This window comes from Sphingobium sp. B1D7B (assembly GCF_025961965.1).
GTDB lineage: Bacteria > Pseudomonadota > Alphaproteobacteria > Sphingomonadales > Sphingomonadaceae > Sphingobium.
The window spans coordinates 1,212,165-1,269,835 of sequence record NZ_JAOQOR010000001.1 but is presented as its reverse complement, the minus strand read 5'-3'; the positions used below and the strand labels follow the sequence as shown (position 1 = coordinate 1,269,835).

Here is a 57,671-nt window from a genome sequence, read left to right as displayed (position 1 = left end):
CGGGACGGTGCGCTGCCGCGCCTTCCAGCCTTCAACCCTCGGCTTGCGCGCGCCAACACTGATCGCCTCGACCAGCCCCGCATCCGTCACGCCTTCAGGCAAGGTACGCGGCCCAAACTTCATGGACGCGATGATGTTGCCGGTGGTGAACTTGGTCTGCGTGGCCGAGATGGTGTTGCACGCCTCCGTCAGCGGCACATAGAATTGCCCGGTGAGCGGACTGTAGGCACCGGCCTGCCACAATTTGCCGCCGGAAATGGAGGTGCAGATGTTCACTTCCTCGCCCAGCGCCTTGATGATCATCGCCTCATTGGGATGAACCGTCCCGTCCGGATCGATGCGCGAGACGGAATTCTGGAACACCGTGTCCTTCGACCAGAGATATTTCCCCGTGTCGCGATCCAGGGCGAAGAAGATGCCGTTCTTGCCCGCCACGGAGATCATCAGGCGGCGCATCTTGCCGCCCTCCGGCACATCGACCAGCACGCGCTCGAAGGGGCTGTCCAGATCCCAGTTGTCGCGGGGGAGATGCTGGTAATACCATTTGATCTTGCCGGTATCGGCATCGATTGCCAGCGTCGAATTGGTGTAGAGGACGTTGCCCTTGCCGGTGCCGCGGATCAGCTCCGAATAAGGGCCGGGGCCGCCGGTGCCCCAGAAGGTGGTGTTCGTCCGGGGATCGTAAGAACCAGTTGCCCAGGGCGTGCCGCCCCAGCGATTGGCCGGCGGCACCTCCCCCCAGCTCCGGCCCTGCGCCGGATTGGCGGGATCGTCGATAGTGTTGACGCGCCACAACTCCTTGAGCGTCTTGAAGTCGTGCGCCATGATGTAGCAGCCGCCGGCCGAACCGGCGGTCGAGCAGCCCGAAATCGCCGAGATGATCTTGCCGTTCACGACGAGCGGACCGACCGTGTAGCTATAGCCCTTGCGGTAATCGAGAGCCTGCACCTCGCGGCGGACCTCGCCCGTCCGCGCGTCCAATATGATGATGCGCGCATCGACCGTGGTGAGCACCACGCTGTCCTCATAGAGCGCGATGGAGTTCTTCTGGCGGCGGCTTTGATAGGCTTGATAGCTCCAGTCGGCGGGAATCTTGGCGAGGGCCGGGCGATATTCCCAGATCAGGTCGCCTGTGCGGGCATCGAGCGCCTGCACGATATTGTTGTTGGTCTGCAGGAAGAGGATGCCATCGTGCATCAGCGGCGCCGTTTCCTGCACGCCCACATCAGCCATCGGCCAGGCCCAGACGAGCTGCAACTTGCCGACTGTCTCGCGGTCGATCTGCGCGAGCGGGCTATATCCCTGATTGTCGATCGTGCGGCGCCAGGAGAGCCACTCGCCTGCCGGCGGATCGCGCAGCATCTGGTCGGTGACCGGCTCGTAGCGCTCCCTCACGCCTTGCGCGTGGGACGGCACTGAAAGGCCTGCCAAGACCAAAGCGGCCCAGGTCATTGCAGCAAGGGGAGGCTTGCTCATTATAAACTCCATATCTGAGCAACCGGGCGCGGCAGGATCACTTCACGCTCGGCAGTGTCTTGCCCCAGGTGTAGGCTTGCGGAACGGCCTCAGGCGCCTCGGGTGGGGCGCTGGATGCAGGTGCCGGGCTGCCATGCGCACCGGCAATGGCTGCAAGGGACATGCCCTTCATCGCTTGCGGGTCCGCCATCAGCGGCACTGCGCCGGCGCGGGCGCCGTTCGCCTTGAGGATATAGGCGACGATGTTCAGATAATCCTGCTCGGCAAGTCGCCCGGGCGCCTGCGGCGGCATTGCTGTGCTGATGTAGCTATATAGCCCTGCCACCGTGTCGAAATTCTGCATCACATCCGTGCCGACAAGGCCGGGCGCATTGGGACCGCGCAGTTCCGCGCCGTGGCACATCGCGCACTGGCTGTTATAGGCCTTCTCGCCCGCGCTCGCCTGCTCGGCCGTGAACACGGTCACGGCCGGTTCGCTGGCAGCAATCGTGGAGGCTGAGAGAACCACAGCCGCGAGGGACACAGCCCATATCCGGACGAGATCTGTTCGGCTCATGGTTCTGCCCTCACGCACCGGCCCATGTCCGCGCTTCGGCTGTGTCACTGGAGAGATGGCGCCCGGCCCGCAGCATGATGGGGCCTGCAATCACCCCCACAAACGCCGTGATCGCCATGGAATAGCGGATCGCCTCATCCTGCCAGATCGTCGCCAGCTGGTCGTTGAGGATGCCGACGCCCAGCGGGCCGATGATCTGGCCGAGAATGGCGATGGAGAGGACGTAGAGCGCCATGCCGAAGGAGCGGATCGGCACCGGCATCACCTGAATCAGCAACAGGGACAGCAATGGCACCATCATGCTCGCGGCGACGCTGTCGATGGCCGCCCCGATCGCCACGAAAAGGATATTCGTCGAGAAGAGAAAGACATATTGCGAAAGGCCGACGGCGGTGAAGCACAGAGCCGGGAGCCAAATCCGCCAGCGCTCGTCATAGCGCAGCAGGCGCGCGAGCAGGATGCCACCGCCGATCGCCCCGACAAGACCGGAAATACCCCGAATGGGGCCGAGCAGGCTGGCGCTCTCCGCCACGCTCATGCCGTGCACGCGCAGCATGAAGGTCGTGCTCCAAACAATGTGCGCATAGAAGGAGATCGTCACCAAGGCGGCGCCGAGTGTCGCAAACACATAAGTGCGGCGCTTGAGCAGGAAGGCCAGCGAGCTCTTGAATGTCGGCTTGGCGGCCTCGCCATCCGGCGCCTTGTCATCGAAGCGGCCCCGCTGCGGCTCGCGCACCGTCAGCATCATCAGCAGACCCAGGCCCAGGCCCACGCAACCGGCCACCCAATAGACGACGCGCCATCCATAAAGATGCCCCATCCACCCCGCGATGGGCGTGAACACCAGCCCGGATATCGCGGTCCCGGATGCCATAATGGAGAAGGCCAGCGGCCGATGCTTCTTGTCGAAAATGTCCGAGAGCAGCGAGGTGGAGGGCGGCGTGCCCGCAGCCTCGCCGGCGCCCATCAAAAAGCGCGCCGCCGCCATCTGCCACACATTGGTGACGAAGCCCGTCGCCAGCGTCATCACGCTCCAGAAGGAGAAGCCGATGCCGATGATCATCTTGCGGTTCCATCGGTCCGCCAGTCGCGCAATGGGAATGCCCATCACCGCATAGATCAGCACGAAGGCAACGCCGGTGATCAGACCCAGCTCTGTGTCGGTCAGCTTGAGGTCCGCCTGAATGAGCGGGAAGAGCAGCGAGATCAGCAGCCGGTCGAAATAGTTGAAGGCATAAGCCAGGGTGAGCAAGGCGAGCATATAGATCGACCGGGGGGTCCACCCGCCGTCGCGCGATACTGAGGCGTCAAGAGCGGCCGGTGCGGCGGCTGAAGAAGGGATCGATGACATAGAACGGCCTTCAAACTCGATATGAAACGGGGGCGATGCGATGCGCAGATACGCCGCTAAATCCAACTCCGCTCATACGGTCGTCATCCTCTCAGGTCGGGCTGCAGCCCCTCATTGTCCATCATGCACGGCGAAGGCAATTGGGTGGGATGCGCGTTCGCCCGGATGATATTTTCCCGATGGCTAACATGGCGCCGCGGCGCCCACCATGGCGCCTGATCCATATTGGTCATCGACCTGCTGCATAGCACCGGGCCTTCGATGAGCAGTCCAATCAGCTAAACAAGAGCGCGCCTCTGCGCGGCCGAGCCTGTCGCATCGTGGGCGCTGGCCTTTGCCGGCAAAGAGGATAACGCTGAAGCCTCGCGCAAGCGACTGCGACGGAATAAGGAGCGGATATGGAATATGGCAAGCTTCGCAATTTCGATCTGAACCTGCTGGTCGTGCTGGGTGCGGTCCTGGAGCATCAGAGTGTCAGCGCCGCCGCCGACGAGCTGTCCATGTCGCAAAGCTCGGCCAGTCACGCGCTCACCCGGTTGCGCCGCCTGCTGGGGGATGAGCTGTTCGTCAAGACGCGCAACCGCATGATGCCGACCCCAAAAACGCTGGAACTGGCGGGCCCGATCAACGAGATTCTTCAATCAGCAGGGAATATCCTGCTCTCGACTGCATCCTTCCAGCCGGAACTGGCCGAGCGGACCCTGCATCTTGCGCTCGGCGATGTCGGCGAGATCATGCTGATGTCGACACTCCTCGAGTTCGTCCGCAACACGGCGCCGAGTTGCAAGATCCAGACAGTCATGAGCCTTGCCCATGAAGCCGAGCAGGAATTGCTGGACGGCAAGCTCGATCTTTATGTGGGCTTCATCGCCTCGCCCTCGCTCGATTTGATGTGCCAGAAGCTCTACGACGACGACATGGTTGTCATCTGCGCGACCGACTATCCCTATGAGGGCGTCATGACGATCGCGGATTATGCCGCTGCCGATCATGTCATCCATCAGATCCGCTCCGCCGCCAAGACACGGGTTGATCATATGCTCGACAGTCGGGGCCTGCGCCGCAACTCCCGGATCATCACGCCCAATGCGAGCGCGACGCCCTTCATCGTCTCGAATGACAAGACGCTGATCGCGCTTTACCCGCGATCGCTCGCCACCTTCATGAAGAAGATCCACGATATCAAGATATTGGAGCTGGATTTCGACACCGGCACCATCGAGGTGCTGCAATATTGGCACCGCCGCTATAACAATGATCCGCTCGTCTCATGGCTGCGCAAGTCGATGTTCGGCATGTTCAACGACGCGACGAAGAACCGGGGCGGGTGAGGCTGAAGACCCATCCCGGCGGCCGCAATCACAGCGCCTTCATCGCCTTGCTCATCCGGTCCATTGCCTCTTGCATGATGGGTAGGGGCGTGGCGAAAATGAAGCGGGCGAACCCTGCGAAGTCCTTGCCACACGTCACGCCCTCGGTGAGATAGACGCCGGCCTTCTCCTTGAAGAAGGCACCCGGATTGTCGGCGACAGCGGACCCGCGAAAGTCCAGCCAGCCGACATAGGTGCCCTCCGGCATATGGTAGTGCACGTCCGGCAGCAGATCGTGAACGAGGTCCGCCATGGCCCTGCGGTTCCGGTCAAGATAGGCCACCACGTCTTCCAGCCAGGGAAAGCCCTCGCGGTAGGCCACGGCATTGGCCACGACGCCGAGATTGGCGGTGCCATGGGCCGCGAAAAAGCCGATCCTGTTCCAGATCGCCCGATCCGCATCGTTACTCGTGATCACCTGCGCGCATTTCAGCCCCGGCAAGTTCCACGCCTTTGATGCGGAGAGCGCGGTAATGGTGTGGCCCGCCGCAACCTCGTTGACCGAGGCATAAGGCAGGTGCCGGTTGCCGGCATAGGTCAGCGGCGCCCAAATCTCATCGGAGAACACCCGGCCACCATTGCGCTCAACCAGTTCCGCAACGGCTTCCAGCTCCGCGCGGCTGAACACACGGCCCACGGGATTATAGGGGTTGCACAGGATCAGCAGGTTGCCGCCCTGATCGAACCCCTCCTGGATGCCGGCCATATCGAGCGCATAATGCCCATCCTCATACCGCATCGGCACTTCGATGACCTCGCGTCCCATCATCGGCGGGATGGAGAGGAAGGGCATGTAGGATGGGGTCGGCACGATGATTTTCGATCCGGCCCGCGAATGATGCTCGATCGCCAGCTCCAGCGCCTTGATGACATCCGGCACCACGCGCACATCGGCAGGCTCGACCGTCCTGCCGTGACGCGACTGAAGCATCTGCGCCGTTGCGGCCCGCAACTCGGCAGTGAAGCGGGTCGGCAGATATCCGAAGGCCCCCTGATCGACGATTTCATGCAGCGCCTTGGTGATCACGGGCGCGATACCGAAGTCCATCTCCGCGACGAAGGCGCCGATCAGATCATCCTGCACCGCCCATTTCGTCGCACCGGTGCGGCGCAGATCGTCAATGGTAATGCGGTCGGTCTTTTCGATGAAAGTCACAGCACATCCTCAGCCACGGCCCCGACGCGGCGTATGACAATGCTTCGTTCAGCGTCCGTCACACGCGCGCAGGCTTGCCTGAACCGCGCGAACATCACGCTGGCCCATCGCCTTTATAATCCACCTCAAATTGAGATGCTGCCTCGGCCAACACCAATGATGAATTCTGATATTGGTTATGCGCCCGGTTCATGGCCGTTTTCTTGACGGTCCCACGGCAGGGCCATAGATTCCCGCCGAATAAGATTTCGATCAAACCATTCAATATCAACGCAATTTCTAATTTCTGGCCATTGTTTAGGGGCGCGCGGCAGGTTTCGCCCAGCCGCGCCTCTGCGGCAGGCTTAGCGCCTGATGGCCGTCCCCATCAGCGGGCCCCCATCGCACAATAAAGACCTTAGGAGATATCGAGATGATGCAGGACAAGAAGCGCGCGCCGGCCCGGGCACCTGGCCTGGTTCAAGGCGGGGCCGTGAATGTTCCTTTCCTGCAGACCGATCGCGATGCGCCAGTCGCCAGCCTGTTTGGGCCGCTCCCCGGCCAGGCGCGGCTCGTGGGGAACGAAAATCCGTTCGGCCCCGCCCCCAGCGCGCTCAAGGCACTCGCTGAAACGGCCGGGTCCGGCTGCTATTATGCCGACCGGGGCGTCTTCCATCTCACCTCGATGATCGCCGAGCGCCATGGCGTGACGCCCGCGCAGGTCGTGCTCGGCGCCGGATCGACCGAAATCCTGTGCGCAACCGCGCTGGCCTGGGGGCAGAAGGGATCGATCATCTGCCCCAGCCTGTTCTGGGACGCGCCAATCCTCTTCGCGGAACGCAAGGGCGTCGCGTGCATCTATGTCCCGCTGGCCGCGGACATGAACTTCGATCTCGATGGCATGGCGGGCCACCTCAGCGAAGACGTTGCGCTCGTCCACCTCGTCAACCCGAACAACCCGACCGGCATGGCGCTGGACAACGCCGCCCTGCGCACTTTCGCGCGCACCGTCGCGCAAAGCGGCGCGACCTTGCTGGTGGACGAAGCCTATAACGAACTCTCCGATCAGCCGGAGGAAAGCTCGCTGGTCGATCTGGTCCGCGGTGGTGAAGATGTGATCGTCACCCGGACCTTCTCGAAAATCTACGGCATGGCTGGGCTGCGCGTCGGCTATGCGCTGACCAGCGAAGAGAATGCCGCGCGCATCCGCAGCTACATGACGAGTTTTGGCGGCAACGTCGCAGGCATCTCTGCCGCGATCGCCTGCTACAATGACGAGACCTTCCTCGCCGCATCCCTCGCCTCGATCCGCGAGGGGCGCGAAATGATCCTGGATGCCGTCGCCCGCGCCGGTTTGACCGCCCTGCCCAGCCAGACCAATTTCGTCTTCGTCAAAGTCCCGGATGCCGACGCCCTCGACCGCGCCATGCGCGATCGCAACATCGTCATTCGGGGCGCGTTCGGTGAGTGGACGCAGTACTCCCGCGTCTCCGTCGGTCATCTTCACGACGTTGCACGCTATGCCGAGGCGCTGCCGAACATTATCGAATTAATGGTTTAACTGTCACATCCACCGAGTGGTTAGATCTCGTAGCCGCATATTGATCCTTCGCGTCAAGAAAAGGAAATAACGGTCTTTGACCTGTCCTGGTGATCGATGTGGATGAGGGCACCGAGGGACAGCAATCCGTCCATGCCATCGATCGACTTCTGGTCGAGCGCAGAATATCACGTAGGCAATGTGCCTGAGTTCAGCTCGAGGGCGCTTGATCTTTGTCCCTATGTCAATCACATCACGCGGGATTCTAGGCCGACGAATGACAGGTCTCGAGTTTCTCCCGCCCGGAGCGCCGGAAAGCAGGTCGGATCGATCCCTTTCGCGACCAGACCGGCCTGCAAGCGCGTCCGGGGTTCGTCCCATGGCTCGTCGGTGAGCTTGAAGGCGCCCCAGTGCATGCCGATGGCGGCTCGTGCTTCAAGGTCCAGCATGATCTGGATCGCTTCCTCCGGATCGGTGTGCTGGGCGGCCATGAACCAGCGCGGATCATAGGCCCCGATCGGGATGATCGCGAGGTCCATGGCGCCGAAACGGTCGCGCATCCGCCGAAAGATGCCGCCGGTGCCATAGCCAGTATCGCCGGCGAAGTAGACGAGCCTGCCGGCCGCCTCGATCACGAAGCCCGCCCACAAGGCCATGCGCCGGTCGCGCCATCCGCGCGACGACCAGTGGAGTGCGGGCACGATATGCACCTTGAGGCGCGGCGCAACCTCGATGCTGTCGCCCCAGTCTCCCACGCCAAAGCGGGCAGCCGGAATGTGCTTGCGGACGATATAGTCGTTGCCCAGCGGCGTGACGATCAGCGGATGGTGACGACTGTGAAGCGCCTTGAGCGTCGCGATGTCGAGATGATCGTAGTGATTGTGGGAGAGCAACACGGCGTCGAGCGGGGGAAGGTCCGCCAGCGCAACGCCGGGCGCGCAGATGCGTCGAGGCCCGGCGAACGAGAGCGGGCTGGCGCGATCGGACCAAACGGGGTCTGTGACGAGATTGTAGCCCCCGATCTGGATCAACAGGGTGGCGTGGCCAATCATCGTCACACGCAGGCCGTCGACCCTTTCGTCCGGCACGACAGGCTTCACCGCGACCGACTTGGGCCAGGGATTATCGGGGACGTTGCGCTTCCAGCGCATCACGTCCCGCAGTGAGCGGTCCGTCTCTGGTTCGTCGCGTAAATTGTGAAAGCGGAGACCGTCGAAATGATCGGTGACGGGGCCGTTATAGTAGCAGTTCTTCGGCATGTATTTCGCCGACTCCCTATCCGGCGCCACTCAAATGGCGTTTCACTGTGGCAGATCAAGTCCGGTCAGGAGAGGGCGACCGCCCGGCGTCGGGTTGCTCAGCGTTGAGATCGTCAGAGCGAGATGCCAGTGCTCAGGGCAGGAGATCTGACGTTCTATAGTGATCAGCCAGCTGTCCTGTCAGACGTGATTGGTTGCGATTTGGCCCTATCCGTGCGTCTGCATTTCTGACGAAAACGGCAGGGTCAACCCGCGACACCGCAGCGACAAGCATCATCCCCCGTCACTCGACCCGCTCGATGACCAGACACTCGTCCCGGAACCACAAGCGCCCGTGCTTTGCCAGAACCTCCCGGGTGGCAGCCAGATAGCCAGGTCCTGTCATTTGCTCGGCCACGCGCTCATTCTCGATTTGCGCCACATAGGTTGCGGCGATCCAGGCGGAATAAAGCGCAGACGTACCGATGAGCGTGGCATCCCGGTCGCCTTCGCTGCCCAGCACGTGCATTTCGAAGCGAATCGACGCGGCTTCATCGGAAAGCGTGTCGAAGGCATAATGGGCGGTGCCGCCGGACAAGGCTGCTTGCGTGGCCCGGATCAGGTCCTGCCGGCCGTAGGGAAAGGGCTGCTCCTCCGGCCAGACCTTGCGAATGATATCCATGGCCGGATCGTCGCCGGCGGATTGCACCACGATCAGTCGGCCGCCGGGGCGCAAGGCCCGCGCCAACGGCGCCAGCACGCGCTCAGCCTTGAACTGCACGTCGGCCTTGAGGCGAAAGGGCTGGCTCGCCAGGACCAAATCGAAATCGGCCCGTGTCGCGGCCGGGCGAGGAATGACCCGGTCGAGGATGAACCGATAGGCTTCACGATAGAGCAGGAGCACAGTCGGCGTTTCTGGCGACAATGCGCCCGTCGCAGGGTTGGCCTTCATCCGCCAATGGTCCGCGAGAAACGGCATGAGAGACTGGATTTGCTGCTCCATGTCGGCGGAGGTCTCGCCGTTCAATGCGACGTCCTTCCAGACCAGCGCCTTCTGCGCCTGCGGACGCGACCGGCGCAGCCAGGGCGCCTCGGCATAGGAGATGTTGGTGAGTGCTACGACCGTTTCGGGATGCTCGACGAAGCGATCCGGCAGCTTGTCGAGCGCGAGGCGCAAATCCTCGAGACTAATCTCCTTGCCGACCACATAGAAGGGCAAGTGCGGGAAGCGCCGGTGCATGGCGCGCAGTAGGCGCGACATCACGGTGCCGTCGCCAACGCCGGCATCGAAGAACCTCAGTGCGGGCTGCTGCGGATCGAGATGCTCAAGCTCCTGCGCCACGCGGTCGGCGATCACCAGCTTCTCGGTACAACTGTGCACGAACATCAGGTAATTCTGGCGACTGTCGTAGAAGCGCGGCTTCGGCCCGGAGGGTTGGGGCGCTTCATCCTCCGGCACGCGGTCGGGCCGGTTTCTATTCGTCAGTTGCATATCCGCTCCCCTATCGCCTCGCGACCTTTGCCTGCCGTTCGCAGGCGGAGCGAATTGTCCATCCACGGATGGCCGGGTAAACCACATTGCATCCCACTCGTCCAAGAAGCGCGGTTTCCGGGCCTTCCCAACCTGCCTCAGGCGGAACTTCCGCTTCGCCAATCCGGCATGGACGCGCGATAGTATCTGCGGCGTGCCGTTCTGCCGGACAGCGCCGGCCCGGCGCGCTATAAACGCCCGACGATGACCCCGCCCCTTGACTTCCCTGCCGATGAAGGCGCCGCCGACACCCGACCGTCCCGCTCGTCCGTGCGTGCCCGGCGCAAACTCCAGCGCAGGCACGGCCTGGTCGAAGACGTGTTCCAGATCATTCGCGCGGACATCATGGCTCTGCGCATTCCGCCAGACTCGCGGATCTCGATCGACAAGTTGGCCCGCGAACTCGGCATTTCGCAAACACCGATCCGCGAGGCCTTGAGCATGCTGGAAGCGATCGGCCTGGTCGTGCGGCGCCTCTATGCCGGGTATTGGTGCGCGCCGCAGCTTTCCAGGACGCAGATCGACGATCTCTTCGCCGTCCGATTGCTGCTGGAGCCGCACGCCGCCCGACATGCGGCGCTAAACATGACCGACGCGGATATGCGCGCGTTGACACGCCATGTCGCGCTGATGGACCCGCAGACCCATGTTTTCGGCTATGATGACTACGCCGATCGCGATGCGGAATTGCACGAGATGATCGCGCGCGGCAGCGGCAATACGATCATTCAAGAGACGCTGGGACGGCTGCACGCGCACCTCCACATTTTTCGCCTGAAATCGAATACCGAGGTCGCGATCGAAGCCAGCCGCGAGCATGGGCTCATCGCGCAAGCGCTGAGCCGTCGGGACGCGGACGGGGCCGAAGCCGCCATGCGGCTACACATCGGCAACTCCTATGAACGGCTGATCGGAGAGCCGCAGCAAAGCTAGGCTTGTGGCGAACCGTCTTGCGCAGGTCCATTGACTGCCAGCGCAACTAGGATATCGTATAGGAAATACGAAAAACGGTGGAGAGGACCGTCTTTTATGCGTCGAGCGAGAGCCATTGAGCCCAGTCAGGCACCTCCCGTGGTCTGGAAAGGCGGGCGGGCGCAGGTGACGGTGCACAGCCGCATCCCAAACTCCATGCTTTTGGCCGAACAACTCGGGCCGCTGTTGCTGATCCAGATGCGGTGCGGCTCCGTGACGATTTCCCGGCCGGAAGGCGCATTGACCCCCGCCGATCGTCAATCGACCTTCATCCTCGTCCTGTCCGGCGGGGCCAGCCTGCGCCATTATGGCCGGCAGATCGAACTATATCCCGGTGACATCACCATGTACGACCACAGCGCCGAATACACGCTGCACTTCGGGCAGCCGACCCAAGTGATCATGATCCGGGTGAACTCAACCGCTATCCGGCAGATTTTTCCGGTGCCCGACAGCTTCTATGGCCAGCGCATTCCTGGCGATGTGGGGCTGACATCCACCGCGCTGGCAATGGCGAAGGATCTCTCCGCCAAGCTCGAAACAAGGCCCGGTCTCCACTTCAACGAGCGTGTGGCCACGCATTTGCTGGATGTTCTGGCCACCGCCTACGCGGAAGTCATGGACGAACCATCATCCGCGACGTCGCTGATGGAACGGCGCTTCTGGAAAGTCCGCCTTTTCATCGAGGAAAATCTGCGCGACCCGTCGCTCTCTCCCTCGCTCGTGGCGGAACGGCTTAAGCTGTCCGACCGCTACCTCCGCATGATCTTCGCGGTAAGCGACGAGTCCCCATCGGCCTATATCCTGCGGCGGCGGTTGGAGGAATGCGCGCGGCAGTTCAGCGACGAGCGCTGGCGGGGCCGATCCATTACGGAGATTGCGTTCAGCTGGGGATTCAACAGCGCCCCGCATTTCACGCGCACGTTTCGCCAGCATTTTGGCATGGCGCCCAGCCAGTATCGCCTACAACACGCGACTGAGCGCGCCGAACCGGCCCTGTTGCAGTAAATCTTGGAAAAGCGGCACCCGGAGGAGCGCGCATAAGCCCCACTTCGGAATGACGGATTTACGCGCTCGTTATCGCGCGCCGGCCACGGCGATATTGGCCCCGGCCACATAAGAGGCCGCGTCGGAAACCAGGAACATGACGGCGGCGGAGACTTCCTCGGGCTGACCGGCCCGGCGCATCGGCAAGGCCGAGGCGATCCGGTCCAGTTTCCCCGGGACATGAATTTCGGTGTCGATCGGGCCGGGCGACACCGCGTTGACACGAATGCCCTGCGGAGCGACTTCGCGCGCGAGCCCCAGTACGAGGCTGTCCACTCCGCCCTTGGTGGCCGCGTACCAGACATGCTCGCCGGGCGCCCCATAGAGCGCAGCGCGCGACGAGATCAGCACAATCGAGCCTCCTCCCCCGCCGTTCGCGGTGGACATGCGACGCACGGCCTCGCGCGCACACAGCAAGGCGCCGGTGAGATTGACATCCACCACCTTGACCAGGAGGTCGTCGCTCGCGTCCACAAGTGCCGAGGATTCACCGACGATGCCGCCATTATAGACCAGCGCCGCCAGTGGGCCGACCTGATCGACGGCCGCGAAGAGCGTGGTGATATCGCCGGCAACACCAGTATCCGCCTGGACCGCCTGCGCCCTTCCGCCTTCCGCGCGAATGGCATCCACCACGGCCGCTGCCATGTCCGCTCGGCCGGCATAGGTGAGCAACACATGGTAGCCCGCCTTGGCGGCGTCTCGTGCGATGGCAGCTCCAATGCCCCGGCTTCCGCCGGTCACCAGAAATACGCTGCGATCGCCTTGATCCACCATGTTTGATCCTCTTGACTCGGCATCCATACGCAAATCAGGATTTCAGACGCTTGCTGGCGATGCGGCAGCCTTCCGCCATGGCCGACAGCTTGGCCCAGACAATCTCCTCATGCCCCACGCGCGACCCGATGCCACAATCGGTGCCGGCGTGGAGATTCTCCATGCCCACCAACTTGGCGAAGTTGACCAGCCGCTCCGCGACCAGTTCCGGATGCTCGACCAGATCGGTGTAATGCCCCACCACTCCCGGCGCGATGATCTTGCCATCGGGCAGCTTGAGCGTCTCGAACACGCGATACTCATGAGCGTGTCGCGGATTGCTCGCCTCGAACGTATAGGTCTGCGCGTTGATCATCAGCATCAGGTCGGCGATGTGCTCAAAGCCGATATCGTGCACATGCGGACGGTGGCCACTGCCCCAGCACATGTGGAAACGAACCTGCTCCTCGGGCAATCCTTCCAGCGCGTGATTGATGACCTCCACGCAGAAGCGCAGATAATCGCGATATTCCTCGACGCTCCAGTCGGGGTGGAACATCCACGCCGTCGCGAACTCCGGCTCGTCGATCTGGACGATCAGGCCCGCATCGGTGATCGCCTTATATTCCTCGCGCATAGTCGCCGCGACCGCCATCATATAGTCGCGCTCGTCCCGATAATGCAGGTTGCGGGTGCCGGCGCCGAGGCTGAGCGGGCCGAGCGCCGCGATGAAGCTGTCCGCGCCATCCTTGCCGACCAGCGCCTTTTTGAGCGCCGCAATATCCTTCTGGATTGCTTCCTGACCGATATAGGTGACCGGCCCATCGCAGATCGCTTCCGTCTTCGAGGGCTGGGGCACGACGCCGGGCTTGGAAAAGCCGGGACGCACCGGGCCGCCCGAGCCGGCGAACCACAGGCCGGATTCATAGAAGCCGGGGAAATCGCGGCGATCCCGCTCGGCCACAAATGCGCGTTTGGGTGCGAGGCCTTCTGGCCGTTCGCGTTGCCCAAAGCCGGTGATGCGAGCCTGAATATAGCCCACATAATGGCCCATATTGGCGGCTTTGACATATTCGCCATCGTTGACGATATCGACACCGCACGCGATCTGCTTGTCCACCACCCACTGCACCGCCAGCGGCAGTTGCTCGTCGATCTCGGCGCGATGATCGTCGGCCTTCGCCAGCAGCACGTCCAGCTTGGCGGGCCGGGGCAAGTTGCCGCCGTGGCTGCTCAGAATGTGGTCGGTAGAACGTCTCATATCAAATCAATCTCCATGGCGGTCCTCGCCAGCGCTGCCGGCGAGGACTGCGCGTTGAATTAGAAAGTCTTGCTGACCTTGAGGTACCACTCCCGCGGCGCGGCAGGCTGGCCTTGGCTGCTGGCGAAACCGATACTGCTGTAGATGAAGTAGTTGCGATAATAGGCCTTGTTGGTGAGGTTCGTCGCACCCAGCGAGACGGACAGGCCAAGATCGTCATTCTGGTACGTCAGGCGTCCGTTGAAGGTCGAATAGGCCTTCTGGAAATAGGCGGGATCGACCGCATCAAACGGAATGCTGCCTGTGTAGAACCAGTCCAGCCGCGGCGTGACCGAGCCTGCCAGCGACGGAACCGGGACGCGATATTCGATCCCTGCATTGGCCGTCCATTCTGGAATGCCGATGCCAACGGCGGTCAGCCGGTTGGTTATCCGCCCCGGCGCGTTGAGGTCGGGCGAGGTGAATTGCGAATAGCCCAGCGACCCATTGATCAGCAGCCCCTCGACAGGCCTCGCCTCGAGCTCCAGCTCGAAGCCTTTGGCCTTGCCCGGCAGGTTCACGAAGAACGTCCGGCCAATGCACTGCACACCCTGACCGGCTGCAGCCTCCGCAGGGGTGCGGGCGCGACAGGTGGTAATGCCATTGCCATTAGCGACATCAGGAATGACGATCTGTGTGCCCGGCAATGGGCCACCGTTGGTGCCGATCTGCGCTTCCTGCCCGCTCAGGCCGAAGATGCGCGTCTTGTAATCGGTGTAGAAGGCCACCGCGTTCAGGCGCACCCGTCGGTCGAGAAACTCGGTCTTGATGCCGAGTTCATAGGCCTGCGTGCGATCGCCGGGATATTGCTGATTCTGCGAAGGCTGCAGCGGCCGCCCATTGAAGCCAGGGGCTTGCGAGCCGGTGGCCGCCGACACATACGCGATGGTCTGGGCATTGAGTTCATAGGTCAGCCCGGCCTTCCAGTCGAAGCGGCTCTCCTCGGGTTTGACATTGAACGTCAGGTTCTGGGAGAAGTTCGGATTGCCCGGATCGCGATCGTCCAGATTGGAATAATGCACGTCCTTCGCATCCTTCGAGTAGCGGCCGCCCAACACGACGGACAGGCGCTCGAACGGACGCACAGTGACATTTGCGAACACCGCCTTGCTGGTGGGCTCGTAGGTCGTGTTCTGATATTTGAGGAAACCGTTCCACGGTGAGTAGGTGACGGCCCGATTGCGGCCATCGGCATCGAACAGGAAGACACCGGCAACCCAATCCAGCCACTGGTGGCGCCCGGAAAGCCGGGCTTCCGCACTGATATATCGGGAGGTGATCGTCGCCAGCGTGTGTTCCTGCACCAACGGCGAGCCATCGGTATCGAACGCATGCGTGTCGCTGAAATTGCGATAGCCAAGGATGCCGGTGAATTCGATATCGCTCGTCAGGTCGATGGACAGCTTGCCGGAAACGCCCCAGTTCACGACATCCACGCGCGGGCTGTAGCAGACCCCGCCATGATTGGGATTGCCGTTGTAGAAGGTGCTGCCGGCAACCACCGTACCGGCGCCAACCGGATCGCAATAGGTCGCATAAGTGGAGAAGCGGTTGCCGGTCAGAAACCTGTTATCATAGGCCACGCCCAGCAGGTTGGCCTGCCCGACCCAGGACGCGCGCGTCGCGGCGCGAGAGGCATTAGTCGCGATCAGAGTATCGGCGACATTCTCCGACTGATCCTGGATATAATCGGCGGACAGAGTGAAGCGGATGCCGTCGCTCGGCTGGAATTTCAACGCGCCTCGCACCGCGCGCACGTCTTCGCCACCCAGCGTCCCGACCTGACAATCATCGGGCCGGTTGTTGGGAGAAGAGGCCAGCGTCTGGTCGACATAGGGGATGCGCCCCGCCAGCTGCGGCGTGCCATTGGCCTCCATCTGACACCGGAAATCGAGCCGCTTCACAAATCCGTCGCGCCTCTTGGAGAGAACGGAGAGCGACATGCCGAGCTTGTCCGCCACGATCGGCAGATTGATTCCGGCGCGGAAATCGCGGCGCTTGTAGGCGCCGACCGTGACGTCCACGAAGCCGGAGGCCTCGGTGAGGCTGGGCTGCTTGCTGACGAGAACGACGCCACCGGCGAGCGCGTTGCGCCCGAACAGCGTGCCCTGCGGGCCGCGCAACACCTCGACATGCTCCAGATCGAGCAAGTCGAAATTGGCGCCGAGCAGAAGCGGATAGTAGATGTCGTCGATATAGAAAGCGACGGCGGCCTCACCGGCCAGGCTCGTATCGCGCGAACCGATGCCGCGAATATAGGTCGTTACCCCCGGGCCGAAGGCACCCTGCGCCCGCGAGAAGGTGGCGTTGGGCACGACCTGCGAAATCTCCGCTGCCGACTGGATACCGCGTGTGGCGAGCGTGTCGCCCGTGACGGCGGTGATCGCAATCGGCGTATCCTGCACATTGGTCTGCTGTCGGGTGGCGGTCACGACGATATCGGGAAGGCCGTTCCCCGCCGCGCTGGCCCGATCGGTTGTGCCTTGCGTCTGCTGCGCCTGCGCCGCTGCGCCGGCGCTCACCGTCGCAAGCAACATGCCGGTCAACATCATCCCCGCCTTCTTGCTAATAGCCTTCCGCATTTCACCCTCCTGAACCCCGCTTTTCTTTGACTCGGGACCTAAACCATATGAGGTGGGCCTGCGCGCACTTATCCGTTTCGGAAGTTTGCCTTGCGGATTGGCCGGGACAGTCGGCTCTTTATTGCCCGCGCCCCATCGGCGATGCAGACAGGCGCCCGAACTCTGGGCACGGTGCCGGGGTCGAACGGGAGAGCGGCATGAAGATCACCGGCGGCAAGGTGATGGGTGCGACGGTCAATTTCGAAGGCGCGATGGCGGGAACGCACATCGTGCTGCGCCTGATGACCGACCAAGGCATCGAGGGCATCGGCTCTGTCAGCCGGGTGAACCCGCGCACGCTCAAGCCCCTCATTCTGCTGATCGAAGCGATGGTCGAGAGCCTCATAGGGCATGAGGCGGAGGTCGAACCCATTCACGACCGGCTCACACGCCCCCTCCTCGGCGCGCCGGTCAGCGGGCTGGAGTTGCGCGCCGCCAGCGCAATCGATGTCGCCCTTTGGGACATCAAGGGAAAGGCGGTCGGTCAGCCGGTCTGGAAACTGATGGGCGGGTTTCGCAATCGGTTGCCCGTGTCCGCCAATTGGGGACTGATGCCCGGGCCGCCCAAGGACGCGCTCGCCGCCCACATCGCCGACCTCCTTGGCCGGGGGTTTCGGGCGATCAAATGTCCGGTCGGCTTCGCCCCGCTGGCGACGGCAATCGAGCATGTCCACTTCGTGCGGTCATGCGCCGGGCGGGACGTGCGCATCATCGTTGATGGCAATTTTCAGTGGACAGCCAAGCAGGCGCTGCATTTCGCGCGCGAGACGGAGCCGGACGATCTCTATTGGATCGAAGACCCCGTCGCCTATCATGATTATGACGGCATGGCCTTCGTGCGGGCCAACACGAGGCAGGCGATCTGCGCCGGCGAAGTGTTCCAGCACCCCCACGAATTTCGCGCCCTGATGGAGAAGCGCGGCAGCGATTATGTGATGATCGACCAGGACCTCGGACTCACGGGCTTCCTCAAGGTCGCCCATATGGCGCAGGCCTATGGACTGCCGGTCGTGAACCATCTGGCGCCCGAAACACTGAGCCACGCGATTGCCGCCGTACCCAATGGATTGATCGTGGGCCTCGTCCCCTGGGCGCAACCGCTCTTCCAGGAGAAGCTGCAGATCGAGGACGGCGACCTGATCCTGTCCGATCGGCCCGGCCTCGGGCTAAGCTTGGATGAGGATGTGCTGGAGCGGAACGGCCCCGGCGCCTGAAGCACCGGCTCTGCTCTAGGCGAAAGGACGCCGCCGCGCGGCCCACTCCACGCCGCGCTGGATCAACGTCTTGAACACGGGGTCCTGCCAAGGGCCGCGATGATCGGGCTGGTCGGGCCGATCCGCAAAGGGTTTGTCATAGGGGCGATTGGCGTGCCCCAGAGCCAGATACAGCAGGCCACCCTCGCCGACATGGCGCCGATACATCAACGGCCAATTCTTGGTTTCCATCATGCGCCCGCCAAAGGCCTCGCCGCCCCAGTGGCATTGCAACAGAACCTCGATATCATCGCGCACCGTCTCGACGCAGTAGAGCTCGTCGTCGATCTCGAAGGGCGCAATCCCCTCGAGCAGCGGGTCTTCCGGACGAGCGGTGTCTACCCGGAACCGCTGAAAGGGCGGGTGCGTTATGAACCGCGTGCCCATGATCTGCGGCACAATCTGATTGTCCCCCACCGAATTGCTGGCATGGAGCGCGAACCAGCGTCCACCGCGCTCCAGAAAGGCCCGCATGACGCTCGACGCCGCTTCCGAGACCGGCACTTGCGAGGTGTAGCTGACAACCATGTCGCAGCGCGCCCATGCATCCACATTCTCATAATCGATGAAGCAATCTGTGCGAATGCCGCCGGCATCATACAGCGCCTGCGCCAGGTTGATCCGGGCGTAATCAAAGTCGTGATTGCGATGGGGGCTTCCGCAAACCAGGTTTGCGAGCAGCGGCAGCGCCATCAGCGATCGACCCTGCGGAACTTCTGGATCTGGTGATCGATGCACGCCTCGCGCGCGATGCGATTGAAGCCGGAGCCAAAGGAGACCGAAACCTCGGCCACATAGAGGCTGCCTTGCGAATCCAGCGCCAGGGCGTGCGGCGCGATAAAGTTGCCCGGGGCCGAGCGGGCGTTGGAATCGGCGCCCCATCGCGCGACGATATTGCCCTGCGGCGCAAACACCGTCACGCGGCCGGGCAGATCCCTGTCCGCAAAGCCATGCGTAAAAGACCCTTGGCCGGCTTCCATCGGCCGCCAGAGTTCGGAGACGTAAATCAGCCCCTCGTCGTCCACCACGACGTCCGTCGGGCGCAGCACGTCATCCCAGATGGCGATGAACTTGCCGGAGCGGTCGAAGAACTGCAGGCGGTCGTTCTCGCGGTCGCAGACGATCACATTTTCCTGACGATCGAGCGCGATGCCGTGGGGGAGATGAAATTCGCCCGGGCCGGTCCCCACCTCGCCCCAACTATTGAGCAGTTCGCCTTTGGGCGAGAAATGATGGATGCGCGCATTGCCATATCCGTCCGCAACGAACATGTCCTTGTTCTGCGCGATGCACACATTGCAGCAGCAGTTGAAGCCATCCGCAGAGCGCTCCACATACTCATTGTGATGGATCTGCGGCCTCCGGCCTTTGATCGATCCATAGCCGGTATCGCTGACCTTGCGCGGTTCGCCCAGCATCCACTGGAAATTCCCCTCCAGGTCGAACACCCGCACCACGCTGTCCTGATCGTCGGTGCAGTAGACCAGGTCGTCATGGATGGTGATGCCATGGGCGCGATTGAACACGCCATCGCCCCATTTGTAGAGGAAGTTGCCGTCTGAATCATACACCATCACCCGCTCTCCCTTGCGGGTGTGGAGGAAGACCCTGTCCCGGGAATCGCAAGCGACGCCGGCTACGTCCTCATGGCTGAATTCATCACCGGCAGGACATTTTTCCCAATTGGGCACGACTTCGAATGTGATTGAGCCAGTGGACATGGTTTCTTCCTGTGTGGGCCGTCCGCACGGAACAAGGCGGCCTGAAAGGGGGAGGACAGGACCGCAACCTAGGATGCACTCCCCGGAGCCACTTGCCCGGGCCGGAAAATGATGCTGCCCCTCGCGGTATGCGGCGGCGAGATCAGAAAAAGCGGCCGACCGTCTGGCTATGCTCCACAAAGGGCGGTTCGACGAAATAAGGGCCGGCGAGCGCCCGCCACTGGTGGAAGCCGTCGGACTCCCGGAAGCCGACCATATGGTCTTCGACGCTGTCCCATTCCACGCGCAGGCGATAACGGGCCGGGTCTTCGATCACCCGCTCAAGTGTCATACTGTGTGAGCCCTTGGCGGCCCGCAAAATAGCCGCCGCCTGGGCCACGGCCAGCTCGAAAGCCTCTGCCTTCGCCGGATCGATGGTGAGATGTGCGATTTCGGTGATCATGATCTTCTCTGTCGACGTTGCTGCCAGCGGCCATGACTGCCCATGGCCACCGGCCCGCGCTTATCCGTCGCGGAAGTTCGCTGTGCCTTTCTACGCCCGACGCCTGGTTTGCAGGAGGCCTACAGGCGGGGTGCCAGACATACCGCGACGGGCATCTGCAACTTCCGACCAGGGTAAGTGCCGCCCGGCGGGTCATGTCATCCCGATCCTGCAAAATCACCGTCAGGAACGCGCCGACCATGAGTCCCCAGCAGATCAGCATGAAACAGGTGGCGCTCCTCCATTTCGGGCCGGATGTGTCGGCGCGGTTGGTCGATGATCTTCTCAAGATCGGCTCGAAGTCTGCCCTTATCGTGACGACGCCACCGGTACGCGACGCCGCGGAGCGGGTCGCCGGCCCCTTGCGGGCGCAAGGCTTGCGCACCGAAATCTGGTGCGACAGCGGCAGCGAGCCATCCGTAAGCGACTTCGAGGCCTTGCTGGCCATAGCCCAAAGTCGGGCCGCAGATGCCGTCATCGGCATCGGCGGCGGCAGCTCGATGGATCTTGCGAAACTCGCCGCCGCCCTGCTGGATGGCCGCCAGACGATCGCGGATGTTCAGCGCGACGGCCTGTTTGGCCCGCGCAGATGCTGGCTCGCGTGCATCCCGACCACCGCCGGCACCGGCAGCGAGGTTTCGCCCATTGCCATCCTGCTGGATGAGAATGACCTGCTCAAGAAGGGCGTGGTGAGCGAGCAACTGGTGCCAGATGCCGCCTACATCGACCCGATGCTCACGAAGTCGATGCCGCCCGCCGTCACCGCCGCAACCGGGCTGGACGCGCTGACTCATTGCATTGAAGCCTATGCCAACCGCTTTGCCCATCCGGTGATCGATACCTTTGCTTTGGAAGGCGTGCGGCTGGTCTTCCGCAGTTTGCTGAACGCCGTGCGCAATGGCAGCGATGTGCAAGCGCGGACGGACATGGCGCGGGCCAGCTTCTATGGGGGCCTATGCCTTGGCCCGGTGAACACGGCCGCCGTTCATGCGCTGGCTTATCCGCTCGGCGGTGAGTTCCATGTCGCCCACGGCGTGTCGAACGCCATCCTTCTGCCGCACGTCCTCGCCTTCAACCTGCCCGCAGCGGAGGCACGCTATGCCGACATCGCGATGGCGGCTGGCGCGGATGGCAACGGAACGACGGCCGAGATCGCGCGCGCAGGGCTGCGTTTAATCGAAGGATTGTGCCGCGATTGCGGCGTGCCCATGCGCCTCTCCGACCATGGCGTGCCGGCCGATGCGCTGGACCGGATGACGGATGGCGCAATGACCGTCACCCGCTTGCTGGACCGCAATGTGCGCCCCGTCGAATGGCGTGACGCGCGCCAAATCTACGGCGCTGCATTCTGAATCGACATGCGGATAGAAGATAGAAAACAACCGGCTTTGGGAGACGATTTTTGACTGTCCATCACGATGCGCATGATCCTGGCGTTTCCCAAGCAACCGCTGGTCCCAAGCTTGGCGCGCCGGCAGATGACACGGACATGCCGACCCGCGGGCAAGCGCATTATTCGCTCTTCGTGCTGACGGTCGTCGTCCTGTTCACGGTCGTGGATCGTCAGGTTCTCGCATTGCTGATCCTGCCCGTGCAGCGCGATTTCGGTATTTCCGATACGCAGGCGGCTCTGTTGCTGGGCGCGGCCTTTTCGCTGACATACGCCATCGCCGGCCTGCCCATCGCCCGCATCGCGGACACCCGCAACCGCCGCAACATCGTCGCCGCCTGCATCGCTTTCTGGAGCGGGGCCACGATGCTGTGCGGTCTGGCTCAAAACTACACGCATCTCTTCCTCGCGCGCATGGGCATCGGCGCCGGCGAGTCGGGCTATGGCCCGGCGACCTGGTCGATCGTGACGGACTCCTACCCACGGGAAAAGGTGGCCTTTGGAACCGGTGTGCTTTCCATCGGCGCGACGGTGGGCACGGGGCTTGCGCTCTTCATGGGCGGCGCGGTGCTCGCGATGGTCGAACACTTCCCGACGGTTAGCCTGCCCTTCGGCGGCACGATCCGCCCCTGGCAGTGGGCCTTCATCATCGTCGGCGCGCCGGGCCTCATCTGGGCGCTCGTCGTGCTGACCACCAAGGAGCCGGCGCGGCGTGGACTAAAAGGCCGTAAGCTGAAAAGCGTCCCGGTGAAGGATGTCGCCCGCTTCATGCGCGATGACTGGCGCGTCTATCTCGCTGCGATCGGCGGCCTCGCCATGAAGCTGCTGATGGTTATGGGGATCTCGCAATGGATGCCAACGCTCTACCACCGCGAATTCGGCTGGGAGCTGTCCGATGTGGGCATGATCACGGGCGGGATCGCCATGGTCCTCTCGCCCATCGCCCTGCTGCTCGGCGCGCGCGTCTCGGAACGCTGGATGAAGCAGGGGCGCTCCGACGCTAATCTGCGCATCGTCTTCTACGGCCTGTGCGTATCCGTGCCCTGCTACATCGTCGCGCCGTTGCTGCCTAATCCCTGGATAGTGCTGACGCTTCAATCGGTCGCCGTGTTCGTTTCCGCTATGGGCGCCGGCCCTGCCATCGCCGCCTTCCAGCTTGTCACGCCCAACAGCATGCGCGCGCAGGTCAGTTCGGTGAGCCAGTTCTGCACCAATGTTCTGGCCTTTGCGGTGGGCCCGCTCCTCGTCGCGATCCTGACGGACTATCTCTTCCGCGATCCGCAACTGCTCAACTACTCCATCTCGCTAAGCACTGCCCTGCTTGGCCCATTGACCCTTTTGATCACCTGGCAGGGCCTCAAGCCATTTGCCCGCAGCGTCGACCGCATGGCCCTGGAGGCCGGGCAATGAGCGCCCAGGATCAGACCGGTGAGGGAGACCGCGACGCCATGGCCCCGATCGACACGCTCGAAATCATCGACGCGCAAATCCATGAGCCTTTCCCTGCAGTTCGGCTGAACGGGGCAGACATGCACCTGTTGACAAGGATGCAGATCGAACTCGCGCGCGAAGCGATGGACGCGATCGGCGTCGACCGGGCGCTCGCCGTCACCGACGACGCGTTCATCGAACTCGCCAGCACCCTCTTCCCTGGGCGCTTCCCGGGGGTCCATACCTTCTTCCCGATCGTCGACGACTTCGGCCCTGCTGTCCGCAAGGTCGCAGCCAATCCCGCCATGGTGGCAGGGCGCGCATTGGTCGGAAACTTCGCGACAGCGGAAATGCGCCCAGAGTTCGATACCGGAAAGTTCGATACTCTTTATGCGGCGGCAGAAGAGGTCGGCCTGCCCATCTTCAACTCCACCCACGGCGGATGCGCGCGCATGGCGGAGATTGCCGAACGGCATCCCACCTTGACGCTGATCATCGACCATATCGGCGTCGCGCAGCACCCCGTGTCGCCGCCCGAGACGATGTCCTGGGCGACCTTCCCCGACCTGCTCGACCTTGCCCGCTACTCCAACATTGCCGTGAAGCTCTGCGGCGCCCCGCTCCTGTCGGAAGAGTCTTACCCGTTCGAGGATCTGTGGCCGCGGCTCGACCAGTTGATTGCCGCGTTCGGCGCGGAGCGGATCATGTGGGCCAGCGATTATACGCGCTTGCGCACGGCCGATCTTCCCCGCGGTGCCCGCCCACGGCGCCGCGGACTGACCTATGCCGAAAGCCTCAACTTTCTGCTGCGGAGCGACCGGCTGAGCCTTGCGGACAAGCGCCTGATTTTCGGCGGCACTGCGACCCGCCTGCTGCGCCTGCCGCCCATCGGCACGGACTGGCCAGTGCCCGAGATGCGATGGTAGCGGCATGACCGATGCCGAGACCCTACTGGCTCAGGTCGAAGAAGCCTGCAAGCGGCTGAAGATCGCCCAGACGACATTCGGGCGGCAGGCTGTCAACGACGGCAAGTTCGTCAGCCGCCTGCAGCAGGGCGGCCGCGTGACGCTCCAGACGGTAGAACGGGTCCACCGCTTCATCGCCGAGCAGGGCGGGCCATCGGCAGCGACGTTGCGATCGGCCATTATCGGTCGCGCCGAGATGAGCGTCGAGCACAGCTTCCGCTTCTACGACAACCGCCAGAAATATCTGATGTTCGTGAACACCTCATCGGAAAAGCAGGTGATCGCCGACCGCGCGTTGCAGCAATTGGCCCTCGCCCAGCCCCGTCCGCCCGCGATCCGCTTGTTTGATGGGGGCGCCGGCGATGGAACCGCACTTACCCGACTTCTGCGCGGCGCGCACCGCCGTTACGCTTGGCTACCTTTCTACATCGTCGCGAAGGAAATCAGCCTCGAAAACGTTCGACTGATGCTGGAGAAAATGCCCGACAGGTTTCAGGAGCATCCGGCGACGGTGCTGGTCGTCACCAACCTGCCCTATACCGAGGCCCCTTGGCTCAACCCGCGCAATCCTGTGGACGCCAGCCGGATGGTCTGGGAAGAAGTGCCGCTCGATGGGACCACCGCCGGCGATTTCGAGGAGGCGATCGCCGAGCTTCAGCCATTTCTGGAACGCAACTGGCGCGTGCGCCGCAGTGCCGCCACAGGGCGCCCGCTGCATGAAGTCCCCGCCGTCCTCATCCTGTACCGCCGCGACCATCGGTTCGCGCTCGACGCGGTCATTCCACGTCGGGGCCGGGCCAGTGCCGATTTCGACTTCGTACTACTGTCCCAACCCTATAGCGCGCGGGCAGAGCTGTCCTTCAAGGCGGAGAAGATCGTCGCGCCGCTCGCCCGCGCGTTGCGCCTGAGCGGGCAGCTGATGGGCGTGCATTCCTTTGGTGACGATCCGGGCATGGAGTTGATTCAGACCATTTGGCCGGACGAAACCCCCTTCGTCCACAAGCGGCAGATACTGATGGCCGCTGTCCAGGCCGAACTCGGCCGTGACGCGCGCAAATTCCAGCTTCACGATCTACCCGATGAGCGCTCGGTGTTCCGCTATGGCATCCAGACGCTGGATACCGAAATCGATCAGTCGATCGGCTCCTCCACGCTGCTCGCGGCCTGGAATGCCGCCAGCTACGTGGCGCAGATCGAAGACGACCGGCTGTCCGTGGCGATGAACAGCGATCGCTATCTCGAGGCCACCCGCCAGACGCTGCGCAAATATGGCGGGCTGTGGTTCCAGAACGAAGCCTACATCATCTCCCGTCGCGCAGACCTGGGATAGCCATGGAAAGAAGACATATGGATAATCACGCGACCTGCCCATTCTGCCACGCGCGCTGGACACAGGATATGATTGATCAGCTCGAAAGATTTTCGAGTGCCGGCGGCTGCGCCTGTTGCAGCCTGACGCCAGACCTTGTGGCCCACCAGCCACTGGAGACGCCCAAACGCGACCTGTGCTGCGCGACTTGTGGCAAGGCGATCTACCTCGCGCCAAATCTCTTCCGTCACCATATTGAAGAGATTCAGACGCAGCTCAAATCCGATGTAAATCTCTTCTATTTCTGAATATATTTCCATCACCGGAAATATAGATTCATAGTTTTCGAAAGGTGGGATTTATCCCAACGACGGTGGGAACGAATGTGGTTTACCCACCGACACGGTCGTTCAAAATCAACACCATGGATCAGCCAACGCGATCATTGCCTGCCTGGACAATGACTGCACGCTTGGCGACACAAATGGAGAGTATGATGTTGGACGTTCTTTCAGATCTTGCGGCCGAAAAAGCCGGCGTTGACGATCAACCCGCACAGGGTGCCGATCTGCCTGACACCCTGCCGGTCGTGGACATCTCCAGACTGCAAGGCAGCGCGCGAGACCGTGAGACGCTGATCGCACATCTGAGGAGCGTTCTGCACCGTTTCGGCTTCTTCTACCTTAAGGGGCATGGCGTCGACCCCGCACTGTGCGCCGCAGCCCTCGCCGTCTCCAAGCAGTTCTTCGCATTGCCGGATGAAGACAAGCTCGCCATTGAAATGATCAGATCGCCGCATTTCCGGGGCTATTGCCGGGCCGGCATGGAACTGACAGGCGGTAAGCCCGACTGGCGCGAGCAAGTGGATTTCGACCGCGAGGAAATCCCGCTGCCGACCGGCCCCGACACACCCGCCTGGCATCGCGCCATTGGGCCCAACCAGTGGCCCGATGCCCTGCCGGAGATGCGCGGCATCATTCTGGCCTATCAGGCGGAGGTGACGCGGGTAGGGATCGAAGTCCTCCGCGCGATCGCCCTGGCGCTCGGCCAGAACGAAGATGCCTTTGCGCCCATGTACAAGTCGGGCCCACGCCAGCATCTCAAGATCGTGCGCTATCCCGGTCGCGATCAAACTACGTCGAAACAGGGCGTCGGCGCCCATAAGGATGGCGGGCTGATCACCATCTTGCTGCAAGACGTGCTGCCGGGTCTGCAGGTCCAGCTTGAGGACGGATCGTGGATCGATGCGCCGCCTGTGCCGGGCACATTCGTCGTGAACACCGGAGAACTGCTTGAACTGGCCACCAACGGCTTCGTCCACGCAGACGTCCATTGCGCCACCTCACCAGAGCCCGGCACGGCGCGCTATTCCATTCCGTTCTTCCTCGGCGCGAGCCACGAGGGCAGCATCCCCCTAATCGACCTTCCTCCCGAACTCCGCGCAGTCGAACGCGGGGTGAGTTCAGACCCCAGCAACCCGCTTTTTCGCGATGTCGGCATGAACCACCTCAAGGCGCGCTTGAGATCCCACCCTGATGTAGCAGCACGGTTTTACGCCGATTGCGTGTAATTCTGATGAGCGGCTCATTAGAGAGAAGAGCTGGCGTCGTCAGACAGAAGGATAAGGCAAGGGGCGCGAGCAGAATGCGATCTGTCTCCCACCTCGTGCCGAAGCCGCGTCATACCGCGATTGATTCAGCCTGATTCACCCGAAGAATCCTTGCTAAACGATCTCAGATGGATCCCCTCGAAACCGCAACCGCAACCGCAACCGCAACCGCAACCGCAACCGCAACCGACAGCGTGCGCTTCGATTTTAACCGCCGCCGATCTCAGGCTCATGGCGCAAGCCAGCTTCATGAACGAGGGCAGGTCCTCACGGGCCGTTTCGCGCGGTGAAATGTCGGCTATGTTGAACTGTTAAAACTGAGGACAACCCGCGGGCGCGCTGTCCAAGGGTTCTCCTATGACCGGCCCACTGGGGGTCACATGTACCGGGGACCAGTCAAGCCGGGTAGGTCACGCAAAGAGCGACCCCACGCATTGACACTATGCGGAATGCGCATCGCATGACATCTTGATACCATCATGGCACAGAACATTTCAGTTTCGCCAATCAATGGGTCGTGGAACAGTGGCTTTGCCTTGTATCAGGCGGCGACATATGTCGGCACGCCACATCGGCCTGTCATCGTGGCCGCGACCACGAACAGTCAGAGCGAAATCCAGCTCTTTGACTGGCTGGTGCCCGAGCGTTTCGAGGTCATAAGCGGCGGCGGTTCCGACAATCGCGCTGCGAAATTCTGCTTCTACATCGCGAACCGTCCCACCTGGATCGGCCGAGGCGATGGCCAAATACAGGAAATCCCTGAACATAAACTCGTTGTCATCAATACGAACGATCCAATCAGGACGATCAGCCTTGGCGACACGCGGCATCTTACACTCGTTCTGCCTCACTGGATGGTCGCGCGCCATGTTCCGGAGCCGGTTCATCTGAGCACAGCAGCGACTGTCTTGCCCGATGCCAATGGGCTCGCAGCGCGCGACATCATGTTTGCGCTTCGATCATGCATTGGGTTGGCGCAGTTTCCTTCGATCAGCACGAAGCTGGTGGACGGCTTCCTTGATACTCTGCGTCCCGTCAAAGCCGATGACCATAGCCCTGGCTTGCACAAGCGCAGCGCCGATGTGCTGCGCATTCGCGAGATCATCGCACGAAACTTCAGCGATCCCGATTTTTCAGCGGCGGATATTGCGCGCGCGCTCGGGATATCCACGCGCTACCTGCACCTCATCTGCCAGGTTGAAGAGTCACCCGCCCGGATGATCCGGAATTTCCGGCTCCAACAAGCAGAGGCGCTCCTCAAATCGCCAGCCTGGCAGGACAGATCCATCACCGACATTGCGCTGGAGTGTGGCTTCAACAGCAGCAGTCAGTTCAGCACCAGCTTTCGGTCCTATGCCGGGGTTTCGCCACGGCAATTGCGATATGGCCGCACTGTCTAGACTCAGAACCGACCCGCACTTCCAAATTTCAAAAATCCACTGCGGAAATCGGAAAGACGGCCTGGCTGCGGCCAATTAAGTCTGCTCGCCACAAAACAACGAAATGAAGAGGGCGAGGATATGTGGAAGGGCTCTGACAGTCTGTCCGGTTTTTGCGTGCTGACGGCCTTGGTGGCGACGCCGGGGATGGCGCAGACGGGACCGAGCGAACCATCGGCAACGATCGAGGACATTGTCGTCACTGCGCGTCGGACGGCAGAGACGTTGCAGAACGCACCTGTTGCCGTGTCGGTGATCGGCGGCGGCGCCCTCGAGCGGGCCGGCATCACCGGGTTGACGGACCTGCAGAGCCGGCTGCCCGCTGTGGAATTCCAGACAGCGACGAGCACGCCGATCGTCACCGTGCGCGGTGTTGGCACGTTCAGCACGCAGGCCGGCGTCGATTCCGCCATAGCATATACGGTCGATGGCATCTTTCTGGCCCATCCCCAGGCCTATCCCCCGGTTCTGGTCGACATCGCGCGCGTGGAGTCTCTGCGTGGACCGCAGGGCACGCTCTACGGCCGCAACTCAAATGGCGGCGCGATCAACTTCCTGACCAACGAACCGGTGCTGGGGCAAGTGCAGGCAAATATCGCGCTGACTGCGGGCAATTATGCGACCTTCGGTTCCGAGGCGATGCTGAACGTGCCCATGGGTGAAAAGGCCGCGATCCGTTTCGCGTTCGGCTCGAACAGGCGCGATGGCTTCTATCCCGATGGGTACAGCAATGCCGCTGATTGGGTCGGGCGCGCGCGTCTACTGGTCCAGCCCAGCGATCAACTAAGGATCGTCCTCAGTGCCGACCGCTCCAAGCTGAGCAACGATGGCGCGGGTTGGGACTATTGCCCGCCCAACACCACCAGCGCTTTGTGCGCCGGCCGCCCTTTCCGCCCCTATACCGGGCTGAGCGGACGCAACCTCGCGGATTTCAATCATAGCGATAGCTGGTCGGTCTATAATCAGATTGATCTCACGCTCCCCTGGGCCACGCTCACCTCGCTCACTGGCTACCGCGACAACGACTTCCTCGCCCGGCAGACGCAGGTGCTGGGCACGTCGTCCTCAGGCTTTATCCAGGGTGTGCGCAGCAAATTGTTCACGCAGGAGCTGCGCCTCGCATCGCCTGCCCAGTCGCCTTTCAAATGGCTCCTCGGCGGCTTTTACGCACGCGAGACCGGGCCGGCCTCACAGACCTTCAATCAGGACGAGATCCCTTACTTCTCCAGCGATCCGCATCTGGTGACGACTTCGAAAGCGGTGTTCGGCGAAGTCACCGTGCCCCTCGCCTCCATGCTGCGGGTCATCGGCGGGCTGCGCTATACCGACGAGGAGAAGTCCGCGACGGGTGTGGTCCGCACCATCTCGCCGACCTCCACCACCGAACTGCCGATCCTGCAGAATTTCCGGACCCGCAAATGGACCTGGAAAGCCGGGGCAGAGCTCGATCTGGCCGAGACGTCGCTGGTCTACGCGACGGTCAGCACCGGCTTCAAATCGGGCGGCATCAATCAGGTTCCGCAACTGCCTGGCTTCACCGGCTCCTACCGGCCCGAGACGATTACTGCCTATCAATTGGGGTCGAAGAACCGCCTGCTCGGCAACCGCCTCCAGATCAACGGCGAAGTCTTCTATTATGATTACAAGGATTTCCAGGCGCTGCAGGTGATCCGCGACGCCGCCATTCCCGGCTTCTTCATCCAGACGACCAATTCGCAGAAATCATCGATGTACGGCGGCGAGCTGGAGGCCGAGGTCGCCGTTTCCTCCGCGGGTCGCCTGTCGCTAGCGGCCACCTGGCTCCATGCCCGCTTTGATACCTATATCATTGGCGCGACCAACCTGTCGGGCAAGCAGATCCAGGCCGCGCCCGATTTCACGCTAGGTGGCGCCTACGAGCACCGGTTCGATTTCGACAGCGGCGCCCGCCTGACCTTCGGCATCGACAGCAAATATGTGACGGGACATTTCGTGGCCAACAGCAACGCCCCCGGCTCCTATCAGGATGGCTACTTGCGCTCCAATGCGAGCTTGACCTTCGAAACCCCCAATCGCGCGTGGCAGATCTCGGCGTTCGTCAGGAACATCGAGGACAAGGCGCAGATCGCGGCCTTCCAGCCGTCCGCAAATGGCGACTTGGTGCTGCTCAATCCGCCGCGCACCTTCGGCGCGACGGTCAAATGGCGCTACTGATCGTGGCAGGCCAGCTATCATCGATGCGAGGCGCAACCGCATGACGGATCAGTCCTCCCTCCTCTTCGACCAGTTCACTTTGAAAGGGCGGCAACTCGCCAATCGCTTCGTCCTCCCCGGCATGCAACGCGGATGGAGCGTCGACGGCGCGCCGACCGATACGCTCACCGATTACTACGTGCGGCGCGTGAAGGGTGGCGCGGGCCTTATCATCACGGAGTCGGTCGCGGTCGATCACCCCAGCGCGACACGGTCGGCTGTTTTCAGCCGGTTGGACGAAGGCACGTTCGAGGCCTGGCGCCAGTGCGTTGGGGCAGTGCGCGCGGCAGGCGGGCACATTCTCCTGCAACTCTGGCATGAGGGCGCCGTGCGCAAGGATGAGGACCTGGGAGACGGGGTGGTCGTCACGCCGACACTCAGCCCATCCGGATTGATGGCGGCGGACCGACCGCGTGGTCGGGCGGCGACGCTTGAGGAACTCGAGGAAATCAAACAGGCCTTCGTTCGCTCCGCGCTTCTCGCGCAAAAGGCCGGGGCAGACGGCATAGAACTGCACGGCGCGCACGGCTATTTTCTCGATCAGTTTCTGTGGGAGCAAACCAACCGCCGCTCGGATCGCTATGGTGGCCAGTCGCTGCCCGAGCGGGCGCGCTATCCTGCCGAAATTGCGCGAAGCGTACGTGCAGCCTGCGGGGAAGATTTCATCATCTCCTTTCGCTTTTCCCAGTGGAAGGAGATCGATCTCAAGGCGCGGATCGCCGAGACGCCAGAGGAGCTGGCGCTATTCGTCTCGCTGCTGCGGGACTCAGGAGTCGATATTCTCCACGTGTCGACGCGACGTTTCTGGGAGGCTGCCTGGCCGGAGAGCGACAAGACGCTGGCCGCTTGGGTCAGGCAACTGAGCGGACTCCCGGTCATCGCCGTGGGCAGCGTCGGACTGAGCACGGACATCATGGAAACGGCTCAGGGCCTGGAATCGCACTCCGATGTACAGGCGAGCATCGCTCTTCTCGACCAGGGTCTGCAGCGGAGCGACTTCGACCTTGTCGCTGTCGGGCGCGGGCAGATTAGCGACCCCGAATGGGTCAACAAGGTGCGGGAGCAGCGTTATGGTGACATCATCGCCTTTTCCCGCAAAGCGCTTGGTAAGCTCGATGGGGAAACGGACCATATGGAGGGTGTGCCCCCAAAGGCCTGAGCGACACATCGGTATGGCAGATATCAGGATAAGAGTTGGGACGAGGCAATGAGCTCTGGCAGGCCAGCCGAATCAGCGGCGGATGAGGCGGTCGATCTGAACGGGCCGACCAGCCGCCCGGATGCCACGCGTGCATCATGGATCGCGCTCTCCATCCTGCTGCTCGTCTATCTGCTCAACAATCTCGATCGGTTCATCCTCTCGATCCTCGCCCAGCCGATCAAGGAAGAGTTGCGCCTCGCGGACTGGCAGCTTGGCCTGCTCACCGGCTTTGCCTTCAGTCTCCTGTATGTCGTCGTCGGCTTTCCGATGGCGCGCCTGTCCGACCGGGGAAACCGGACGTTGATCCTGTCCCTCTGCGTGGCCTTCTGGTCGATCATGACCGCGCTGTGCGGGCTCGCGACGAGTTTCGTGCAGCTTTGCCTGTTCAGAGCCGGTGTCGGTGTCGGTGAAGCGGCTTGCCTGCCCGCTTCACACTCGTTGGTCAGTGATCTCTTCCCGCCGGAGGCGCGAACGCGTGCGATGTCGATCTTCGGGCTGGGCCTACCGCTGGGCGGGTTTGCCGGCGTCGTGATCGGTGGCTTCGTCATGGACCATTGGGGATGGCGCAGCGCGATGCTGATCGTGGGTCTGCCCGGCCTGCTGGTAGCCCTGCTGACCTGGATGGTTATCAAGGAGCCCGAACGGGGCCGCTTTGAGCGGGCATCCGCGCGGACGTTGCCCAGCGCCGGGTCCCTGTTCGAAGTTGCGATGACGTTATGGAAATCGCCCATTGCCCGGAATGTGATCATTGCTCTGACGGCTGCGGGACTGGTCGGCGCGCCCAATGTCACCTTCATGGGCCCCTACATGATCCGCCGGTTCGACCTGGGCTACACGGAACTGGGCGTGATCATCGCGCTGACCTTCATGCTCGGATCGGCCATATCGACGCTGGGAGGCGGGCTCATCGTCCATTGGGCATCCCGCTTTGACGACCGCTGGATCATGTGGGTGCCTGCCATCGGCGTTGCGCTCAGCGCGCCATTATATGTTGCGGCTTATGCGCAAAACAGCTGGCAGGGCCTCGCGGCGATCCTGTTTCTCGCATCCGTCGTCAACTCGACCTATCTCGCGCCTTCCTACGCCATGCTGCACAGCACGGTCGGGCCAAACGGCCGGGCGACTGCATCGGTCATCGCGAGCTTCTGCCTCAGTCTGATCGCGATGGGTTTCGGCCCGCTGCTCGCCGGCATGGGGATCGATCTGCTGGCAGCTCATCTCTTCGGTGCCGTTGGGCAAGGTAGTTTTTCGAGCGCGTGCCCCGGCGGCGCGGCCGCCGCCGGGAGCGCCCCGGAAGTGGCCAGCGCATGCCGCTCCGCGACATCCCAGGCCACGCAATGGGTGATCATGGGATGCCTCGCAGCGATGGTATGGCCCGCCTGGCATTTCTTCCTTGCGGCGCGTCACATGACCATTCGGACCACCTCAAATGCACATCATTCGCGCGTCTGACTAACCGGCTTTGACAAGAGCGGGTGACGCTTGTCCGAGGTCATCGGATGACCGCGCCGCCGGACAGCGCGTTGTCCAAAGCGGGCATAGAGTGTCGGAAGAACGAACAGCGTCAGCAGCGTTGCGGATATCAGGCCGCCGATCACCACGGTCGCCAGCGGCTTCTGGACCTCGGCTCCGGAGCCGCTGGCAAACGCCATGGGCACAAAACCCAGGCTTGCGACCAGCGCAGTCATGGCGACCGGCCGCAGGCGTTGGATCGCGCCTGTTCGTGCTGCCTCGGCGCGGCTCATGCCCTTGCCGATCAGATCCTGAATGGAGCTGACCATGACCAGCCCGTTCAACACCGCGATTCCCGACAGCGCGATGAACCCCACCGCCGCCGAGATCGAGAAGTCCATCCCGCGCAGGAAGAGCAGCAACACGCCGCCGACGAGCGCGAAGGGCACGCCGGTGAAAACGATCGCCGCGTCCCGAACATTGCCGAGCGCACCGTAGAGCAGCAACAGGATGATGACGAAGCAGCCCGGCACGACAAGTTTCAGCCGCTCGCTTGCCGAAGCGAGATTCTCGAACTGCCCGCCCCACTCGAGATAACTGCCCGCAGGCAAGCGCACCTCGTTCGCAATCGCTGCCTGAGCGTCTGCAACGACACTGCCCACATCGCGGCCCCGGACGTTGGCCTGGACAACGACGCGGCGTTTGCCGTTCTCGCGGCTGATCTGGTTTGGCCCGTCGACCACCGCAATCGTCGCCACGCTCGACAGGGGGACATAGGCGCCCCCAGCGACCGGCACCTGAATCTGGGCCAGTGCGCCAAGGTCGGCACGTTGGGCCTCGGAAAGGCGGATGACCACCGGGAAGCGTCGATCACCCTCGAAGATCATGCCTGACGTGCGGCCGCCGATCGTGGCGGTGATGGTGTCCTGCACGTCCTGCGCCGTCACGCCGAGCCGCGCCATCGCATCGCGATTGACGCGGATGTCGAGCATCGGCAGGCCGGTGGTCTGCTCGACCTTTACGTCGGTCGCGCCTTCCGTCCTTCGCAGAACCGAAGCGATTTGCTCGGCTACCCGGTTCATCGATGCGAAATCGTCACCGAAAACCTTGACCGCGACATCGCCGCGGACGCCGGCAATCAGCTCATTGAAGCGCATCTGGATCGGCTGAGTGATCTCATAGGCGTTTCCGGGAATCTTCCCCAACTCGCCTTCTAGACGCTCGACCAGCGCCGCCTTGGTCAGGTGGGGATCGGGCCACTCGTCTCGTGGCTTGAGGATCACGAACATGTCCGTTGCATTGGGCGGCATCGGGTCGGATGCCAGTTCCGCCGTGCCTGTCTTGGAGAAGACGAACTTCACCTCCTTTTGACGCGACATCATCTGCTCGAGCGGCACCTGCATCGCCTGGCTTTGCTGGACCGATGTCGCCGGGATCCGCAGGGCCTGGATCAGGATGTCGCCTTCATCGAGCTGTGGCAGGAACACCTGCCCCAGCGAGAGGAATGCCGCCGCCGCGATCGCAAGGCTTCCAAGCGCCGCTCCGATGGTGAACGAAGGCATCTTCATCGCCCGATCGAGGCCCGGTTCGTACCGCGCCTTCAACCAGGAGATGATCCGGCCATCCTTTTCCTCAACCTTCTTCGAAAGCCAGATCGCGATCATCGCCGGCACGAAGGTCAACGACAGGATGAAGGCGAAGGCGAGCGCGATGATGACCGTGAGCGCCATCGGCACGAAGGTCTTGCCTTCCACCCCGGTGAGCGTGAGCAGCGGCACATAGACCAGAATGATGATCGCCTGGCCGTACACAGAGGGACGGATCATTTCGCGCGCCGCGCTCCCGACATTGCCGAGCCGTTCCTGCACTGTGAGCAGGCGGCCCTCATGATGCTGCTGTTCGGCGATACGCCTGAGCGCATTCTCAACGATGATGACGGCGCCATCAACGATAAGGCCAAAGTCGAGCGCGCCCAGGCTCATCAGATTGGCTGAGACGCCGACGCGCAGCATTCCGAAACCGGTCAGCACCATCGTGATCGGGATGACCAGCGCAGCGATCAGGGCCGCCCGGAAGTTGCCGAGCAGCAGGAACAGGACGACGATGACCAGAAGCGCGCCTTCGCTGAGATTCTTTGCGACCGTCTTGATCGTCGAGTTCACCAGTACCGTCCGATCCAGCACCGGCTGAATGACGACGTCGGGGGGCAGGGATGCGTTGATCTCCTGCAGCCTGTCGGCAACCGCGGTCGCCACGGTGCGACTGTTTTCACCGATCCGCATGATCGCCGTGCCAACCACCACTTCGGTGCCGTTCTCCGAGGCTGATCCCATCCGAACCGCCTGTCCGGTCTGCACCGTGGCGACCTGGTCAAGCGTGATCGGTACGCCCTTACGGATCGCGATGACTGTCCGCGCCAGTTCCGCTTCGTTGCGGATCAGCGCGTCCGATATGACCGCGAGACCTTCGCCACCGCGATTGACGAACCCGCCCCCGACGCTGGAGTTGTTGCGCTCGAGCGCCGTGCCGAGGTCGGTCAGGGTTAGCTCCATTGATGCCAGTTTCTGGACATTGGGAACGACGAGATATTGTTTGGCGTAGCCGCCGATCGAATCGATCCCGGCGACGCCGGGCACATTCTTCAGGAGCGGCGTGACGATCCAGTCCTGCGTGGTGCGCAGATAGGTGGCCTTATCGGCCTCGCTCGTCAGCCGTTGCCCTTCGGGCGTGATGTAGCTGCCGTCTGGCTGCTGGCCAGGCTCGCCGGGCCGATGCTTGTCGTCGGGCCGATGGTCGAGCCGAACCGTCCACATATAGACCTCGCCAAGCCCCGTCGCGATCGGCCCCATTTCAGGGCTGACACCGCCGGGCAGGCTCTCTTTCACGCTTTCAAGGCGTTCGCCGACCTGCTGACGCGCGAAATAGATGTCGGTCGCGTCGGTGAATACGGCCGTGACCTGGGCAAAGCCATTGCGGCTCAGCGAACGGGTGTACTCAAGACCCGGAATACCGGCGAGCGCCGTTTCGATCGGAAACGACACCTGCTTCTCGACCAGTTCAGGCGAGAGCGCGGGCGCACGAACGTTGATCTGCACCTGATTGTTGGTGATGTCCGGCACGGCGTCGATCGGCAGGCGGGACAAGGAATAGGCGCCGATGACGGCGGCAACGGCGGTGAGAGCGAGGACAAGCCAACGCTGCTCCACGGCCCATGTGACGATGCGGGCGATCATGGTTCAGTCCTCATGGCTTGCTTCGCTCTTGCCGAGTTCGGCCTTGAGCGTGAAACTTCCGGTGGTGGCGATCCGCTCACGGCCTGAAAGCCCGGAGCGGATGAGCACGGTGTCGCCGGCGGGATCGCCAAGCTGCACCGGCGTGACCCTGAAGCCTGTTGCCGTCCGCACGAACACAACCGTTTTCCCCTCGACCGTTTGCACGGCCGTCAAGGGCACGCGTACAGAGGCGGGACCGTCGCCACCGCCAGCCAGTTGCACCGACGCGGTAACCGCCTCGCCTACGCGCCATACGCCGCCGCCATTGTCGAGCGATGCGATCGCCGGCACCAGTTTTGTCTGTGGATCGAGCGCTGGCGATACGAAGCTGATCTGCCCGATCGCCGAGCGTCCTGCTGCGGTGACCGTCACGGGCACCCCAGGTCGGACGCGGCCCGCATCCTCGGGCTTGAGGCTGAGCGTTAGCGACACTTTCGACAGATTGGCGACCCGGAACAGCTCGGCGTCAGCCGCAACTGTTTGACCGAGCACCACCGGTCGCGCGATCACCTGCCCTGAGAGGGGAGCAACGATGCCGAGGCGATTGAGCCCGCCCCCACCGCCCCCAGTTGCCGAAACCTGGCTTTGCGCCTGAGTGAGTGCGATCCGCGCCTCGGTTGCCGCAGTTCGCACCGCGATCAGATCCTGCTCAGGTGAAACGCGCTGAGAGAACAGCCTTTGCTCGCGCGCGAGATTGGAATTGGCGAGGGCGAGCCGTGCCCGGGCCGCCTCGACCGCCCCCTTGAGCTGCGCCGCCTCGCGGCTCTCGATCACCGCAAGCGTCTGCCCGCGGGAAACGCTTTCGCCGAGATTGCGGTTAAGCGCGACGACACGACCCGCGATCGCCGCCGAGACGACCTGTGTCGCCTGCGGATTGCCATCGATCGTCGCGGGCAGTTCGATCGTGCCGGCGCCGCCGATCAGCGGAACGGCAACCTGCACGCCTGCCGCCGCGATCTGTTCGACCGAGAGCGTGATGACGCCTTCATCCGCATGACCGGTTTCCTTGGGTTGCTCGGGCGCGGTCTCGTTCGTCGAAGCGCCGTCACCGCAGGCAGCCAATATGAGCGCGAGCGACAATGCGCCCGCAAGCTGGATTTTCTTCATGACTGGTTTCCCCCTTGAGGCGCGGGAGCGGTCAGCCGCTCCAGCCGCGCACGGGCATTGTGATAATTGGCGAGGGCATCGATCGCAGCGACGCGGGTGTCCGCGAGCGTGCGCTCGGCGTCGAGCAAGTCGAGCTGGCTGAACTTGCCCTCGCGATAGCCGATCCGTGCGATACGGGCCGCCTCCTGCGCGGCCGCAAGCGCCGGACCGGCGGCCGCGCGTGCGGTCGTTTCGGCATTGGCTGCTTCAGCTTGCGCTTCGGCAATCGCCTGATCGACATCGAGTGCCGTCATGCGCCGCCGCGCCTCAGCCCTTGTGCGCTCGGCACTTGCCTGCGCCACCGCCGCCCGCCCGTTGTTGAACAGCGGGATTGCAATCGAGATGGCGAAAGCCGCGGCGGTGTCGTTGGTCGCTTCCAGACGCCGGAGCGCCGGCCCGATATTAAGATCGGGCACACGATTGGCGCGCGCCAGACGGATGCCGGCATCGGCGACGGCAAGATCGGCGTCGGCTGCCGCAAGCGTGAGCGTGCCGGACGCTGACGGCGCGATCGTCGGGCCATAGGATGCTGTCGGAATTTGGTCCAGCAGCCCGATGTCCAGCGCACCATCAATCGAACCGCCAAGCCGTCGTGCGAGGTTCAGCCGGGCGACATCCGCAAGCCGGGCCGCGCGTTCCAGGCTCGCCGCCGCGTTGATCCTGGCGAGATCCGCACGCTGCTCTTCAAGCGGTGAAGCACGGCCGGCTTGCACGCGCACCCGTGCCGCTTGCAGGGCATCGTTCGCGATCCTGAGCTGGTCATGGGCGGTTGCGAGCCGTCTTTCCGCCGCGATCGCCTCGACATAGAGCGACGTGACCTGAAGGCGGACATCGGCCGCGACGACTGCTGCCTCCAATTCCGCACGTGAAAGTTGCGCGGTGGCGACAGCAACGCGCGCGTTGCGCTTGCCGCCGAGTTCGATGGGCAATGTCACGCCCATCGTCGTCTCCGCGCTCTGGAGCCCCCTATATAGTCCGGTGCCGACGACATTCTCGACCTGCGCCTGCGCCAAGGGGTTGGGACGCAGGCCCGCAACCATGCGGTTGGCGCGGGCGGCTTCGATAGCGGCTTTGGCAGCGTCGGTTGACGGTGCAGCGCCGCCCGCTCCGGCGATGGCCTGTTCAAGCGTGAGGATCGACGCCGCAGCATCGGCCGATACGCGCCCCTGTTGCGCCTGCGCCGCCGAGGCACAGGACGCTGCGGCGAGCATCGCCGCGAGCAATTTCTTCATGAGTGATTCTTCCTGACAGCTGATCGTCAGGCCGGCATGTGCCGGCCGGCGAAACCGTCAGGCTTGGGGCGGCCTTGGCAAGACGCCGCCGCGGGCATCCGGCAGCGGCGCGCGCAAATGGCGCTGCTCGGGATCGTTTGTCACCAGGCTCGCCTGTGACCCGATGATCGTTGCAGGCGTTCCAACATGATGTCCGTGACAGGGATTGTGATGATGCGGCAGTCCATTGTCGCTGTCCGCAGGCACCTCGTCGCCATCACCCGGTGCGTGGACCGTAAGTTCGGCGCCAAGCACGCTCCCGCCCACCGCTTCAGCAGCGTGCGCCATGCCCGCGAAGCCGGAAAGCACCAGCATCAGGCAGGCGAGCAAAGGGAGAAGCTTGCGCATCATCCGTCCCTTACCACCCAGACGCCACGACGTAACCGCTTATTTGAAATGAGCTCTTCACGCACAAGGATGATTTGCGCGCCGCTGGAGGTGGCGAGAGCGATGCCCCGTTATCGAGATGGGCAGCAGGCATACCGTGCTCGTCGACGTGAGCAGCGGTGGAGGTTTTCGCATCACGCGCCAGGCTTTACGCGGTCACCCTCGCGCAAGCTTGCGGGACCGGCTTGGAAAGCGTGTACGTGACGCCTACGACAGCTCATGCGCGCAGTGGGCATTGCGGCGAATCCAGGATGGAATGTTAGGGGCGGACATGGTGAAGCATATTTTCTGGATCATCCTCGCGATCATCGGCGCCGTCTGTCTCGGCATCGTCGCCACGGCACGCGGCGAGGCGGTCAACGCGCTGTGGATCGTCATTGCCGCGGTCAGTATCTTCCTCGTCGCCTATCGTTATTATGCGCTCTACATCGCCCGGCACGTCATGCGGCTCGATCCTGCTCGCGCCACGCCGGCCCAGTACCGGGGCGACGGGCTGGATTATGTGCCCACGGATCGCCGCGTCCTCTTTGGCCATCATTTTGCGGCCATTGCCGGCGCCGGCCCCTTGGTCGGCCCGGTGCTCGCGGCGCAGATGGGCTATCTGCCCGGCACGCTCTGGATCATCTTCGGCGTCGTGCTGGCCGGCGCGGTGCAGGATTTCATGGTGCTGTTCATCTCGATGCGGCGCGACGGAAAATCGCTCGGTGAACTGGTCCGCATGGAGATGGGGCCGGTCGCCGGCACGATCGCGCTGGCCGGCGCCTTCCTGATCATGGTCATCATCCTCGCGGTGCTCGCCCTCATCGTCGTGCGCGCACTGGCGGAGAGCCCCTGGGGCATGTTCACTGTCGCCGCCACGATCCCCCTCGCCCTCTTGATGGGCATCTACACACGCTGGATCCGCCCGGGCCGCATTGGCGAGGTTTCGCTGCTCGGCTTCGTAGGGCTGATGCTCGCCATCATGTACGGGCAATCGGTCGCCGCCTCTCCCGTCTGGGGGCCGATCTTCACCTTCACGCCCACGCAGCTCTGCTGGATCCTCATCGGCTATGGCGCCGTCGCCTCCATCCTGCCGGTGTGGCTGCTGCTGGCGCCGCGCGATTATCTGTCGACCTTTCTCAAGATCGGCGCGATCGCCGCGCTGGCGATCGGCATCGTCGTCATGGCCCCGCCGCTGCGGATGCCGGCGCTGACCCAGTTCGTCGGCGGGGGCGGTCCGGTCTGGTCGGGCGGCCTCTTCCCCTTCCTGTTCATCACCATCGCCTGCGGCGCCGTCTCGGGCTTCCATGCGCTCATCTCCAGCGGCACGACGCCCAAGCTCATCGCGGCCGAAACCGATGCGCCCTTCATCGGCTATGGCGCGATGCTGATGGAAGCGTTCGTAGCGATCATGGCGCTGGTCGGCGCCTCGATCCTCGATCCCGGCATTTACTTCGCGATGAACAGTCCGGCCGCGATCACCGGCGGCGATCCCGCGAGCGCAGCGGCCGCGGTCACCGCCATGGGCTTCCCGGTCTCAGCCGACACATTGGCCCAGACCGCCCGCGATGTCGGCGAGCATAGCATCGTCTCGCGAACCGGTGGCGCGCCGACCCTCGCCGTCGCCATGGCCGAGATTTTCAGCCATGTCGTCGGGGGGCCGGCGATGAAGGCGTTCTGGTATCATTTCGCCATCCTGTTCGAGGCGCTGTTCATCCTGACGGCCGTCGATGCCGGGACGCGCGCCGGCCGCTTCATGCTGCAGGATCTGATCGGCCTCGCCGTTCCTTCATTCCGCGCGGGCAACGCCCTGCTGCCGGGGGTGATCGCGACGGGTCTTTGCGTGGCCAGCTGGGGCTTCTTCCTCTATCAAGGCGTCACCGATCCGCTGGGCGGCGTGAACACGCTCTGGCCAGTGTTCGGCATCTCCAACCAGATGCTGGCGGCCGTCGCGCTGATGCTTTCTACCGTGGTTCTCTTCCGTATGAAGCAGCACCGGTTCGCCTGGGTGACCGTGGTGCCCACACTCTGGCTGCTGGTCTGCACGCTGAGCGCCGGCGCTCTCAAACTCCTGTCGAGCGATCCCGCCGTGGGCTTCCTCGCACATGCCCGGCGCTTTTCGGACGCCGCCGCGCGGGACGAAGTTTTGGCCCCGGCGAAATCCATGGCGGAGATGAATGCTATCATCTTCAATGATCGGATCGATGCCGGCCTTTGCGCGCTGTTCGTCGCCGTCGTGCTCTCGCTGCTCTTCTTCACCATCCGGACATGCCTGGCGAGCCTGCGCAATCCCGCTCCGACGGCGCATGAAGCCCCGGCCCAGATGGTGCCGGCGGAATGAGCGGCCTGTGGCACCGGCTGCGCGCCACCGCGCGCTTGATGGTCGGGCAACCGCCTTATGAGGCCTATCTGGCCCATATGGCGCGTCACCATCCCCAGGCGGTACCGATGACGCGGACCGAGTTTTTCCGCAACCGTGAGCAGGCGCGCTATGGAGGCGCTGGCGGAGGCAAGTGCTGCTAGGTTATTCGGCCCCTATCTCGGAGCCAAAGCCTGCATCCCGCATCTGCTTTTCGTCGCGCTCGGCCTTTCGCTGGCCATCCTCAATATAATCGCGCTCGCGACCTTGTGGCTTATCGGTGTTCGGGACGACCGAGGGGTTGGACGGCTCGGGTCTGCCGTCCGGCATGGACCGATCCCGTTCCGGCTTTTGTCGAGGGTTGTGTTCTTCCATGTGTCTTCTCCGTTTCTGCTTTGGAAACGGAGGCCGCAGGAGCCAGTTCCGCGCGCGCGTTCAGCGGTGCGGCTTTCTCCATCATTCTATCCGCGCAGGATCTTTTCCATCCCCCTGCCCTTCGCGAGTTCGTCGATCAGTTTATCGAGATAGCGGATTTCGCGCATGGTGCCCTCCTCGATCGTCTCGACGCGCACCCCGCAGACGACGCCGGTGATCAGGGAACGCGCGGGATTCATGCAGGGGGCGGTTGCAAAGAAGCCCTCGAATGAGGTGCCGGCGGCCAGCACGCTATCGAGGGACTCTTGGCTGTGCCCCGTCAGCCAGCGCAAGATCTCGTCCACCTCTTCCTTTGTGCGCCCTTTCCTGGCTGCCTTGGCGACATAGAGAGGATAGACGCTCGCGACACTGACTGAATAGATACGATGCCCTGCCATCGGCCGCTCCATCACATGATCGTGCCCGAAGCATGAATAGACGGCCGGCGATAAGCAAGTGCTCTGCCGGAATGACCGTTCCGTGGCAGAGAGGTGGTTGCGTCTCAACACCGTTCAAGCATCACAAATTTTCGGTTCCTGACGTTGGGGGGCCTGCGATGTCCACACCGCGGCCACGACGGCGATCAGGCCGATGACTGCGGCGCCGGCCCCTGCCAGGGCGACAGCGCGATAGCCAAGTCCCGCAGCGATCACACCGCCACCGATGGCGGCGCCGATCGCGTTGCCGAGATTGAAGGCGCCGATGTTGACGGCGGATGCCAGATTGGGCGCATCCGCTGCGGCAGCCATCACCCGCACCTGAAGCGGCGGGACGAGCGCGAAACTTGCAACACCCCAGAGAAAGATCAGGATCGCGGTTGGCGCGTCGAACGGCATCAGGATCGCGAACGCAACCAGCACCATCCCCAGCCCGGCGAGCGTCACCATCAGTGTGCGATCAACCGAGCGATCCGCGAAGATGCCGCCCAGCCAGTTGCCCACCGTGAGTCCGACGCCATAGGTCACCAGCATCGCCGTCACGAAGCCGAGCGACGCATGCGTTTCTGCACGCAGGATGGGCGCGATATAGGTGAATACGGTGAACATGGCGCTCGATCCGATCACGGTCAGCGCCAAGGCGGCGAGCACCGGGCCGCGCTTCAGCACGCGCAACTCGGCAACGGCATTGCCGCCTTGGGGTGCAGGCAAGATCGGCAGGGTCAGCCGCAGCGCGGCGATGGTGGCGACGCCCAGTCCGGCGATCCCCCAGAACGACATCCGCCAACCCAGATGCTCGCCCGCCCAGGTCGCGAGCGGGACGCCGACGACATTGGCGATGGTCAGCCCCATGAACATTGCCGCGACTGCACCAGCCTTGCGCTCTGGCGGAACCAGGCCCGCGGCCACGATCGCCCCGACGCCGAAAAAGGCGCCGTGGTTGAGCGAGGTGACGAGCCGCGCCGCCAGCAGCATCCCGTATCCGGTCGAGATCGCAGCCAACAGGTTGCCGAGCGTGAAGATGCTGGCGAGCGCAATGAGCAGCGTGCGGCGCGGCACCCGGCCAGTGGTCAGGGTCATCAAAGGCGCACCCAACATCACGCCGAACGCATAGGCGCTGATGAGCAGGCCGGCGGTCGGGATCGACACGCCAAGATCGCCGGCGATGACCGGGAGCAGACCCATGGGTGCGAACTCGGTCACGCCGATGCCGAACGCACCGATCGCCAGTGCGATGATGCCGGGATTCAGTTTCAAAGGGTTCACTCCCGTCAGACCATGGGGGGATTGAGCAGGGCAAAGCCGTCCTGCTGGCGGTAGGGCGTATGCGGATAGGGCGGCATGACGGCGCTGGCCGCATCCAGCGCGGCAATCTGTTCGGGCGTCAGAGCCCAGCCGACCGCGCCCAGATTGTCACGCAACTGGGCCTCATTCCGGGCGCCGATGATGACGGAGGAGACGGTCGGTCGGCCCAGCAGCCAGTTGATCGCGACCTGCGGCACGGATCTGCCGGTTTCGGCTGCGACCGCCTCCAGCGCGTCGATCACGCGATAGAGATGGTCCTCCGCAACCGGCGGCGCGAATTGCTCTGTCTCATTCAAACGACTGCCCGGGGGGATCGGTCGGCCGCGCCCGATCTTCCCGGTCAGCCGTCCCCAGCCGAGCGGGCTCCACACCAGCGCGCCGATGCCCTGGTCGGCGGCGAGCGGCATCAGATCCCACTCATAGGCGCGCCCGATCAGCGAATAATAGACCTGATGGGCGACAAGGCGCGGCCAGCCATGGCGCTCGGCCGCGGCCTGCGCCTTCATCACCTGCCAGCCTGGATAGTTGGAGACACCGGCATAGCGCAGCTTGCCCGCCGCAATCAGCCTATCGAGCGTGCCCATGACCTCTTCCGCCGGGGTGGACGCATCGAGCGCGTGGAGTTGCAGCAAGTCGATATAATCCGTGCCCAGACGCCGCAACGCATCCTCCACCGCGCGGATCAGCCGTGCCCGTGAGGCGCCCCAATCCTGCGGCCCTTCGCCCATCGGCAGGCCGGTCTTGGTGGAGATCATCAGGGCATCGCGCCGCCCCTTGATTGCGGACCCCAGCACCTCTTCCGACGCGCCGTTCGAATAGACGTCGGCGGTATCGAACAGGGTCACGCCCGCATCGAGACAGATATCGACCAGCCGCCGCGCTTCGGCAGCATCGCTCTGTCCCCAGGCGCTGAACAACGGCCCCTCGCCGCCGAACGTCCCGGCGCCGAAACTCAGGGCCGACACGCGCAAACCCGAGCGCCCTAGTTGCCGATAATCCATGCTCGATCCTTCGATTGCGATTTCCACTCATAAATGGACCGCAGCGCCCCGCTGTTGTAGTGCGCATTCGAGCCAAGGATCTTTGCTATGGACGCAAAAGTTATTGAGAGTGGCGATCGCGCGCGCGCCATGGAGATATTCGTCGCGGCGATCGATCGAGGCAGTTTTTCCGCCGCCGGCCGCGCGGTGGGCTTGACACCCTCGGCCGTGAGCCGCGCGGTCGACAGGATCGAGGCGCGACTGGGCGTCAGGCTCCTGCTCCGCTCGACCCGGGCGCTCACCCCGACGGCGGAAGGCCTCGCCTATCTCCAAGCCGCACGGCGCATCCTTGCCGATCTCGACGATAGCGAGCAGCAGATCGCCGATCAGGGCCTGCCGCGCGGACGCCTGCGGATCAGCGCGGCGCTGTCGCACGGGCGGCTATGCGTGGTGCCGCTGCTCGGCCGCTTCGCGCAGGCTTATCCCCATATTCTGGTCGACATCGCGCTGACTGATGCGCTGGTCGATGTCGCGGCGGGGCAGGCCGATGTTGCGATCCGCTTCGGTCCGCTCGCCGACAGCGGCCTGACTGCGCGCAGGCTGGGTGAAAGCCGCCGCGTCATCATCGCCTCACCCGATTATCTGGCAGGGGCCGGGACCCCGCGCGTGCCGGAGGATCTGCATGGCCACAATTGCCTGAACTTCAACTTTCGCCGCAGTGAGCCAGTCTGGCCCTTCATGCGCGACGGGGAGGCGTTCTCCCTGGCGATGAAGGGGAGCATTGAAGCCAATAATGGCGAAACGCTCGGTCAACTCGCTGCGCAGGGCGTCGGCATCGCACGTGTTGGCGCCTTCAGCGTCGCGCAGGAGATCGCCAACGGCACGCTCGTGCCGCTGCTGGAAGACTACAACCCCGGTGACGTCGAGCAGATCAATGCGGTGTTCGTCGGCGGCGCCAATCTTCCGGCCCGCGTGCGCGTCTTTGTCGACTTTCTGATCGAGCACATGCGGTAGGTTGCGCCTGTCGCCGTGATGGACGAGACGACCGCTGTGCTCGCGCTCATGATCCGGGGAAGCTGGTCGCCGCGTGGCGCCCATGACGCGGGACAGCGCTGCGGATCAGGTGCTCACTCCTCCCTTGCGCGGGCCGCGCCCCAAGAGATAGGCAGCGCCATGACCCAATCTCAGCTGGCCGATATTCTCATTGCACGACTGGTCCGTGACCATGGCGGCACTCGCCAACGCTGGCGTAAGGTCGTCGGTCCGATCCGGATTTACGATCTCAGGACCCATCCCCATTGCAACTGGATGGTCGATGCGACCGGTTCGACCTCCGATATCGCAAAGGTCGAGAGCCTGCTCGATGAACTGCGCCAGAACCACCCCATCCTCACGGCTGACCGTTGACGCTGGGTTAGGGCGCCGAGGGCCTAGACGTCCGGCGCGATCAGCACCTTGCACTGCTCGCCGCGCTGTTTGAGCGCCTCGAAGACCGTGGGCGTATCGGCGAGCGCAATGGTGCTGGTGACCATCAGCCGGGGCGCGATGGCGCCCTGTTCCAGCGCGGCAAGGGCGGCCTCATATTCCTGCACGGTGAAGAAGGCGCTGGTAACGAGGCGCACTTCCTTGCCGAGCATGGCGAAGGAGTTGAACGTGTCCGGCTTGGTGCACAGGCCCAGCAACAGGATCGTGCCGCGCGGACGCACCTGGTCCACGGCTTGCGCGATCAGGCCGGGCACGCCGACGCATTCGAAGACGATGTCGGCCATGCCGCCCAGACCCTGCACGGCACTTTCGACCGGGTTCTGCGGGTCCACCACGAACACGTCCGCGCCCATCTCGTGCGCGCGCTGCTGCTGCGCGGTGGAGATATCCTGCACTGCCACCTTGGCGGCCCCGAGCCGCTTGGCCCAGAAGGCCACCGCAAGCCCGATCGGCCCTGCGCCCAACACCAGTACCTTGTCACCGGTTTTCAGGCCCGACAGGTTCACGCCGTGCAGGGCTACGGCCAGCGGCTCGATAATGGCGCCATCCGCCAGCGTCAGCCCCGCAGGCAGGGGCACGCACTGGTTTGGGCGCGTGACGGCATAATCGGCATAGCCGCCGCCCTGCAGCCCGAATGACGCGCACCACTGCACTTCGCCCTTGCGGCAATGTTCGCAGTCGCCGCAGCTTTTGAGCGGGATGACCGAGACGAGCTCGCCGACCTTGCGCCCTTGCGTGTTCCGACCCAGCGCCACCACCTCGCCGGCGAACTCATGGCCCAGCACATCGCCATGCTTGCATCCATAAGCGGCATCCTGCGTCATATGCAGATCACTGCCGCAAATCCCGCAGCGCCCGACCTTGACCACCAGTTCACCCTCGCCCGGCGTCGGATCAGGAACATCCTCGAACGCCAGCGGCGTGTGGAGCGCCTGGAAAATAACGGCTTTCACAAATATGCCCTTTCGTCTCTCGCCGAGGCCCGTGCCCGAGGGCGACATCTCTATCTTATCCGCCTCAATGCTGACACGGCCTAACCGACTGCTCGCATCCAATAAAATGCCAAGCCCGGAACGGACAGCGCTCGATCACATTGTTCTTGAAGATTTCGGGAGGATATATGCCATGGCGAGCACGTCGCAGGGCGGGAATGGTGGCTCAACGCATTGGACGACGTTCCTCAAGGAGTTCGCCAAGGCACCCCTTTCAGTCGGCTCGCCCATTGCCACCTCGGCGGGTACCATCAAGCGCCAGCTAGAAGGGGTCGACTGGGCCAAAACGCGTCTGTTCGTCGAATATGGCCCCGGCACAGGAGAGTTTACCCGCTATATTCTTGCGCACCTGCCACGCGACGCTCAGCTGATCGCGATCGAAAGTGAAAACGGGCTTGCCGACCATCTTCGCCAGACGATCGATGATCCTCGCTTTACGGTCCATACTGGTTCAGCCCTCAAAGCTCAGACTATCCTCGGGCACGACGTGGTCGGACGGGTAGACTATATTCTCTCTGGCCTCCCCTTCTCCGCGTTGGAGAAGCCCGACAGGGCAAGAATTGTGGAGGATGCCGCGCGCCTTCTCAACGACGACGGTGAGTTCCTCGCTTATCAGGTGCGTCGGGCGATCGAACCGTCACTTCGCAAAGTCTTCACACGAGTGAAACGGCGCCGGCGTTGGCTCAACGTGCCGCCTTATCATCTGTACTGGTGCCGAGAGCCAAAGCGATCTCGCTCTTCGAACCGGGTGGACTGATCCGGCGTCCCTCCCCATCGCAATTGCTGAATCGCGGAGTGAGGGCGCTCCGGTCTGTGCACGCGATGGCTAAGGCGGCAGCATCTACCTCACTGCGGTCCCCTGCCCTGTTCGCCCCGCGGCGGGCCATCAGGTACTCCATGATCGCGATTGCCTCGGCCCTGGAGTGCCGTTCTCGATCGCCGGGATTGATCGCCAAAAGCTGCCATCCCGCTCAGCGGCCAGCATGTCCTCCTTGACGATAGCGCTCGCCCGCTTGCGCGGGATCGCCCCTATTCAGCAGCGATCGCGTCGATATCATGCGCGGGTTTTGCCGTCCTCAGCTGCATCATGTGCCGCCGATAGGTCGCGAGCGCCTGGCCGACCACCTGATCCATATTATAATAGCGGTAGGTGGCGAGCCGTCCGACGAACAGGACATCGGGCGTACCCAAAGCGAGCGCTTCATAGCGTTTGAACAGAGCGGCATTTTCCGGGCGCGGGATGGGGTAATAGGGGTCACCCTCCGCGCTGGGATATTCGTAGGTGATGCTCGTGCGGGCCGCACTCTGGCCGGTCAGATGCTTATACTCGGTAATCCGTGTATAGGGCACTGCTTCTGACGGATAGTTGATGACGGCGACCGGTTGCAGCCATTCGGTGTCGCGCGTCTCGTGCCGAAACTCAAGCGACCGATAGGGCAGCTTGCCGTAGCGATGGCCGAAATATTCATCGATCGGGCCGGTAAAGACGAGCCGGTCATACCGCACGCGGGCCGCAACCTCCTCGAAGGTAACGCCAAGCTCCATGTCAATCAGCGGATGGTCGAGCATGGCGGCGAACATCGCCGTATAGCCCTCGGCCGGCATCGCCTGGAAGCCGTCGGTGAAATAGCGATCATCCGTATTTGTCCGCGTGGGCACGCGGGCTGTCACCGATTTGTCGAGTTCGGACGGGTCCATGCCCCATTGCTTGCGGGTATAGCCTTGGAAGAAAGTCTCATAGAGATGGCGCCCCACCTTGGAGATGACCACGTCGGCCGATGTGCGGATCGTCTCGACCGGCTCCGCCTGGCTCTCAAGAAAGGCCTCCGCCTCTGCCTCGTCCGCCAATGCCAGCCCGTAGAGGCTGTTCAATGTGTCGCGGTTGATCGGCATCGGCACCTGCAGCCCATCGACGTCCGCCAGGACGCGATGCTCGTAAGGGTGCCAGCGCGTGAAGCGTGAGAGATAGTCGACGATGTCCTGACTGTTCGTATGGAAAATATGGGGACCGTAGCGATGGACCAGAATGCCGGCCTCGTCATAATGGTCATAGGCATTGCCGGCGATATGGTCGCGCCGATCGATGACGAGGACGCGCTTGCCGCCGTCCGCCGCGAGGCGTTCCGCCATCACCGCGCCCGCAAAACCCGCGCCGACGACCAGATAGTCGTAATGGCGGGTGGGGAGCGGCGTCATCACCTCCTCGATGAGCGCCGACATCGCGTCGACCACCTTGTCCCAAGAGAGATCGGCGAGACATGCGTCTGCGCTCGCCCTCCACGGGGCATCGGCAGGCGCACGGGCGCGAGAGAGAGCCCGCTCGCACGCAGCCACGAATGCCTCGGGATTGCCGGCGATCTCGACCGCGTCGAGCATGCCATAATGGCGCGCCACATCGATGATCGGGGTGGAAACCACCGGCAGGCCCGCTGCCAGATATTCCGGCGTCTTGGTGGGAGAAATGAACTGCGTGGACGGATTGATGGCAAAGGGCATCAACGCGACGTCCCAGCCCCGCGCATAGTGCGGGAGCTCGCCATAGGCTTTGCTTCCCAGATAGGCGATGTTGGGCCGCTGCGGCAGATCGGCGGGATCGATCTTGACCACGGGCCCCACGAGCACCAGCGACCAATCGGGATGCGCATCGGCGACGGCGGCGAGCAGGGCGAGGTCCATCCGCTCGTCAATGACGCCGTAGAAACCGAGCCGCGGGCGCGCGAGTTCGGCCTGGTCGGAAGGATCCTCCCCCGGCAGACGCGCCGCGGCAAAATGCGCGGCGTCGACGCTGGAGGGGAAGGCATGGACGGCAGGGTGGCGCGCGCGCTTCGCCTCGTAGAGACTGTAGCCGCCAGTGAAAACGAGATCGGCTCTCTCGAACAGCTCGGCTTCCAGTTCCGCCAGTTGCGGGGGCGCAAACCGGAAATTCGCCAGCTCGTCCATACAGTCATAGATGGTGCAGGCCGCCTGGAGATGCCGCGAGAAGGGCAGCATCATCGGCGTATAGTACCATGTCACCAGCGGCTCGGCATGATCGCCCAGATGGGCGTCGAGCAGGTGCCGCAGGGTGACCTGGCTTTCCGCATCCGTCAGGCCTTCCGGGAGGTGCGGTGTCGCGACCGTGATTTGCGGGGCGGGTGTCCTCAGCTCCAGCCAGGCATCAGCGGTCTCGCCGCTCACGAGCGGTTCCTCCCAGAAGGTGACCAGCTGACGATATGCGAAACGCGACATAAGATGTTGCGGGCGCTGGAACACGAAGTCCCAGCGCAGATGCGAGAAGCACATCAGCGTCATTATTTGTGGCTTTCGAGGCTAGAGCGGAATGAACCTGTATGGGCAACAATGCGCGCACAGCGTCCTTGCTCCCGCTTATTTACCACGATTGATCGATATCAATACGATAGTGCCAGTAGGACTTTGATTGGAGGCGAACGGGGGGCCGGGTTGGTATATGCTCGGTGCACGGCCATCGCCGTATGAGGTTCCCTTGGACGCCGTATCGACCCAGCTTGCCCCTCTCGCCCTGTGGGGCGGCTGCGAATGCACGATCAATCGCGTCGGGGATGATTATCTCGATCAGTCGGCGCGAAGCGGGCACAGTGATCGACCCGAAGATCTGGATCGATTGGCCGGCTTGGGCGTGACGGCGCTGCGTTACCCTTTGCTGTGGGAGAGTTTTGCCCAAAGCGACCAGCGCGAGGCTCTTTGGGCGTGGCACGCCGACCGGCTAGGGCGGCTGCGCGCGCTTGGCATCCGCCCGATCCTCGGCCTGATCCATCATGGCAGCGGTCCCGCCCCCACCCACTTGCTGGACCCGGCATTTGCGGCGGGTCTTGCCGATCACGCGCGGGAGGCGGCCGAGCGGTTCCCCTGGGTCCAGGATTGGACGCCGGTCAACGAGCCTCTCACCACTGCGCGCTTTTCCGCCCTTTATGGTCATTGGTATCCCCATCTTCGCGACGAGACGGCTTTCTGGACCGCGCTCGTCAACCAGGTCGATGCCATTCGGGGGGCGATGGACGCGATCCGCATGATCATTCCCGCGGCGCGCCTCGTTCAAACAGAGGATCTGGGGCATACCGACGCGACACCGCAGCGGGCCGCTCAGGCAGGCTTCGACAATCATCGCCGCTGGGCGACCTGGGATTTGCTGACCGGCCGCCTGATAGCGGGGCACGCGCTTTGGGATCATCTCGAGGGCTTGGGGCTGTCGGATCGTCTTCGTGACATCGCTTCCGCGCCATGCCCGCCGGCCATCATCGGCCTCAATCATTATCTCACCAGCGACCGCTTCCTCGACCACCGGCTGGAGCGCCATCCCCCGGCCAGCCATGGCGCTTGCGCCACCGGGCCGGTTGCCGACGTCGAAGCCGTCAGAGCCATAGCTCACCCGCCGGGCCTTGAAGGCGCCGTTCGCGCTGCCTGGGAGCGCTATGAGGTGCCCATCGTGCTCACCGAGGTGCACAATGGTTGCACGCGCGAGGAGCAGATGCGCTGGCTCGATGAGGCCTGGACGACAGCCACGGCCCTCCGCGCGGACGGCATCTGCATCGAGGCAGTGACAGTCTGGAGCCTGTTCGGCGCGTTCGACTGGGACAGCCTGCTCACCAAAAAGGCCGGCCATTATGAGAGCGGCGTGTTCGACGTGCGGGGCCCCGAACCGCGAGAGACCGCTTTGGCGCCGATGATGCGCGCGTTGGCGGGAGGTGCAAGACCGGCTCATCCCGTCCTCCATGGGCAGGGATGGTGGCGTCGACCCGGGCGCCTCACGGGGCCTGCGACAGAGCCACGCACGATCGATGGACCGCCGGCTCCAGAAGCGCGCCCGCTCTTGATCCTCGGGGCGACCGGAACCTTGGGCCAGGCCTTTGCGGGGGCCTGTTCGCTTCGTGATATCGATCATCGGCTGGTCGGACGAGACGTCATCGACCTGCACGATGCCGCCACGATTGCCGACGCGCTGGATCGGCTGCGGCCTTGGGCCGTCATCAACTGCGCGGGCTGGGTGCGGGTCGATGAAGCAGAGGGCAGCGCCGACGCCTGCCTTGCGACCAATTTCACAGGCTGCGTCGCCCTTGCAGCCGCCTGCGCGCAACGCGACATCCATTATAGCTGCTTCTCCAGCGACCTCGTCTTCGATGGCCATGGTCGGCGCGCTTATGTGGAGAGCGATGCGCCAGCGCCGCTCAACGTCTACGGAGAGAGCAAGGCGCGGGCCGAGGCGGGTGTTCTGGCGGCTGGCGGGCGCGCGCTGGTCATCAGGACCGCATCCTTCTTCTCACCCTATGATCCGCACAATTTCGCCATGCATCTGGTGGCGGCGCTGCGGACCGAACGCGTATTTCACGCCGTGGGGGATTGCATCACCTCGCCCACTTATGTGCCCGATCTCGTCCGCGCCACGCTCGACCTCGTGATCGATGACGAGTGCGGCATCTGGCACCTCACCAGCGACGGCGCTTTCTCCTGGGCGCAGTTTGCGCATGCCGTGGGCGAAAGGATGGACCTGCCGACCGATCTGATCGAAACCGTCTCCATCGACGCGATGAACTGGCCGGCGCGGCGGCCCCGCCATGCGTCGATGAGCAGCGAGCGCGGCCTGATCATGCCCAGCCTGGCTTCGGCAATCGACCGCTTTGCCCTGCACCTCCGCTGAGGGCGCAGGTTCGTCGCCTCAGCCTAGGCCTTTTCGAGAACGGCCCGGATCTTGGCCGCGAGCTGCTCGACCGTGAAAGGCTTGCCGAGAAGCTCCACACCGGGATCGACAACGCCGTTGTGGACGACCGCGTTGCGCGTGTAGCCGCTGGTATAGAGCACCTTCAGGTCCGGCCGGCGGCGGCATGCTTCATCGGCGAGTTTCCGTCCGTTGATGTCCGGCATGATGATGTCCGTGAACAAGAGCGTGATCTCCGGATGCTCGTCGAGCACGCGCAGCGCCGCATGTCCGCCATCCGCTTCCAGCACGCGATAGCCCAGTTCGACCAGCGCATCGACGCTGAACCGGCGGACGGCGGCCTCATCCTCGACCACCAGAATGACCTCCTGCTCATCGCCCCTCGGCAGGTCGGCCCGCACCTGTTCGATCTCTCCGGCGGCCTCGCCATAGAATCGCGGGAGGTAGATCTTGATCGTCGTCCCCTCGCCCGGCTCGGAATAGATTTTGATATGCCCGCCCGACTGCCGGACAAATCCGTACACCTGGCTCAGCCCCAGACCGGTGCCCTTGCCCACCGCCTTGGTGGTGAAGAACGGATCAAACGCCTTGGCGATGACGTCGTCCGGCATGCCCGTGCCGGTATCGGTCACGGCGATCATCACATATTGGCCCGCCGGAACGCCGAAATTCTCCGCGGCATAGCGATCATCGGCGTGCGTGTTCTGCGTTTCGATCGTCAGGTGTCCGCCATCCGGCATGGCATCGCGGGCATTGACCGCCAGATTGACGATCGCGTTTTCAAGCTGATTGCGGTCGGCATGGGTGCGCCACACGCCCGCCGCAAGAACCGTCTCCAGCCTGACATCGCCGCCCAGCGAATGCAGCAGAAGCTCGGACATGCCCGAGACGAGCTTGTTGGGATCGAGCACCTCGGGATTGAGCGGCTGCTGGCGCGAGAATGCGAGGAGGCGATGGGTCAGGGTCGCGGCGCGCTGCGCACCATCGATCGCGGCATCGATATAGCGTTTCGCGCGCTCATCATCGGCCATGACGCGCCGGCTCAACAGGTCGAGTGAGCCGATCACCACGGCCAGCATATTGTTGAAGTCATGCGCGATGCCGCCGGTCAATTGGCCGACAGCTTCCATTTTCTGTGCCTGACGCAAGGCCGCCTGCGCTTGCTCGCGCACGGCCACCTCCTCGGTCACGCGACGCTCGAGATGCTCGTTGAGCTCCCGCAGTTCCGCCTCGGCCCGCTTGCGCGCCGTCACGTCAATCGCCGTGCCAACGACGCGCAGACACCGCCCGGCCTCGTCGAAGACGCCGCGTCCCTTGGCGGCCACCCAGCGCACCAGTCCATCTTCCTTGCCGATCGTCCGATATTCGACATCATAGATCGCGCGGACATTGGGGTCTGCGGCCGCCAGATAGGCTTCGGTGGTATGCGCGCGATCGTCGGGATGGAGGCCTTCGTAAAAATCCTGCATCGACACTTCGACATCGGGCGAGATGCCGAACACCCCTTTCACGATGGGTGGCCAGATCAGAACATCGTTGACCACGTCGACGTCCCAGAAGCCGACCTCGGCGGCATCCGTCGCCAGCCGCAGCCGCTCCTCGCTGATCGCCAGCTCGGCCCGGACGCGCATCCGTTCGGACAGATCGAGCATCGCCCCGATCATACGCAGGGCCCGCCCCTGCGCATCCCGGATGATGTGGCCGCGATCGAAGACGTGGGCGTAGCTCCCGTCTCCACGCCTGAACCGATATTCTCCGCTCCAGCTGTCCGACGAGCCGTCGATCGCCGCGTGGATGGTCCTGTCCACCTCGTCCCGGTCATCCGGGTGGATCTGCGCGATCCACCATGTCCCGTTATTCTCGATCTGGTCGACCGGGTGGCCATAAGCGATGGAGAGCGCGTCGTTCCAGGTCACATAGTCAGTGACGAAATCCCAATCCCAGATGGCGTCGTTCGTCGCCTTGCTCGCCAGGCGGTAGCGTTCTTCGACCGCGCGAATATCCTCAAGCCGGGTTCGCGCTTCATATTGCCGTCGGCGTGCCCGCAAGGCGGCCGTCGCAACGCTGACCAATGTGGTCGGGTGAAAGGGGCGTTCGAGAAAGGTCACGTTGCCGAGCAATTCGAGATGACGGCCGGCGGCAGGATTGCGCTCGATGCCGCCGCCGCGCTGGGTGAGCAGGACGAAGGGAAGATCGGACCATTCCTGCTGCGCGGCGATGAGCTCCACCAGCGGCCTCAGATCGGCCGCCTTGACCGCTTCATCGGTCATCATCACGAACCCAAGACCCTGTGCGAGGCGCGCGACCAGCGCATCGAGCGACGGGACAATCTCGGTTTCGATGCCGGCCTGGTTGAGGATGGCGGCGGCGATCTCTGCATCCCGACCGTGAGGGGCGAGGATGACGGCACGCTCCGAAAAAGTGCGGTTCATCAGCCGCGCTTGTCCTGGCCGAGATCCATCAGATTGCCGGCACCGACCATCGTGGGGATGCCACGCAACACACCCTGAAAATGCGTCAGCGGCTCGCCGATGGTGATGCCTTGTGCGTCGATACGATATTCGCGGATCGTATTCTCATGGACGCCCGAGCGTTTCTTGACGATCGAGATGGCCCGCCGGACATGGCCCACCGCCTCGAAATAGCGCAGCAGCACAACCGTATCGGCCAGATAGGTGATGTCCACCGGGGCCTGCATGTCTCCCACCACGCCATGCTGCGTGACGGTAAGGAACGTGCTGGCCCCGCGCCGATTGAGATATTGCAACAGCTCGTGAATGTGGAGGACAAGCGCGCTCTCCTCGGGCATCGCCGCGCGATATCCATTGAGGCTGTCGATCACGACGGTGCGGATGCCATGCTCCTCAACGGTCGCGCGCGCCCGATGAGCAAACTCGCCGGGCGACATTTCGGCTGCATCGACCTGCTCGATGATGAGCTTGCCGTCCGCGACCAGCCGGCTCACATCGATGCCAAGCCCCTTGGCCCGATCGGCCAGCAGGCCAAGTTCCTCATCGAAGACGAACATGGCCGCCGTCTCTCCGCGCGCGATGCACCCTTTCACGAGATTGAGCGCCAGGAGGGATTTGCCCGTTCCCGTCGGGCCGAGGATCAGCGTGCTGGTGCCGGAGTCAAAGCCCCCGCCGAGCAGGGCATTGAGTTCAGCGCTTTCCGTGGGCGCGGTGGCCCGCACGAAATCGGATTTGTGCTCCAGCGACACCAGTCGCGGAAAAACCCGGACACCGCCGGTATCGATCACGAAATCATGATAGCCGCCGCGATAGCGCTGGCCGCGATATTTGAGCATCCGAAGCCGGCGGCGTTCCGAACCGTAAAGCGGTGCCAGCTCCTCAAGCCGCAGCACGCCATGAGCGACGCTGTGCACCGTCTTGTCATTGGTGTCGGAGGTCAGATCGTCGAGCATCAGCACGGTTGCATTATGCTTGGCGAAATAGTGCTTCAGCGCCAGAATCTGACGGCGGTAGCGCAGCGAGCTTTGCGCGAGCAGCCGGATTTCCGAGAGACTGTCGATCACCACCCGCTGCGGCTTGACCCGCTCGATCGCCTCGAGGATGCGCTTGGTGGTTTCGCCCAGTTCGAGATCGGAGGAGTAGAGCAGGCTCTGCTGCTGATTCTCGTCCAGCAGCGTCTCGGGCGGTACGAGTTCGAAAATGTGGAAAAGCTCGTTCAGTGCCCAGCCGTGCGAGGCAGCGGTCTCACGCAGTTCCTCCTCGGTTTCGGACAGGGTGATATACAGCCCCCGCTCCCCGGCCTCTGCCCCGTTCATGAGGAACTGGCTTGCGATGGTCGTCTTGCCGGTGCCCGGATCGCCCTCGACGAGGAACAGCCTGCCGCAGGCAAAGCCGCCCGCCGTCACATCATCAAGCCCCTCAATCCCACTCGACGCCTTCGCCGTCCGATCCATCCGCATATCTCCCTTCGCAAACGCCGGACCGTCTCCGCACGTCCACCGCTCCCGAAAAGAGCAAGCTGAAAACCCACGATAGAGGATTGCGATCCCTCCGTCTCTCAGGATTGCGCGGGCGCAACGCTTTAATTTGAAGTTACGATGTTGGCCCTGCCCGCTGGGAAGGCGCGAGGAACCCGAAAGCTGGAACCCCTAGCGCCGCGCCTCGAAGACCGACGCGCGGCGGGGCGTGAGCAGCTTTACCGGCGCGCCCAGTTCTCGCTCAAGCATGGCGAGCATCCACTGGCGGTGGCGCGCGAGATAATCCGCGAAGCCGTCCGGCTTGGCCGGGTCGAATGTCGGCACCGCCCAATCGAGCGAGGGGGCCTTATAGTCAGCCTTCATCAGGCCGACCTCGTCGCGGGGCGGATCGACATGAGCGCCCAGATAGTCGTTGCCCGTGAAGCGAATGAACTGAGCCGGCGAGAAGCCGGCCGAGATCAGATAATCCGGCCCCTGGCGGCCGACCTCGCTGCCATAACGCGCCGTGCCCGCCACCGCGAAGCGATTGTTGCGGAAGCGGACGTCGCTCGCCCAGCCCTGCCACTCGGTGGCGACCACCATCTGGACATCCTTGCCCTTGGCGACGTGGATCACATTCTTCTCGATCAAGGCGTCCGAAATCGTGCC

46 protein-coding genes (2 of these 46 cut by a window edge) are annotated in these 57,671 nt (G+C 63.4%); 21 read left to right on the top strand and 25 right to left on the bottom strand.

Features of this window, described 5'->3' with window-relative positions; all coding sequences use genetic code 11:
* The 3 genes in view from M2336_RS05825 to M2336_RS05815 are tightly spaced (at most 37 nt apart) and all read right to left on the bottom strand, a layout consistent with a single transcriptional unit that may run on beyond the window.
* Positions 1-1,476 carry the 5' portion of a pyrroloquinoline quinone-dependent dehydrogenase gene (locus M2336_RS05825; protein WP_264574314.1) on the bottom strand. 288 nt of this gene lie to the left of the window's left edge, so the window shows 1,476 of its 1,764 coding nt (coding positions 1-1,476); the start codon lies at positions 1,474-1,476; its stop codon lies beyond the left edge, outside the window.
* 37 nt (positions 1,477-1,513) lie between these two features.
* Positions 1,514-2,032, bottom strand: coding sequence for a c-type cytochrome (locus M2336_RS05820; protein ID WP_264574313.1), 519 nt, complete (start codon positions 2,030-2,032; stop codon positions 1,514-1,516).
* 10 nt (positions 2,033-2,042) lie between these two features.
* Positions 2,043-3,383 carry a spinster family MFS transporter gene (locus tag M2336_RS05815; protein ID WP_264570812.1) on the bottom strand — a complete coding sequence of 447 codons (1,341 nt, stop codon included), beginning with the start codon at positions 3,381-3,383 and terminating at the stop codon, positions 2,043-2,045.
* Between the two features lie 398 nt (positions 3,384-3,781).
* Here M2336_RS05815 and M2336_RS05810 point away from each other — a divergent pair, with 398 nt between their 5' ends.
* Complete coding sequence (locus tag M2336_RS05810) at positions 3,782-4,714, top strand: LysR family transcriptional regulator (protein WP_264574311.1); 933 nt, start codon at positions 3,782-3,784, stop codon at positions 4,712-4,714.
* A gap of 28 nt (positions 4,715-4,742) precedes the next feature.
* Here M2336_RS05810 and M2336_RS05805 read toward each other — a convergent pair whose 3' ends face one another.
* Positions 4,743-5,909, bottom strand: a complete 1,167-nt coding sequence (locus tag M2336_RS05805; RefSeq protein WP_264574310.1) for a MalY/PatB family protein — start codon at positions 5,907-5,909, stop codon at positions 4,743-4,745.
* A 412-nt stretch (positions 5,910-6,321) separates the two neighbouring features.
* On the opposite strand from M2336_RS05805, the gene M2336_RS05800 reads away from it, so the two are divergent.
* A complete protein-coding gene (locus M2336_RS05800; RefSeq protein ID WP_264592650.1) occupies positions 6,322-7,449 on the top strand; it encodes a pyridoxal phosphate-dependent aminotransferase in 1,128 nt (375 codons plus the stop codon).
* A 227-nt stretch (positions 7,450-7,676) separates the two neighbouring features.
* Here M2336_RS05800 and M2336_RS05795 read toward each other — a convergent pair whose 3' ends face one another.
* Positions 7,677-8,687: an MBL fold metallo-hydrolase gene (locus tag M2336_RS05795; protein ID WP_264574308.1), complete on the bottom strand. Its 1,011-nt coding sequence runs from the start codon at positions 8,685-8,687 to the stop codon at positions 7,677-7,679.
* A gap of 283 nt (positions 8,688-8,970) precedes the next feature.
* The gene (locus M2336_RS05790; RefSeq protein ID WP_264574307.1) at positions 8,971-10,158 is read right to left on the bottom strand and encodes a hypothetical protein; all 1,188 of its coding nucleotides are present in this window, start codon (positions 10,156-10,158) and stop codon (positions 8,971-8,973) included.
* Positions 10,159-10,401: 243 nt separating this feature from the next.
* On the opposite strand from M2336_RS05790, the gene M2336_RS05785 reads away from it, so the two are divergent.
* Both M2336_RS05785 and M2336_RS05780 read left to right on the top strand, forming a co-directional pair.
* Positions 10,402-11,130, top strand: a complete 729-nt coding sequence (locus tag M2336_RS05785) for a GntR family transcriptional regulator (protein ID WP_264592649.1) — start codon at positions 10,402-10,404, stop codon at positions 11,128-11,130.
* Positions 11,131-11,160: 30 nt separating this feature from the next.
* Positions 11,161-12,177 carry a helix-turn-helix domain-containing protein gene (locus M2336_RS05780; protein WP_264592648.1) on the top strand — a complete coding sequence of 339 codons (1,017 nt, stop codon included), beginning with the start codon at positions 11,161-11,163 and terminating at the stop codon, positions 12,175-12,177.
* Positions 12,178-12,246: 69 nt separating this feature from the next.
* Here the strand turns inward: M2336_RS05780 and M2336_RS05775 are convergent, their stop codons facing one another.
* The 3 genes from M2336_RS05775 to M2336_RS05765 are packed head-to-tail and all read right to left on the bottom strand — an operon-like array spanning position 12,247 to position 16,854.
* A complete protein-coding gene (locus tag M2336_RS05775; protein ID WP_264574304.1) occupies positions 12,247-12,993 on the bottom strand; it encodes an SDR family oxidoreductase in 747 nt (248 codons plus the stop codon).
* A gap of 34 nt (positions 12,994-13,027) precedes the next feature.
* The gene (locus M2336_RS05770; protein WP_264574303.1) at positions 13,028-14,233 is read right to left on the bottom strand and encodes a cobalamin-independent methionine synthase II family protein; all 1,206 of its coding nucleotides are present in this window, start codon (positions 14,231-14,233) and stop codon (positions 13,028-13,030) included.
* A 59-nt stretch (positions 14,234-14,292) separates the two neighbouring features.
* Complete coding sequence (locus M2336_RS05765; protein ID WP_264592647.1) at positions 14,293-16,854, bottom strand: TonB-dependent receptor; 2,562 nt, start codon at positions 16,852-16,854, stop codon at positions 14,293-14,295.
* A 197-nt stretch (positions 16,855-17,051) separates the two neighbouring features.
* On the opposite strand from M2336_RS05765, the gene M2336_RS05760 reads away from it, so the two are divergent.
* Entirely contained in the window at positions 17,052-18,107 is a 1,056-nt protein-coding gene (locus M2336_RS05760; RefSeq protein WP_264574301.1) for a mandelate racemase/muconate lactonizing enzyme family protein, read from the top strand.
* 15 nt (positions 18,108-18,122) lie between these two features.
* Here M2336_RS05760 and M2336_RS05755 read toward each other — a convergent pair whose 3' ends face one another.
* The 3 genes from M2336_RS05755 to M2336_RS05745 all read right to left on the bottom strand — a co-directional run bounded on the left by M2336_RS05755 (position 18,123) and on the right by M2336_RS05745 (position 20,309).
* Positions 18,123-18,839: a ThuA domain-containing protein gene (locus M2336_RS05755; RefSeq protein ID WP_264574300.1), complete on the bottom strand. Its 717-nt coding sequence runs from the start codon at positions 18,837-18,839 to the stop codon at positions 18,123-18,125.
* Positions 18,839-19,867: a 6-bladed beta-propeller gene (locus M2336_RS05750; RefSeq protein ID WP_264574299.1), complete on the bottom strand. Its 1,029-nt coding sequence runs from the start codon at positions 19,865-19,867 to the stop codon at positions 18,839-18,841. Before M2336_RS05750 ends, M2336_RS05755 begins: the two co-directional genes overlap by 1 nt.
* A 142-nt stretch (positions 19,868-20,009) precedes the next feature.
* Entirely contained in the window at positions 20,010-20,309 is a 300-nt protein-coding gene (locus tag M2336_RS05745) for an antibiotic biosynthesis monooxygenase family protein (protein ID WP_264574298.1), read from the bottom strand.
* A gap of 260 nt (positions 20,310-20,569) precedes the next feature.
* Between M2336_RS05745 and M2336_RS05740 the strand changes: the two genes are divergently transcribed.
* From M2336_RS05740 to M2336_RS05695, 10 genes are all read left to right on the top strand, one after another.
* Complete coding sequence (locus tag M2336_RS05740) at positions 20,570-21,700, top strand: iron-containing alcohol dehydrogenase (protein WP_264592646.1); 1,131 nt, start codon at positions 20,570-20,572, stop codon at positions 21,698-21,700.
* A gap of 50 nt (positions 21,701-21,750) precedes the next feature.
* Entirely contained in the window at positions 21,751-23,148 is a 1,398-nt protein-coding gene (locus tag M2336_RS05735) for a spinster family MFS transporter (protein WP_264574296.1), read from the top strand.
* Positions 23,145-24,095, top strand: a complete 951-nt coding sequence (locus M2336_RS05730; RefSeq protein ID WP_264574295.1) for an amidohydrolase family protein — start codon at positions 23,145-23,147, stop codon at positions 24,093-24,095. The genes M2336_RS05735 and M2336_RS05730 overlap by 4 nt, the downstream gene beginning before the upstream one ends.
* A gap of 4 nt (positions 24,096-24,099) precedes the next feature.
* Positions 24,100-25,464 carry a hypothetical protein gene (locus M2336_RS05725; RefSeq protein WP_264574294.1) on the top strand — a complete coding sequence of 455 codons (1,365 nt, stop codon included), beginning with the start codon at positions 24,100-24,102 and terminating at the stop codon, positions 25,462-25,464.
* Between the two features lie 68 nt (positions 25,465-25,532).
* A complete protein-coding gene (locus tag M2336_RS05720; protein ID WP_220128560.1) occupies positions 25,533-25,751 on the top strand; it encodes a hypothetical protein in 219 nt (72 codons plus the stop codon).
* Between the two features lie 116 nt (positions 25,752-25,867).
* Positions 25,868-27,013 carry an isopenicillin N synthase family dioxygenase gene (locus M2336_RS05715; protein ID WP_264592645.1) on the top strand — a complete coding sequence of 382 codons (1,146 nt, stop codon included), beginning with the start codon at positions 25,868-25,870 and terminating at the stop codon, positions 27,011-27,013.
* Between the two features lie 518 nt (positions 27,014-27,531).
* A complete protein-coding gene (locus M2336_RS05710) occupies positions 27,532-28,452 on the top strand; it encodes a helix-turn-helix transcriptional regulator (RefSeq protein WP_264574291.1) in 921 nt (306 codons plus the stop codon).
* Between the two features lie 120 nt (positions 28,453-28,572).
* The gene (locus tag M2336_RS05705; RefSeq protein WP_264574290.1) at positions 28,573-30,684 is read left to right on the top strand and encodes a TonB-dependent receptor; all 2,112 of its coding nucleotides are present in this window, start codon (positions 28,573-28,575) and stop codon (positions 30,682-30,684) included.
* 40 nt (positions 30,685-30,724) lie between these two features.
* A complete protein-coding gene (locus M2336_RS05700) occupies positions 30,725-31,882 on the top strand; it encodes a 12-oxophytodienoate reductase (protein ID WP_264574289.1) in 1,158 nt (385 codons plus the stop codon).
* Between the two features lie 48 nt (positions 31,883-31,930).
* On the top strand, positions 31,931-33,376 hold the full coding sequence (locus M2336_RS05695; protein ID WP_264574288.1) for a spinster family MFS transporter: 1,446 nt from the start codon (positions 31,931-31,933) through the stop codon (positions 33,374-33,376).
* Here the strand turns inward: M2336_RS05695 and M2336_RS05690 are convergent.
* Genes M2336_RS05690 through M2336_RS05675 form a run of 4 tightly spaced genes read right to left on the bottom strand, consistent with a single transcriptional unit; the run spans position 33,361 to position 39,413 of the window.
* Entirely contained in the window at positions 33,361-36,609 is a 3,249-nt protein-coding gene (locus M2336_RS05690) for an efflux RND transporter permease subunit (RefSeq protein ID WP_264574287.1), read from the bottom strand. The genes M2336_RS05695 and M2336_RS05690 overlap by 16 nt on opposite strands.
* Before the next feature lie 3 nt (positions 36,610-36,612).
* The gene (locus M2336_RS05685) at positions 36,613-37,755 is read right to left on the bottom strand and encodes an efflux RND transporter periplasmic adaptor subunit (RefSeq protein WP_264574286.1); all 1,143 of its coding nucleotides are present in this window, start codon (positions 37,753-37,755) and stop codon (positions 36,613-36,615) included.
* Positions 37,752-39,026 (bottom strand): TolC family protein, encoded by a 1,275-nt coding sequence (locus tag M2336_RS05680; RefSeq protein ID WP_264574285.1) that lies wholly within the window; start codon positions 39,024-39,026, stop codon positions 37,752-37,754. The genes M2336_RS05685 and M2336_RS05680 overlap by 4 nt, the downstream gene beginning before the upstream one ends.
* A gap of 57 nt (positions 39,027-39,083) precedes the next feature.
* Entirely contained in the window at positions 39,084-39,413 is a 330-nt protein-coding gene (locus tag M2336_RS05675) for a hypothetical protein (protein ID WP_264574284.1), read from the bottom strand.
* 310 nt (positions 39,414-39,723) lie between these two features.
* On the opposite strand from M2336_RS05675, the gene M2336_RS05670 reads away from it, so the two are divergent.
* Both M2336_RS05670 and M2336_RS05665 read left to right on the top strand, forming a co-directional pair.
* Complete coding sequence (locus tag M2336_RS05670) at positions 39,724-41,772, top strand: carbon starvation CstA family protein (protein WP_264592644.1); 2,049 nt, start codon at positions 39,724-39,726, stop codon at positions 41,770-41,772.
* The gene (locus tag M2336_RS05665; RefSeq protein WP_181560681.1) at positions 41,769-41,954 is read left to right on the top strand and encodes a YbdD/YjiX family protein; all 186 of its coding nucleotides are present in this window, start codon (positions 41,769-41,771) and stop codon (positions 41,952-41,954) included. The genes M2336_RS05670 and M2336_RS05665 overlap by 4 nt, the downstream gene beginning before the upstream one ends.
* A 1-nt stretch (position 41,955) precedes the next feature.
* Here M2336_RS05665 and M2336_RS05660 read toward each other — a convergent pair whose 3' ends face one another.
* The 4 genes from M2336_RS05660 to M2336_RS05645 form a co-directional block, all read right to left on the bottom strand.
* Positions 41,956-42,165 (bottom strand): hypothetical protein, encoded by a 210-nt coding sequence (locus tag M2336_RS05660; RefSeq protein WP_264571338.1) that lies wholly within the window; start codon positions 42,163-42,165, stop codon positions 41,956-41,958.
* Between the two features lie 86 nt (positions 42,166-42,251).
* Complete coding sequence (locus tag M2336_RS05655) at positions 42,252-42,602, bottom strand: DUF2200 domain-containing protein (protein WP_264592643.1); 351 nt, start codon at positions 42,600-42,602, stop codon at positions 42,252-42,254.
* 114 nt (positions 42,603-42,716) lie between these two features.
* Positions 42,717-43,898, bottom strand: coding sequence for an MFS transporter (locus tag M2336_RS05650; protein ID WP_264592642.1), 1,182 nt, complete (start codon positions 43,896-43,898; stop codon positions 42,717-42,719).
* A 14-nt stretch (positions 43,899-43,912) separates the two neighbouring features.
* Positions 43,913-44,947, bottom strand: coding sequence for an aldo/keto reductase (locus M2336_RS05645; RefSeq protein WP_264592641.1), 1,035 nt, complete (start codon positions 44,945-44,947; stop codon positions 43,913-43,915).
* 87 nt (positions 44,948-45,034) lie between these two features.
* On the opposite strand from M2336_RS05645, the gene M2336_RS05640 reads away from it, so the two are divergent.
* Together M2336_RS05640 and M2336_RS05635 are read left to right on the top strand one after the other, a co-directional pair.
* On the top strand, positions 45,035-45,940 hold the full coding sequence (locus M2336_RS05640) for a LysR family transcriptional regulator (protein WP_264584099.1): 906 nt from the start codon (positions 45,035-45,037) through the stop codon (positions 45,938-45,940).
* 159 nt (positions 45,941-46,099) lie between these two features.
* On the top strand, positions 46,100-46,333 hold the full coding sequence (locus M2336_RS05635) for a hypothetical protein (RefSeq protein ID WP_181560687.1): 234 nt from the start codon (positions 46,100-46,102) through the stop codon (positions 46,331-46,333).
* 23 nt (positions 46,334-46,356) lie between these two features.
* Here M2336_RS05635 and M2336_RS05630 read toward each other — a convergent pair whose 3' ends face one another.
* Positions 46,357-47,364 carry an alcohol dehydrogenase catalytic domain-containing protein gene (locus tag M2336_RS05630; RefSeq protein WP_264574278.1) on the bottom strand — a complete coding sequence of 336 codons (1,008 nt, stop codon included), beginning with the start codon at positions 47,362-47,364 and terminating at the stop codon, positions 46,357-46,359.
* A gap of 172 nt (positions 47,365-47,536) precedes the next feature.
* On the opposite strand from M2336_RS05630, the gene M2336_RS05625 reads away from it, so the two are divergent.
* Entirely contained in the window at positions 47,537-48,160 is a 624-nt protein-coding gene (locus M2336_RS05625) for a class I SAM-dependent methyltransferase (RefSeq protein ID WP_264574277.1), read from the top strand.
* A 272-nt stretch (positions 48,161-48,432) separates the two neighbouring features.
* Here the strand turns inward: M2336_RS05625 and glf are convergent, their stop codons facing one another.
* A complete protein-coding gene (gene glf / locus M2336_RS05620) occupies positions 48,433-50,694 on the bottom strand; it encodes a UDP-galactopyranose mutase (protein WP_264574276.1) in 2,262 nt (753 codons plus the stop codon).
* Positions 50,695-50,887: 193 nt separating this feature from the next.
* Here glf and M2336_RS05615 point away from each other — a divergent pair, with 193 nt between their 5' ends.
* Complete coding sequence (locus tag M2336_RS05615; protein WP_264574275.1) at positions 50,888-53,056, top strand: sugar nucleotide-binding protein; 2,169 nt, start codon at positions 50,888-50,890, stop codon at positions 53,054-53,056.
* A gap of 23 nt (positions 53,057-53,079) precedes the next feature.
* Here the strand turns inward: M2336_RS05615 and M2336_RS05610 are convergent, their stop codons facing one another.
* From M2336_RS05610 to M2336_RS05600, 3 genes are all read right to left on the bottom strand, one after another.
* Positions 53,080-55,506 carry a PAS domain-containing sensor histidine kinase gene (locus M2336_RS05610; protein ID WP_264574274.1) on the bottom strand — a complete coding sequence of 809 codons (2,427 nt, stop codon included), beginning with the start codon at positions 55,504-55,506 and terminating at the stop codon, positions 53,080-53,082.
* On the bottom strand, positions 55,506-56,999 hold the full coding sequence (locus M2336_RS05605; protein WP_264574273.1) for an ATPase domain-containing protein: 1,494 nt from the start codon (positions 56,997-56,999) through the stop codon (positions 55,506-55,508). Before M2336_RS05605 ends, M2336_RS05610 begins: the two co-directional genes overlap by 1 nt.
* Positions 57,000-57,194: 195 nt before the next feature.
* A protein-coding gene (locus M2336_RS05600; protein WP_264574272.1) for a right-handed parallel beta-helix repeat-containing protein crosses the window boundary here: on the bottom strand, positions 57,195-57,671 show its final stretch. The gene runs 1,059 nt beyond the window's last position; 477 of the gene's 1,536 nt are visible here — the last part of the coding sequence; the start codon falls outside the window, past its right edge; the stop codon is at positions 57,195-57,197.

Bases quoted from the DNA above. Each gene is read 5' to 3' on its own strand.
- M2336_RS05820 (WP_264574313.1), bottom strand. From the start codon at position 2,032: ATGAGCCGAACAGATCTCGTCCGGATATGGGCTGTGTCCCTCGCGGCT.
- glf (WP_264574276.1), bottom strand. From the start codon at position 50,694: ATGACGCTGATGTGCTTCTCGCATCTGCGCTGGGACTTCGTGTTCCAG.
- M2336_RS05760 (WP_264574301.1), top strand. From the start codon at position 17,052: ATGAAGATCACCGGCGGCAAGGTGATGGGTGCGACGGTCAATTTCGAA.
- M2336_RS05740 (WP_264592646.1), top strand. From the start codon at position 20,570: ATGAAACAGGTGGCGCTCCTCCATTTCGGGCCGGATGTGTCGGCGCGG.
- M2336_RS05755 (WP_264574300.1), bottom strand. From the start codon at position 18,839: ATGGCGCTGCCGCTGCTCGCAAACCTGGTTTGCGGAAGCCCCCATCGC.
- M2336_RS05790 (WP_264574307.1), bottom strand. From the start codon at position 10,158: ATGCAACTGACGAATAGAAACCGGCCCGACCGCGTGCCGGAGGATGAA.
- M2336_RS05690 (WP_264574287.1), bottom strand. From the start codon at position 36,609: ATGATCGCCCGCATCGTCACATGGGCCGTGGAGCAGCGTTGGCTTGTC.
- M2336_RS05750 (WP_264574299.1), bottom strand. From the start codon at position 19,867: ATGTCCACTGGCTCAATCACATTCGAAGTCGTGCCCAATTGGGAAAAA.
- M2336_RS05675 (WP_264574284.1), bottom strand. From the start codon at position 39,413: ATGCGCAAGCTTCTCCCTTTGCTCGCCTGCCTGATGCTGGTGCTTTCC.
- M2336_RS05795 (WP_264574308.1), bottom strand. From the start codon at position 8,687: ATGCCGAAGAACTGCTACTATAACGGCCCCGTCACCGATCATTTCGAC.
- M2336_RS05775 (WP_264574304.1), bottom strand. From the start codon at position 12,993: ATGGTGGATCAAGGCGATCGCAGCGTATTTCTGGTGACCGGCGGAAGC.
- M2336_RS05700 (WP_264574289.1), top strand. From the start codon at position 30,725: ATGACGGATCAGTCCTCCCTCCTCTTCGACCAGTTCACTTTGAAAGGG.
- M2336_RS05800 (WP_264592650.1), top strand. From the start codon at position 6,322: ATGATGCAGGACAAGAAGCGCGCGCCGGCCCGGGCACCTGGCCTGGTT.
- M2336_RS05605 (WP_264574273.1), bottom strand. From the start codon at position 56,999: ATGGATCGGACGGCGAAGGCGTCGAGTGGGATTGAGGGGCTTGATGAT.
- M2336_RS05785 (WP_264592649.1), top strand. From the start codon at position 10,402: ATGACCCCGCCCCTTGACTTCCCTGCCGATGAAGGCGCCGCCGACACC.
- M2336_RS05715 (WP_264592645.1), top strand. From the start codon at position 25,868: ATGGATCAGCCAACGCGATCATTGCCTGCCTGGACAATGACTGCACGC.
- M2336_RS05765 (WP_264592647.1), bottom strand. From the start codon at position 16,854: ATGCGGAAGGCTATTAGCAAGAAGGCGGGGATGATGTTGACCGGCATG.
- M2336_RS05635 (WP_181560687.1), top strand. From the start codon at position 46,100: ATGACCCAATCTCAGCTGGCCGATATTCTCATTGCACGACTGGTCCGT.
- M2336_RS05770 (WP_264574303.1), bottom strand. From the start codon at position 14,233: ATGAGACGTTCTACCGACCACATTCTGAGCAGCCACGGCGGCAACTTG.
- M2336_RS05660 (WP_264571338.1), bottom strand. From the start codon at position 42,165: ATGGAAGAACACAACCCTCGACAAAAGCCGGAACGGGATCGGTCCATG.
- M2336_RS05705 (WP_264574290.1), top strand. From the start codon at position 28,573: ATGTGGAAGGGCTCTGACAGTCTGTCCGGTTTTTGCGTGCTGACGGCC.
- M2336_RS05625 (WP_264574277.1), top strand. From the start codon at position 47,537: ATGGCGAGCACGTCGCAGGGCGGGAATGGTGGCTCAACGCATTGGACG.
- M2336_RS05695 (WP_264574288.1), top strand. From the start codon at position 31,931: ATGAGCTCTGGCAGGCCAGCCGAATCAGCGGCGGATGAGGCGGTCGAT.
- M2336_RS05665 (WP_181560681.1), top strand. From the start codon at position 41,769: ATGAGCGGCCTGTGGCACCGGCTGCGCGCCACCGCGCGCTTGATGGTC.
- M2336_RS05725 (WP_264574294.1), top strand. From the start codon at position 24,100: ATGACCGATGCCGAGACCCTACTGGCTCAGGTCGAAGAAGCCTGCAAG.
- M2336_RS05610 (WP_264574274.1), bottom strand. From the start codon at position 55,506: ATGAACCGCACTTTTTCGGAGCGTGCCGTCATCCTCGCCCCTCACGGT.
- M2336_RS05815 (WP_264570812.1), bottom strand. From the start codon at position 3,383: ATGTCATCGATCCCTTCTTCAGCCGCCGCACCGGCCGCTCTTGACGCC.
- M2336_RS05730 (WP_264574295.1), top strand. From the start codon at position 23,145: ATGAGCGCCCAGGATCAGACCGGTGAGGGAGACCGCGACGCCATGGCC.
- M2336_RS05640 (WP_264584099.1), top strand. From the start codon at position 45,035: ATGGACGCAAAAGTTATTGAGAGTGGCGATCGCGCGCGCGCCATGGAG.
- M2336_RS05680 (WP_264574285.1), bottom strand. From the start codon at position 39,026: ATGAAGAAATTGCTCGCGGCGATGCTCGCCGCAGCGTCCTGTGCCTCG.
- M2336_RS05745 (WP_264574298.1), bottom strand. From the start codon at position 20,309: ATGATCACCGAAATCGCACATCTCACCATCGATCCGGCGAAGGCAGAG.
- M2336_RS05720 (WP_220128560.1), top strand. From the start codon at position 25,533: ATGATTGATCAGCTCGAAAGATTTTCGAGTGCCGGCGGCTGCGCCTGT.
- M2336_RS05645 (WP_264592641.1), bottom strand. From the start codon at position 44,947: ATGGATTATCGGCAACTAGGGCGCTCGGGTTTGCGCGTGTCGGCCCTG.
- M2336_RS05810 (WP_264574311.1), top strand. From the start codon at position 3,782: ATGGAATATGGCAAGCTTCGCAATTTCGATCTGAACCTGCTGGTCGTG.
- M2336_RS05655 (WP_264592643.1), bottom strand. From the start codon at position 42,602: ATGGCAGGGCATCGTATCTATTCAGTCAGTGTCGCGAGCGTCTATCCT.
- M2336_RS05670 (WP_264592644.1), top strand. From the start codon at position 39,724: ATGGTGAAGCATATTTTCTGGATCATCCTCGCGATCATCGGCGCCGTC.
- M2336_RS05710 (WP_264574291.1), top strand. From the start codon at position 27,532: ATGGCACAGAACATTTCAGTTTCGCCAATCAATGGGTCGTGGAACAGT.
- M2336_RS05685 (WP_264574286.1), bottom strand. From the start codon at position 37,755: ATGAAGAAAATCCAGCTTGCGGGCGCATTGTCGCTCGCGCTCATATTG.